Source organism: Burkholderia guangdongensis, from assembly GCF_013403875.1.
Classification (GTDB): Bacteria; Pseudomonadota; Gammaproteobacteria; order Burkholderiales; family Burkholderiaceae; genus Burkholderia; species Burkholderia guangdongensis.
This window is the reverse complement of record NZ_JACBNX010000005.1, coordinates 115344-170228: the sequence shown is the minus strand read 5'-3', so window position 1 is coordinate 170228 and position 54885 is coordinate 115344. Positions and strand designations below refer to the sequence as shown.

Sequence of the window (54885 nt, the reverse complement as noted above, 5' to 3'; positions counted from 1 at the left end):
CCAATCCGGCGCGGCCACCCCGGCCGCCGCCGCAGCCGGCGCGAGCCGCGAAGACCTGCTGTTCCGCAAGATCGCGCTGCGCATCCTGCCCGTCCTGATGCTCGGCTACCTGGCCGCGTCGATCGACCGCGTCAACATCGGCTTCGCGAAGCTGCACATGGCGCAGGCGCTCGGCCTGTCCGACGCGATGTACGGTTTCGGCGCCGGCATCTTCTTTCTCGGCTACTTCGTGTTCGAGGTGCCGAGCAACCTGATCCTGCACCGGGTCGGCGCGCGGCGCTGGCTCGCGCGAATCATGGTCAGCTGGGGCCTCGTGTCCGGCCTGACGATGTTCGTGCAGACGCCGATGCAGTTCTACATCGTGCGATTCGCGCTCGGCGTCGCCGAGGCGGGCTTCATCCCCGGCGTGATCTACTACTTGACGCAATGGTTCCCGTCGCACCGGCGCGGCCGCGTGATGGGCGTGTTCTACATCGCCCTCGCGCTCGCGGGCCTGATCGGTGGCCCGCTGTCCGGCTGGATTCTCGAGACGATGAAGAACGCCGGCGGGCTCGCCGGCTGGCAGTGGATGTTCCTGATCGAAGCGATCCCGACGCTCGTCGTCGCGTGGCTGATGCTCACGACGCTCGACGACCGCGTGCAGGACGCGCGCTGGCTCGACGCCGACGAGCGCGCGATGCTCGAGCAGTCGATGCGCGACGACGCGCGGCAGAAGTCGCACCTGTCGCTACGCGATGTCGGGATGAACCGCCATCTGAGCGCGATGTGCATGATCTTCTTCGCGGACATCTTCGCGATTTACGGCCTCGGTTTCTGGATGCCGACGCTGATCAAGAGCATGGGCGTGTCGAGCGACTTCTCGATCGGGCTCTTGTCCGCGCTGCCGAGCCTATGCGCGATCCCGGCGATGGTGCTGTTCGGCCGCAGCGCGGACCGCCGCCGCGAGCGCCGCTGGCACCTCGCGACGCTCTTTCTGCTCGGCGCGCTCGGGCTCGCGCTGACCGTCGTGTGGCAGCACGACGTGACGCTGGGCGTCGCCGCGCTCTGCATCGCGAACTTCGGCATCCTCGCGATTCCGGCGCTGTTCTGGAGCCTGCCGACCGCCGTGCTCGGCGGCGCGGCGGCGGCCGCGGGGATCGCGGTGATCAACTGTCTCGCGAACCTGTCCGGCTTCCTCGGCCCGTACATCGTCGGCTTCGTGAAGGAATGGACCGGCAGCAGCGAAGCGTCGATCTGGCTGATGGCGGCCGTGCTCGTCGCCGGCGCGCTGCTCGTGCTGTCGATTCCGGCGCGGCTCGTCAACCGGTAATCCACGTCGTGCGGCGCGAGCCGCATGTTGACGGGCGACGGCCTCCCGGCCGCCGCCCTTTTTTCACCCGTTCAAATCGACGCAAATCAGACCCAATCAGCGCGACCGCGCCGGCAGGATCTTCCCCGCGCACGCGCCGAAGCCGACGCGATAGCCGTCGCGCTGGCACCAGCCGGTGAGCGTCAGTTCGTCGCCGTCCTCGATGAACGCCCGCGTGCCGCCGCCCGTGAGCGCGAGCGGTTCCTTGCCGTTCCACGTGAGCTCGAGCAGGCTGCCGAACGAGTCCTTCGTTGGGCCGCTGATCGTGCCCGAGCCCATCAGGTCGCCGACGCGCGCGTTGCAGCCGGCGACCGTGTGATGCGCGAGCTGCTGCGCCATCGTCCAGTACATATGCCTGAAGTTCGTGCGGCAGATCGTCGTCGCCTGCGCCGCGCCTTCGGCGCGCAGCGTCACTTCGAGCTCGACGTCGAACGCGTGCTCGCCCGCGTGGCGCAGATAGTCGAGCGGCTGCGGCGACTGCTCCGGCTGCGCGCAGCGGAACGGCTCGAGCGCGTCGAGCGTGACGATCCACGGCGAGATCGTCGTCGCGAACGTCTTCGCGTTGAACGGCCCGAGCGGCACGTATTCCCACTGCTGGATGTCGCGCGCGCTCCAGTCGTTCAGCAGCACCATCCCGAAGATGTGCGACTCCGCGTCCTCGCATGCGATCGGCTCGCCGAGCGCGTTGCCGCGGCCGACGATGAAGCCGGTCTCGAGCTCGATGTCGAGCTTGCGGCACGCGCCGAACACCGGGCGCTCCTGATCGGGCAGTTTCAACTGCCCGCTCGGGCGCCGCACCGGCGTGCCGCTGACGATCACCGACGACGCGCGGCCGTTGTAGCCGATCGGCATCTCCGACCAGTTCGGCAGCAGCGCGTTCTTCGGGTCGCGGAACATCGCGCCGACGTTCGTCGCGTGCTCCTTCGACGAATAGAAATCCGTGTAGCCGGGCACGTCGACCGGCAGATGCAGCGTGGCGCCGTGTTGCGGCACGAGCGCCTGCGCGCGCAGCGCCGCGTCGTCGCGTAGCCGCGCGTCGTCGCGCGCGAACAGCGCGGAAAGCTGCACGCGCACGCTGCGCCATGCGTCGCGGCCGAGCGCGATGAACGCGTTCAGCGACGCCAGCTCGAACACCGCGCCCGCGCCGCTCGGCAGCGTGACGAGGCCGGCGCGCGCGAGCGCCGCGAGATCGACGATCTGGTCGCCGAGCGCGACGCCCGCGCGCGGCGCCGGGTTCTTCGCATCGCTGAAGATGCCGAACGGCAGGTTCTGGATCGGAAAATCGCACGCGGGATCGTTCGCCGATTCGACCCAGCTCCTGAGAGCCGGATCGAGCGTCGCGCGCCAGTCGGGGGTTGCGTTCATCAACGTTGCTCCGGGTTGAAGTGTTTTTTGATGCCTTGCCAGCATTCGAAGTAGTTCGCCTGCAATTGCGCGGTGTCGAGCGCGTGCCGGGTCGGACGGATCAGCGTGCGCGTCTCGAACATGAACGCCATCGTATCGGCGACCTTGTTCGGCTTCGTCGTGTCGCTCGCGGACGCCTTCTCGAACGTATCCGCGTCCGGCCCATGGCCGGACATGCAGTTGTGCAGGCTCGCGCCGCCCGGCACGAAGCCTTCGGCCTTCGCATCGTACTCGCCGTGCACGAGCCCCATGAACTCGCTCGCGACGTTGCGGTGGAACCACGGCGGCCGGAACGTGTTCTCGGCCGCGAGCCAGCGCGGCGGGAAGATCACGAAGTCGATCGCATCGACGCCCGGCGTGTCGGTCGGCGCGTGCAGCACGAGGAAGATCGACGGGTCCGGATGGTCGTAGCTGATCGAGCCGATCGTGTTGAAATGGCGCAGATCGTACTTGTACGGCGCGTAGTTGCCGTGCCACGCGACGACGTCGAGCGGCGAATGGCCGATGTCCGCGCGCCACAAGCGCCCGTTCAGCTTCGCGACGAGTTCGAACGCGCCTTCGCGGTCCTCGTACGCGGCGTTCGGCGTCAGAAAATCGCGCGGATTCGCGAGGCCGTTCGAGCCGATCGGGCCGAGGTCCGGCAGGCGCAGCAGCGCGCCGAAGTTCTCGCAAATGTAGCCGCGCGCGCGGCCGTCCGGCAGCGCGACCGTGAAGCGCACGCCGCGCGGGATCACCGCGATCTCGTGCGGCTCGACGTCGAGCCGGCCGAGTTCGGTCGCGATATGCAGGCGCCCTTCCTGCGGCACGATCAACAGCTCGCCGTCGGCGCTGTAGAAGAAGCGGTCCTGCATCGAGCGGTTCGCCGCGTACAGATGAATCGCGCAGCCGTTCATCGCGGCCGCCGAGCCGTTGCCGGCCATCGTCACCCAGCCTTCGACGAAATCGGTCGGCTCGGCCGGCATCGGCAGCGGATCCCAGCGCAACTGGTTCGGCGGCGTCGGCGGCACGTCGACGGAATCGGCGAACTCCGCGACGAGCCGCTGCGCGCCCGAGAACGGCTCGAACGGCTGATGCACGGCGGCCGGACGGATCCGGTACAGCCACGAGCGGCGGTTGTGGCTGCGCGGCGCGGTGAACGCGGTGCCGGACAGTTGCTCCGCGTAGAGCCCGTAAGGCGCACGCTGCGGCGAGTTGCGGCCTTCCGGCAACGCGCCCGGCAGCGCCTCGGTCGCGAACTCGTTCGCGAAACCGCTCAGATAGCCGGCGGTCGCCGGTTTCGACAAATCAAGCGTCATCGTTCAGGTTCTCCCATTCATAGTCAGGCTGCGCTCGACGCCGCGGTCATTGCGCGTCCCCGGCGGCCGGATTCGAGGCCGGATTCGAGGCCGGATCCGAGGCCGGATGCGCCGCCGGCGTGACGCCCTGCCGCGCGAGCGCCATCGCGTCGCGCAGCACGTCGGCGTCGCCGATCTGGTTCGCGAGCAGCAGGATCAGTTTCGCGTTCACGAGCTGGCTGTCCGCATCGGACAGATCGCGGTGCATGTCGATCAGCGCTTCGTAGAACGCGTCGGGATCGGCGAGCCGCGAACGGGTGTCGAGAGTCATGGCTAGGTCTCCGTGAGTATGACGAGCAGCCGGGATCAGGCCGCGCAGATCGCGCGTGCGACGGCGTCGCCGATCGCGCGCGGGTCCGGCGCGCGCATCCGCGCGCACACGTGCTGGTCGGGCCGCAGCAGATAGAACGTGCCGGGCCGCGCGTCGTAGCGTTGCGCGGCGAGCCCGTCGACGTCCTCGAGCACGTCGACGCCCGGCACCGGCTGCGCGTGGCCCTTCGGCACGACGAGCACCGGCCTCACCGGCAGCGCGTGGCCCGCCAGCGCCGCGACGAGCGCCGCGCCGTCGCCGGGCAGGCCGAACAGCACGCCCGCGAAACCGTCGCGCAGATGCGCGAGCAGCCAGCCCGGCGCGCCGTGCGCGCGCACCGGCGCGTCGGCGGCCGCGGCGCCGGGCCGCATCGCGCCCGCGAACGCGTCGTCGGCACGATCGGGCGTGTTCAGCGGCGAATCGACGAGCACGGTCGCCGTCGACAGCCGGCCGCTGTTCACGAGCTTGCGCGCGAACTCGCAGTCGCGCGCGAGCTTCAGCGTCGCGTCGCGGAACACGCGCGAAATCGCGCTCTTCGGCGTGATGAAATCGGTCGAGCGCGTCGAGTGGCGGATGTTCTCGTCGGCCGCGAACTCGCGCTCGCTCGCATACGTGTCGAGCAACCGGTCGGACGCGGCGCCGTCGAGCACGAGCTTCAGCTTCCACGCGAGGTTGTCCGCGTCCTGCACGCCGCTGTTCGCGCCGCGCGCGCCGAACGGCGACACCCCGTGCGCGGCGTCGCCCGCGAACAGCACGCTGCCGTGGCGGAACGCATCCATCCGCTGGCAGCGAAACGTGTAGACGCTGACCCACTCGAGCTCGAACTCGACGTCCGCGCCGAGCAGCGCGCGCACGCGCGGGATCACGCGCTCGGGCGCCTTCTCGGCGACCGGATCGGCGTCCCAGCCGAGCTGGAAGTCGATGCGCCACACGTTGTCCGGCTGCCGGTGCAGCAGCACCGACTGGTTCCGGTGGAACGGCGGATCGAACCAGAACCAGCGCTCGGTCGGAAACTCGGCCTTCATCTTCACGTCGGCGATCAGGAAGCGGTCCTTGAACGTGCGGCCGTGGCTCTCGAGGCCCATCAGCGCGCGCAGCGGGCTGCGCGAGCCGTCCGCGGCGACCACGTAGCGCGCGCGCAGCGTCTCGTCGCCTTCCGGCGTCTCGACGGTCAGCGTCACGCCGTCGGCCGTCTGCGCGATGCCCTTGACCTGGTGCTTCCAGCGGATGTCGAGGTTCGGCAGCGCGAGCGCGCGCTCGGCCAGGTAGCCCTCGACGTAGTACTGCTGCAGGTTGATGAACGCCGGCCGCGCATGGCCGGCTTCCGGCAGCAGATCGAACGCGTAAAGCTGCTCGTCCTGCAGGAACACCTTGCCGACGTGCCAGCCGACGCCCTTGTCGACGAAGCGCTCGCCGCAGCCGAGCCGGTCGAAGATCTCGAGCGTGCGCTTCGCGAAACAGATCGCGCGCGAGCCGGTGGACAGCGTGTCGTCGTCGTCGAGCAGCACGACGGGCACGCCCTGCTGCGCGAGATCGATCGCGGCCGCGAGGCCGACCGGCCCCGCGCCGACGACGATCGCCGGGTGAATCGCCGCATCGGCCTTGGCGCCGCGCGCCGCCCGCGGCCGGTATTCGAACTTCAGATGCTGGTAATCGACGCTCATGTCTCCATCCACTCTCAATCTTCGTGACGCTCAGCTCAGGATTTACGAATAGTAAAACTAATTACGCATAGTGAAATCAACGTAAACCCTGAGTGTTGCGAAAATCGAGATATCGATAGATGCAGATCGCCAAGCCGGGCGCGCCGCGCGCTGCTACTATCGATAAATGCGGCGGACGTTCGCGCCGCGCGCCCATTCGTCCAATCGATGCTTCCGCCTACCATTCCCGAGCTGGTCGCCCGCGCAGGGCAGTTGCCGTTCCTGCAGGATCACGTCGCGCTCGACGCATCGGGCGCCGCGTGCGCGCGCCTGCCGGACCTGACGCTCGGCAGCGCATACGAGCCGATCTACGACGTGACGATGCCCGGCGCGCCGCAGCTGACGTCGTTCGCGGACACGATCGAGCGCTACGGCGACGAGCTCGGCTTCCAGGCGGTCACGCAGATCGGGGGCACGACGGTCGATCCGTTCGACGCGGTCGCAAATTGGGATTCAAGCGCGGTCGCGGACGACCAGGCGCTGGTCGCGCTCGACCGGCTCGCGCGCGCGCTGCACGCGATCAACTTCTTCGGCGCGCAGCGGCACGGGCTGCTGTTCCTGCGCGTGCACGAGCGGCTCGTGAAGAGCGTGAAATACGACCACGGCAAGCATTTCTCGGCGGTGCTCGCGCGCTTCGGGCTGCCGGCCGAGCGGGTCGTGATCGAGCTGCCGAGCGCGGCGGTCGCGCACAAGACGTTCCTCGGCTACCTGACGCGCAGCTATCAGCATCACGGCTTCAAGGTCGCGGACAAGCTGCCGGATCCGGGGCGGATCCTCGCGGTCGAATCGGAGATGGCGCGGCCCGACTACATCAAGATCGATGCGGTCGTCGCGCTGCGCGCGGGGATGGTGAAGGCGCTGGTCGGCTATGCGCAGCGCGTGCGGATTCCGCTGATTTTCGATGGCGTCGCCGACGAGACGCAGTGCGATCTGCTGCGCCAGCACGACGTGCGGCTGATGCAGGGGCCGGTGTTCGCGAAGACGATGCCGGTCTGAAGCACTACCCGACCTGCCCGAGCCGCTGCGCAAGCGCCCTCAGTCGCGGCCCCACGACGCTCCTGAACACGTCCTCCCCCATCGACGACGCCGGCCCGCTGCTGCTCAGGATCAGCCAGCGCCCGTCGCGCGGCTCGCGAAACGGCACCGCCGCCGCGTTCACGTCGCCGTGCCAGTCGCGGAACGAATAGCAGCAGCCGCCCGACGCGTACTCGTCGACCGAACGCAGCGTCGCATCGACGAGCGCGTCGGCCGCCTCGCCGCCGCCCGCCACATCGCGCAATTCGGCGATGAGCGCGCGCCGCGCGTCCTCGGGCTGCACCGCGAGATACGCACGCCCCATCGAGCTGGTCAGCATCGACAGCCGCGAGCCCGGCGCGAGCCCGAGCGTCAGCGCGGTCTCGCTGCGAATCGTCTCCAGATAGATCATGTCGAGCCCGTCGCGGCAGCCGAGCGACACCGCCGCGCCGATCTCGCGCGCGAGCGCCTGCATGTGCGGCCGAGCGAGCTCGAGCGTCGTCGTGCCGGCGAGCAGCGCATAGCCGAGCGACAGCACGCCCGCGTCGAGCGCGTACTTGCCGAGCATCTCGTCGTAGCGCAGGTAGCCGAGCGTCGTCAGCGTATACGCGAGCCGGTTCACCGTCGCCTTCGGCAGCCCGGTGCGCTCGACGAAGTCGCGATTGCCGAGCATCGTTTCGCCGGAACGGAATGCGCGCAGCAGCTCGAGCCCGCGCGCGAGCGCGACGACGAACTTGCGCTCGTCGATATTTTGTTCATCAGTGGTCGTCATCGTCGTCTAGTGCTACACTTGGATCAATCTGCAAAACATTGTTCCGCACAGCGGAACATCAGTCAAGTCAATTCGAGTGAATCAAGTGAGGAGATGACACGATGAGCGCTGCAACTTTTCATTGGGACGATCCGCTGCTGCTCGACCAGCAGCTCACCGAAGAAGAACGCATGGTGCGCGACGCCGCGCGCGCGTACTCGCAGGACAAGCTTGCGCCGCGCGTGATCGAGGCGTTCCGCCACGAGCGCACCGACGCGGCGATCTTCCGCGAGATGGGCGAGCTCGGCCTGCTCGGCCCGACGATTCCGGACCAGTACGGCGGCCCTGGCCTGAACTACGTGAGTTACGGCCTGATCGCGCGCGAAGTCGAGCGGATCGATTCGGGTTACCGGTCGATGATGTCGGTGCAGTCGTCGCTCGTGATGGTGCCGATCTTCGAATTCGGCTCGGACGCGCAGAAGGAAAAATACCTGCCGAAGCTCGCGACCGGCGAATGGATCGGCTGCTTCGGGCTGACCGAGCCGAACCACGGCTCCGATCCGGGCAGCATGGTCACGCGCGCGAAGAAGGTGCCGGGCGGCTTCTCGCTGTCGGGAGCGAAGATGTGGATCACGAACTCGCCGATCGCCGATGTGTTCGTCGTGTGGGCGAAGCTCGACGAGGACGGCCGCGACACGATCCGCGGCTTCATTCTCGAGAAGGGCTGGAAGGGGCTGTCCGCGCCGGCGATCCACGGCAAGGTGGGCCTGCGCTCGTCGATCACCGGCGAGATCGTGCTCGACGAGGTGTTCGTGCCGGAAGAGAACATCATGCCGAACGTGTCCGGCCTGCGCGGCCCGTTCACGTGCCTGAACTCGGCGCGTTACGGGATCGCATGGGGCGCGCTCGGCGCGGCCGAATCGTGCTGGCACACCGCGCGCCAGTACGTGCTCGACCGCAAGCAGTTCGGCCGGCCGCTCGCCGCGAACCAGCTGATCCAGAAGAAGCTCGCCGACATGCAGACCGAAATCACGCTCGGCCTGCAGGGCGTGCTGCGCCTCGGCCGGATGAAGGACGAAGGCACGGCGGCCGTCGAGATCACGTCGATCATGAAGCGCAACTCGTGCGGCAAGGCGCTCGACATCGCGCGGCTCGCGCGCGACATGCTCGGCGGCAACGGCATCTCGGACGAGTTCGGCGTTGCGCGCCATCTGGTGAACCTCGAGGTCGTGAACACGTACGAGGGCACGCACGACATCCACGCGCTGATCCTCGGCCGCGCGCAGACCGGCATCCAGGCATTCTTCTGATCGAACGGGGCGCCGGCCGGCGTCCCGCGTCCGATCGAAACAAAACGGGCCGCCCGGTGTTCGCCGGGCGGCCCGCTTTCATTGATGCGCGGTTGATGCGCGCGGCGACGCCGCCGTGCTTACTTGTTCGGCTGCGGCGTGAGGCGCAGATACGGGCGCACCGCGTTGAAGCCCTTCGGGAAGCGCTTCTTCAGCTCGTCCGGATCCTGCAGCGACGGCACGATCACGACGTCGTCGCCGTCCTTCCAGTTGCCGGGCGTCGCGACCTTGTAGTTGTCGGTGAGCTGCAGCGAATCGATCACGCGCAGCACTTCGTCGAAGTTGCGGCCGGTGCTCGCCGGATACGTGATCGTGAGCCGCACCTTCTTGTTCGGATCGATCACGAACAGCGAGCGCACGGTCAGCGTCTCGTTCGCGTTCGGGTGAATCATGTCGTACAGCTGCGAGACCTGGCGGTCGGCATCGGCGATGATCGGAAAGCCGACGCTCGTCGCCTGCGTGTCGTTGATGTCGTTGATCCAGCCCTTGTGCGACTCGACGCTGTCGACCGACAGCGCGATCACCTTCACGTTGCGCTTCTCGAATTCGCCCTTCAGCTTCGACGTCAGCCCGAGTTCGGTCGTGCAGACCGGTGTGTAGTCGGCCGGATGGGAGAACAGCACGCCCCAGCCGTCGCCGAGCCACTCGTGAAACCTGATACGGCCGAGGCTCGAATCCTGCTCGAAATCCGGGGCGATGTCGCCGAGACGCAGACTCATGGTGTTCCCTCCTGGAACGATGCGGGGTGAAGCGGCCGCGCGGCGCGCGGACGAGACCGGTAGCTTACGGGAACAGGAAAGACAAGCGAACGAATATTCCGTTCGATATTCATTTATTTTTGTCATTTTTGACGTCGGGCAGCCCGTGCCGGAAACTTTCCCGCGCGGCATCGGCTCTGCATTACATTACGGTCGTGTGCCATGCGGTCATGCGCGACGCGCGTTTCCCGGCTCGCCAGCGCGAGGGCGTTTCGCTACGATGTGAACGTGTAGCATGACGAGCATGAGGGGAGTCGCAATGTCGGAAATCAACAAGGAGAAGCTGATGTCGGATATCAAAACCGTTCTCGCGGACGCCGAAGACCTGCTCAAGCAAGCGGCGAGCAGCACCGGCGACCGCGCCGCCGAACTGCGCGAAAAGGCGTTGTCGCGTCTGAAGCAGGCGAAGGACAAGGCGGCCGACGTTCAGGTCGTCGTGGTCGAGAAAGGCAAGAAGGCCGCGCGTGCGACCGACGACTACGTGCACGAGCATCCGTGGACGTCGATCGGCATCGCCGCGGGCATCGGCGTGGTCGTCGGCCTGCTGATCAACCGCAAGTAACGCAACGCCTGCGCCCATCCCGCGTCGCGAGCCGCCACCCGCGGCTCGCCGACGCCGAAGCTGACTGGCGATACCGCGCCGGTCGGCTCTGCCCTAGCCGCCTTCACGCGCACGCATACCACTCATGACGACAGACAACACATCGCCGGAGTCGAACCACGGGCCGTTGCGCCGCTTCGTCGGTTCCGCGCTCGGGCTGCTGCACACGCGCCTCGAGCTCGTCGGCATCGAGCTCGCCGAGGAGAAGGAGCGCCTGATGGGCGTGCTGTTCCTCGGGCTCGCCGCGATGATGCTCGCGACGATGGCGCTCATCAGCCTGACCGTGCTGATCGCGATCGCGTTCTGGGACACCTATCGCTGGCAGTCGCTCGCCGCGGTCACCGCGCTCTACGCGGTCGCCGGCCTCCTGTGCGCGCTGAAGGCGCGCGCGAGCCTGCGCACCGCGCCGACCGTGTTCGAAGCCACGCTCGCCGAGATCGAGAAGGATCGCGAGCTGTTCCGCGGTAAATCGTGAACGCGCACGCGTTCGTCCTGTTCATCCTGTTCATCCATTTCGCCGACGCGCCATGAGCAAGAACGTCACCGGCAGCACGACCCGCTTCGCCACGTCGCATCCGCATCTGAACGCCGCGCAGAATCGCGCGATCCGCAAGGAGCTGCTGATCATGCGCTCGGAAATCGAGCGCATGGAGCTGGCCGAAGCGGGCTCGGAGATGCGGCAGACCGTCACGCACTTCCGCTGGCTCAAGGTATTCGTGCCCGGCCTCGGCGGCGGCGGGCTCGGCAAGTCCGCGAAGGGCATCAATGCGACGCTGAACCAACTCGTCACGCAGTATCCGATGCTCAGCTCGGTCGCGTCGCTCGTGCTCGCGAAGCCGGTGCGCTCGCTGCTGAAGTCAGGCACCGGCCCCGCGTTGAAATGGGGCGCGCTGGGCTTCGCCGCGTGGGAAGTCTACCGGACCGTGAAGCAGAATCGCGAGGAACGCAAAGCGCGAGCCGCGAGCGGAGATTGATGCGCGAAAGCGGTGAGCGTCGTGCACGCGGTAAACACCGCGCTTCGTCATGCGCGGTGCTGCGTCAACGCACGCCCCAGCATGCCGGGGTCCATTCGCTCGCGTTGTTCCCGCGCGCGTTTCCTTTCGTTCCGTCCGCGCTCAGCGTGAACACGCCGCATCGATCGTCGCGCATCGGGCCGGTGTCGAGCGGCGTCGCTTCGAGCAGGTAGGCATTGCCGTCGTCGTCCGGGCGCGAGAGCGCGATGCGATAGACGGCGCGCCCATCCGCCGGCGCACGGGCAAGCGCATCCGGCAATGCGACCGGCGGCTTGCCGTCGAGTGTCTCGAGATACTGCGCGGCACGGTAAAGCGCGGCGACGACCGCAGCCCGATGTCCGTGCGCGACGTGTTGCCGATACGACGGAATCGCGAAGCCCGCGAGCACCGCGACGATCGCTAACGCGACCATCAGCTCCAGCAATGTGAATCCCGAATCGCGCATGCTCGCCTTTCATTCGCTTCAATCTGTTGCTTCAACCTGTCGTTTCAACCCGCTGCTTCAACTCGCTGCTTCAACCCGCCGCGGCGACGCGCCGCCAGCGTCGCGCGACGATGCGCCCCTCGCGCATCAGGATCTGCATCTGCAGCCACACGGTCGTCGACGCATGCGATCCGACACCGCGCGCGGTCACGAGATAAGCCCGATCGCCTGCGGTGCGCCGTAGATCCCATGCTTCGATCAGGCAGCGCGGCGGTTGCGCAGCCATCGGCCATGCGGCGAACGGCTCGATCGCATCGGGCATCGCGAGCGCGGACGCACGACGCCAGGCACCGGGCTCGGTACGCGACGTCGGGCCGAGATAGCGCGCGGTTCCGTGCTGCAATCGCGTCACACACACGGCAAGCGCCGCATCGGCCGCATGAAATGCGATCAGTCGATCGGAAAGCGCGCGCGTGCGGCGCGCCTCCGTCAACGCAGCCTCGAACCACGCACCGGTCAGCGCGGCAATCGCAGCACCGACCGCCACAACGGCCGGCAGCACCATGCCTGTCGCGCGACCGACATGCGAGCGTCGAACGCCACGCACGCGCGATCCCGTGTGCAGCATCATGATCGAACGCCCCGTTCGTGCTTGCGCTCGGGCAGTTCGTCGTCGGGTACGTTTCGCAATGCGACGACACGGTGCATCACGACCCGTGCCCGGCCGTCGCGTGCGATCGCATCGTTACCGTCGCAGTCGACGTAGCGTGCCGCGTCATGCGTGGACGCTCCACGTACCTGCACGCATAAATGAACCGCAGTGACCGACGCCCAATCGTCGACGCGCATCGCATCGCCGTCGACGAACCGCGTTGCGCCGCGTCGCCAGTAACGAAAACGCAGCCGCTCGACGCCCGCGACCAGCGGCTGCGGCACGCGCGGCCGGCCGCTGCCGTCGCAATAGAGCTCGGGCTCGCCGGTAGACGGACTCACATGCGCGTCGAAGCGATTCGACACGAGCGGACGATCTGCCGACGCGCCGACGCCCTGCCCGAGACAATCCGATGCGCTGCCGTTCGCGGTCGGCCACGTCGACACGGTATCGGCGACGTATCGCACCAGCAGCGCATCGGACGCGCTCCGAACCGGATCGCACGACGGCCGCCCATCGGTGCCACGCAGCGCGGCCGACGCGCAGCCGAACAGTGCCGGCGAACGCAGGTCCGTCGCGGCATCGAGCGGACGAAAACCCGCCATCTGGATCTGCTGCCCGATCAACGTCAGCGCGGTACTGGCGGCGTCCCGCATCCGGAACAGATCGTCGGCGCGCCGCTGCGCGACGCGTTGCGCGTGATACAGCATGCCGACGGCCGCGAGCACGAGCAGACCGACGGACATCGCGATCAGCAGCTCGAGCAACGTATGCGCGCGCGTGTTCGAACTACCGATCATCGACATGTGCCTCCATGAACGGCATCCGCACGCACGTCGCGAGGTCCGCCGATAAACTAAACGAAACGGACCCGTCGCATCGCGCACGCGCGCCCGCATCGCGATCGCGCCAGCCGACGATCACAACCGTCGATCCGGCATGCGCTGCATCGACCGCCAGCGTACCGCCCGGCAATCCTGCGGCCACGAGCGCCGCCAGCCCCGGATCCGCGGCCGGCGAAACGCGCGCGCCTTCGACGCGCGCATCCGCGAACCAGAGCGCGCGCTCGCGCCAGATCGCCGTTCGCTGCGCGCGCATCATCGCGAGCTGACTGCCGGCGACGCCGAGCATCACCATCGCGAGCAACGCGACCGCGACCATCACTTCGATCAGCGACGTGCCCGCGATCACGCGACGCCCTTGCATCACGCGGCTTGGCAACGGCCGGCCGCGACGCGCGCGCGTCCGCCCGCCGAAATCCGGATGCAGCGCGCGGCACGCGCGTGATCTTCCGCGAACGACGGATTGCGCGGATAGAGTTCGAATCGGCGCATGCCGCCGGTCACCTGCCCTGCCGGCGGCGCAAACGCAAGCTCGTGCAACGCGCCGGCGACGACGACTTCGCGATCGCGCGGATAACGCCGCAGCACGCGCTCGCGTTCGATGAAATGCGCCCGCACGGCCCAATCGCCCGACCAGTCGGCCGTGCCACCGCCGTGCTCGGCGCGCAGGCATTCGCCGCCCGTCCCCACTCGACACAGCGCGACCCGCACGCCGAGACGCGCGGCCTCCGCCCGCGCAAACGCGAGCGCGCCGAGCAGCATGCGAGAACGCGCATCGACACGCTCGCGCATGCGCCACTGCTCGAAAGCCGGTGCCGCGGCCACCCCGAGCCCGGCGAGCAGCGCGAGCACGATCATCAGCTCGACGAGCGTGAAGCCGCGCACCTCGCGCCCGGCGATTGCGGTAATTGCGGCCATTTCAACCATTTCGACACCCGACATCGTCGCTCTCCGCATACACGATGCGACGACTCTAGCTGCGCGCGCCGCGCTGCGCCATCCGCCGAACGGCCAGGTGGCGCGACGCACTCACGCCCGCCACAATCGACGCGACATGAACGAACCGGAGAAAATGCGATGAACGGATGGCGCAGCGCTTCAGCGCTTACGAGAGGGCTTCGCGGGAGACGCGCGACGGAACTCTTCGATCACGTCGGCAAATTCGGAGACGTCCTCGAACCGGCGGTACACCGATGCGAAACGGACATAGGCGATCGTATCGAGGCCGCGCAGCTCGTTCATCACGAGCTCGCCGAGCTTCTCGCTACGCACTTCGCGCTCGCCGGTGGCGAGCAATTGATATTCGATACGGGCGACCGCCGCGTCGATCGCGTCCGCCGCAACCGGCCGCTTGCGCAGCGCGAGTTGCATGCTGGCGACGATCTTGCGACGGTCGAATTCCGTGCGGCTGCCGTCCTTCTTCACGACGGCCGGCAACGCCAGCTCGACCCGCTCGTACGTCGTGAAACGCTTGTCGCAGGCCGAGCAGCGGCGGCGCCGGCGAATCGCGGCGCCGTCCTCGGACACGCGCGAATCCACCACTTGCGTGTCGTCGTGCCGGCAGAACGGGCAGCGCATCGACGGTCAGTTATAGACCGGGAAACGCTTGGTCAGCTCGGCGACCTGCGCGCGCACGCGCTCGATCGTCGCCTGGTCTTCCGGGCTCTCGAGCACGTCGGCGATCAGGTTGCCGACCTGCTCGGCTTCCGCCGCGCCGAAACCGCGCGTCGTCATCGCCGGCGAGCCGAGACGCACACCGCTCGTCACGAACGGCTTCTCCGGATCGTTCGGAATCGCGTTCTTGTTGACCGTGATGTGCGCCGCGCCGAGCGCCGCTTCCGCCGCCTTGCCGGTGATGTGCTTCGCGCGCAGGTCGACCAGCATCACGTGGCTTTCGGTGCGGCCCGACACGATGCGCAGCCCGCGCTTCACGAGCGTCTCGGCCAGCACGCGCGCGTTCTCGACCACCTTCTGCTGATACGCCTTGAATTCCGGCGACAGCGCTTCCTTGAACGCGACCGCCTTCGCGGCGATCACGTGCATCAGCGGGCCGCCCTGGATGCCCGGGAAGATCGCCGAGTTGATCTGCTTCTCGTACTCGGCCTTCATCAGGATCACGCCGCCGCGCGGGCCGCGCAGGCTCTTGTGCGTGGTCGTCGTGACGAAATCGGCGTGCGGCACCGGGTTCGGATAGACGCCCGCGGCGATCAGGCCCGCGTAGTGCGCCATGTCGACCATCAGGTACGCGCCGACCGACTTCGCGATCTTCGCGAGACGCTCGAAGTCGATCTTCAGCGCGAACGCCGACGCGCCCGCGACGATCAGCTTCGGCTTGTGCTGCTGCGCGAGCTGCTCGGCCGCGTCGTAATCGATGTCTTCGGCTTCGTTCAGGCCGTAGCTGACGACGTTGAACCACTTGCCCGACATGTTGACCGGCGAGCCGTGCGTCAGGTGACCGCCGTGCGCGAGGCTCATGCCCATGATCGTGTCGCCCGGCTTCAGCATCGCGAAGAACACGCCCTGGTTCGCCTGCGAGCCCGAGTTCGGCTGCACGTTCGCGGCTTCGGCGCCGAACAGCTGCTTCACGCGCTCGATCGCGAGCTGCTCGACGACGTCGACGTATTCGCAGCCGCCGTAGTAGCGCTTGCCCGGATAACCTTCCGCGTACTTGTTCGTGAGCTGCGAGCCCTGCGCGGCCATCACGGCCGGGCTCGTGTAGTTTTCCGACGCGATCAGCTCGATGTGATCTTCCTGGCGGCCGTTTTCCTGCTGGATCGCTTGCCAGATTTCGGGATCGACGTTCGCAATGGTGCTTTGGGCTCTGTCAAACATACGGGTTCCGTTAAGTGTGTACAGGTTGACCGAGGGCGGCCGTGTACATTGCGCTGCTGGCAGACCAGCTCGACATGGCGGAAGAGTCCGTATGACGCGAGGCAGGACAGCCACCAGCAATGCACGCGACGGCGCACGACGGCTGCCCAGGCGAACGGCAAAAACGGCGCCCTGCGCTTCACGGTGGGACACTCCACCTTGAACCCCAAGGGTTCTATCGCCAGTCACGCAGGGGTGATGAGCGCGTTAGTTTATTGGATGCGTCATGAATAGGCAACCGCGGGCAACCGCGCCGGCGGCGCCCCAAATAATTGGGGGCACATATTCCGGACGGCCGCCGGACACGGTTCGCCCGCCGTCTTGCCGCAGTGCGTCAATCTCAGTACGCTAACGGGTTTTCCATTCGTCCCACTTTCGACCAGGAGCAGCAATGATCGTGTTCGTCACAGGCGCGTCCGCCGGCTTCGGCGCCGCCATCGCCCGTATTTTCGTCAAGGGCGGCCACCGCGTCGTCGCGACCGCGCGCCGCAAGGATCGCCTCGACGCGCTCGCGGCCGAGCTCGGCGACGCGCTCCTGCCGCTCGAGCTCGACGTGCGCGACCGCGCCGCCGTCGAGGCCGTTCCGGCCATGCTGCCGGCCGAGTTCGCCGCGCTCGACGTGCTCGTCAACAACGCCGGCCTCGCGCTCGGCGTCGAGCCCGCGCACCGCGCGAGCCTCGACGAATGGCGGACGATGATCGACACGAACTGCACGGGCCTCGTGACCGTCACCCACGCGCTGCTGCCCGGCATGGTCGAACGCGGCCGCGGCCACATCTTCAACATCGGCTCGGCCGCCGGCACCTACCCGTATCCGGGCGGCAACGTCTACGGCGCGACGAAAGCATTCGTCAGACAATTCAGCCTCAACCTGCGCGCCGACCTGCTCGGCACGCCGCTGCGCGTCACCGACATCGAGCCGGGCCTCTGCGGCGGCACCGAATTCTCGAACGTCCGCTACCGCGGCGACGACGCGAAGGCGGCTACCGTTTACTCGAACGTCCAGCCACTGACGCCCGAGGACATCGCCGATACGATCTACTGGGTCGCGACGCGCCCGGCGCACGTGAACGTCAACGCGATCGAGGTGATGCCGATCGCGCAGGCGGCGATCGGCACGACGGTCCATCGGGGCTGACGACGGCCACACCCCCGCCGCCGCCCTGTCAGGGCCGCGTCGGGGCCTGGCCCGCAGCCTCCCGCGCCGACAACATTCGGTTACGAATCGGGCTGGCCGCTTCCGGTAGAATGCGCGCCATGAATCTGCCTACCCGTCCGCCCGAAGCGGCCTCCGACTTCGCCTGGCCGGTTCGCGTGTATTACGAGGACACCGACGCCGGCGGCATCGTGTTTTATGCGAACTACCTGAAATTCTTCGAGCGAGCGCGCACGGAGTGGCTGCGTGCCTGCGGCATCGACCAGCAGCGCATCGCCGACGAAACCGGCGCGATCTTCATCGTCCGCAGCACCGCGCTCGACTATCGCGCGCCCGCGAAGCTCGACGACACGCTGACGATCACGAGTCGCCCCGGCCGCATCGGCCGCGCGTCGATCGAATTCGCACAGGAAGCATGGCGCGGCGAGACGCTGCTCGTCACCGGGCACATCCGCATCGGCTGCGTCGACCGTGCGACGATCCGGCCGGCGGCGATCCCGCCCGACGTGCTCGACGCGATCGAGCGCGGCCCCGGCGCCCCGGAGCCCCGGTACGCACGGACGACTGTCAACGGGGTCCGCATGAACGCCCGTTAGATGCAGCCAATGAACTCGCTCGCTTCAATCGATACTAAGCATGGTTCGGCGTCGGGCGCCGCTGCGGCAGCCCGGCCCGCCGGCCGGCGCACCGTGCGAGACGCACGCCGGGCGCCCCCGATGGGACGTTAATCAAAACTTTATGAACACTTCTCAAGACCTGTCGATCATTACCCTCGTCCTCCACGCGAGCGTGCTCGCCCAGGCGGTGATGGCGCTGCTCCTCGCGCTGTCGCTGATGTCGTGGACGTTCATCTTCCGCAAGTGGTTCGCGATCCGTCGCGCGCGCGCGCAGACCGAACGCTTCGAGCGGGATTTCTGGTCGGGCGGCGACCTGCAGGCCCTGTACCAGAGCGCGGCGAACAACCGCCATACGATCGGCGCGCTCGAGCGGATCTTCGAATCGGGGATGCGCGAATTCCTGAAGGCGAAGGAAAAGCGCATCAGCGATCCGGGCCTCGTGCTCGACGGCGCGCGCCGCGCGATGCGCGCGTCGTTCCAGCGCGAGATGGACGTGCTCGAGGCCAACCTCGCGTTCCTCGCGTCGGTCGGCTCGGTCAGCCCGTACATCGGCCTGTTCGGCACCGTCTGGGGGATCATGAACTCGTTCCGCGGCCTCGCGAACGTGCAGCAGGCGACACTCGCGAACGTCGCGCCGGGCATCGCCGAGGCGCTCGTCGCGACCGCGATCGGCCTGTTTGCCGCGATTCCGGCCGTCGTCGCGTACAACCGCTACGCGCACGACATCGATCGCCTCGCGATCCGCTTCGAGACCTTCATCGAGGAGTTCTCGAACATCCTGCAGCGTCAAGCCCAGTAAGGAGCGCGCAATGGCCGGCACTCCCATCCGATCCAGCATGCGCGGCGGCCGCTCGCGCCGCGCGATGGCCGACATCAACGTCGTCCCGTACATCGACGTGATGCTCGTGCTGCTCGTGATCTTCATGGTCACGGCGCCGCTCGTCGCCCCGTCGATCATCAACCTGCCGACGGTCGGCAACGCGGCGCCGCAGGAGCAGACGCCGCCCGTCGTCGTCAACATCAAGGCCGACGGCTCGATGAGCGTCAAATACAAGAGCGACGCGGGCGTGACCCAGGAAGAGTCGATGTCGAAGGCCGATTTCGACAGCTTCATCGCGGGCCGCCAGGCCGATCACCCCGATCAGCCCGTCGTGATCGCGGCCGACAAGACTGTGCAGTACGATGCTGTGATGACGGTGATGTCCGATCTGAAGGCGCGCGGCGTCAAGCGCGTTGGTCTCCTCGTCAAATCGCAATGAAACAGCAAGCCCCGCGCAACGCCTATCCGCTGCAGCCGCCTCGCGAACGCGGCACCGGGCGCGCGTTCGCGCTCGCGGCGCTGATGCACGTGCTGCTGCTGCTGTTCCTGTATCACGGTATTCAGTGGCAGAACAGCACGCCGGCCGGCGCCGAAGCCGAGCTGTGGACGGCGACGCCCGAAGCGCCGGCGCCGCAGCCGGTCGTCACGCCGCCCACGCCGCGCATCAAGGTCGCGCCGACACCGCCCGTCAGGAACGAGGAAGCGGACATCGCGCTGCAGCAGAAGAAGCGCCAGCAGGAAGCCGCCGCGCGCGAAGCGCTGCTCGACGCGCAGCGCGCGCAGCAACTGAAGGCCGAGCAGGAAGCGCAGGCCCGGCGCGCGCAGCTCGCGGCCCAGCAGGCCGCGATGCTCGCCGAGCAGAAGGCGGCTCAAAAGCAGGCCGAGAAGCAGGTTGAAAAGCAGGCCGAGAAGCTCCGGCAGCAGCAGCTCGCCGCGCAGCAGAAACTGGAACAGCAGAAGCTCGAGCAGCAGCAAAAGCTCGCCCAGCAGAAGCAGGCCCAGCTCGAAGCGCAGCAGGCCGCCACGAAGGCCAAGGCGGAAGCCGCGGCAAAGGCGAAGGCCGAAGCGGTCGCCTCGGCGAAGGCGGAGGCAGCCGCCGCGGCCAGGGCCAAGGCGGCGGCCGCGGCGAAGGCGAATGCGAAGCTCGACCAGGAGCGGCGCACGCGTCTCGCGCAGATGCAGGGCCTGGCCGGCGGCGGCGGCGATAGCAGCGGCGAAGGTCTCGCGAAGAGCGGCACCGGCTCCGGTTCCGGCGGCAACGCCGCATCCCCGGGCTATCCGGACAAGGTCCGGCGCCGCGTGAAGCCGTTCATCACCTTTGCCGGCGATCGCGCCGGCCTCGTGACGGTCGTCGCGGTCCGCTGCACGCCGTCGGGTGACGTGCTGAGCGCGTCGGTCACCCGCTCGAGCGGAAATTCAGGGTGGGATCAATCCGTGGTCGAAGCGATCCGCGCGGCGGTCCCACTGCCCCCCGATGTTGACGGTCGTACCCCGCCGAACATTACGATTACCTTCAAGGGCTCGTAGCGAGCGCAAATGCGCGTACACTCCGGGCGTCACGGTGCGACGGGAACGAATCGGGTTTTTTGGAGTCTTTGCGGTTGCGCCGCGTTACACATGGGAATCAAGAAGCATGAGTTTGATGACGAAGCTAGGTTTCAGGGCACTCGTGGCCTCGTGTCTGATCACGGCGGGTAGCGCCGCGAACGCGCAAGTCAACGTGCTGATCACCGGCGTCGGTTCGACCCAGTTCCCCATCGCCACAGCCAACTTCGTGAACGAGTCGAACCTGCCGCAGCAGGTCACGTCGATCGTTCGCGCCGACCTCGCCCGCAGCGGCAAGTTCACCAACATCGACGCCGGCAGCACGCCGGTGTCGGAAACGGCGTCGGTCGATCTCGGCGCATGGAAGGCCAAGGGCGCGAACGCGTTCGTCGCGGGCAGCGTCAATCGCGAGTCGAACGGCCAGTACAAGGTCAACTTCATGCTGTACGACACCGTCAAGCAGCAGAGCCTCGGCGGGCTGTCGCTGACCGCGACCGACGGCACGCTGCGCATGGCCGGCCACAAGATCGCCGATTACATCTATCAGAAGCTGCTCGGCACGCGCGGCGCGTTCGCGACGCGCCTGTCGTACGTGATCCGCACCGGCAACCGTTATCAGCTCCAGATCTCCGATTCGGACGGCCAGAACCCGCACATCGCGTTGTCCAGCACCGAACCGATCATCTCGCCCGCGTGGTCGCCGAACGGCACGAAGGTCGCGTACGTGTCGTTCGAGCGCAAGAAGCCGATCGTCTATATCCACGACCTGCCGACCGGCCGCCGCTACATGGTGTCCGACCAGAAGGGCAACAACAGCGCGCCGGCGTGGTCGCCGGACGGCGCGACGCTCGCGGTCGCATTGTCGCTGACGGGCAACACGCAGATCTACTCGGTCAACGCGAACGGCGGCGACCTGCGGCGCCTGACGCGCAGCAGTTCGATCGACACCGAGCCGTTCTACTCGCCCGACGGCCGCTGGATCTACTTCACGAGCGACCGTGGCGGCGCGCCGCAGATCTACAAGATGCCCGCGCAAGGCGAAAGCGCCGGCGCCGCGCAGCGCGTGACCTTCACCGGCAGCTACAACACGAGCCCGCGCGTGAGCCCGGACGGCAGGCTGCTCGCCTACATCTCCCGCACCGGCGGGGGCTTCAAGCTGTACGTTCAGGATTTGCAGACCGGCGCGGCGAACGCGATCACGAATACGAGTCACGACGAATCGCCGAGCTTCGCCGCCAACGGCCAATACGTTCTGTATGCAACCCAGGCGAACGGACGCAGCGTACTCGCGGCCGTTCCGTCGGACGGCAGTGCGCCGCCTCAGATTCTGTCCGTCCAGGGCGGCTCGGTTCGTGAGCCGTCGTGGGGGCCCTTCATGCAATGACGAAAAGGAGAGTAAACATGGTGTCGAAAAAAGTCCGTCTGGCACTGATCGCGATGATGGTCGGTGGCCTGGCCGCCTGTAGCTCGGGCGTGAAGCTCGACAAGAATGCGCAAGGCGCGAACGGCGCGCAGCCGAACCCCGAGAACGTCGCTCAGGTGAACGTCGACGATCTGAACAACCCGAACAGCCCGCTCGCGAAGCGCAGCATCTACTTCGACTTCGACAGCTATTCGGTGAAGGACGACTACCAGCCGCTGCTGCAGCAGCACTCGCAGTACCTGAAGAGCCATCCGCAACGTCACGTGCTGATCCAGGGCAACACCGACGAGCGCGGCACGAGCGAGTACAACCTTGCGCTCGGCCAGAAGCGTGCGGAAGCGGTGCGCCGCGCGATGTCGCTGCTCGGCGTGCCCGATTCGCAGATGGAAGCCGTGAGCCTCGGCAAGGAAAAGCCGGTCGCGACGGGTCACGACGAAGCCTCGTGGGCGCAGAACCGCCGTGCGGATCTCGTCTACCAACAGTAAGCAGTCAGTCACGGATGAACGCTGTATGACGCATCGTGTTACCTGGCTGCGCGTAGCCGCAGCCGTCTGCGTGGCTGGCGCGGCGCTGTCCGCCGCGCCGGCGCACGCCGGCATGTTCGACGACAACGAGGCGCGTCGCGCCGTGCTCGATCTGCGCAGCAAGTCCGACAATCTGTCGAGCCAGCTCGCGGCTGCCCAGCGCACGATCCTCGATCAGTCCGCCCGCCTCGACCAGCTCAACCAGCAGGTCGCGACGCTGACCGGCCAGAATGAGGATCTGACGAACCGTCTCACGACGCTCGAACGCCAGCAGAAGGAGTACTACACCGATCTCGACACGCGGCTCAAGAAGTTCGAGCCGCAGCAAGAGACGGTGGACGGCGTGCAGGGCACCGTGCAGCCGGGTGAGACGGATGCGTTCAGCGCAGCGCAGCAGCAGTTCCGCAACGGCAACTTCAAGGCGGCGGCGGCGGCGTTTCGCAGCTTCATCGCGAAGTATCCGCAGAGCCCGTATCAGCCGAGCGCGCAGTACTGGCTCGGCAACGCGCAGTACGCGTTGCGCGATTACAAGGGCTCGACGGCGACGTGGCAGAACATCGTGAGGAGCTTCCCGCAGCATCCGCGTGCGGCCGACGCGCTCGTCGCGATTGGCACGAACCAGCTCGAGCAAGGCCAGAAGGCGGCGGCGAAGAAGACCTTCGAACAGGTCGTTTCGCAGTTCGCCGGTTCGAACGCCGCGCAAACCGCTCAGGGCAAGCTGGAATCGATCAAGTGAGGTTTTTGACGGCGGATTGTTGACAGGTTGATGGTTCCCCGCTATAGTTTCGCCTCTTTGAGTCGTTAGCTCAGTTTTCTGAGGACGTGGGGTGGTAACTCAGTTGGTTAGAGTATCTGACTTTTAATCAGAGAGTCGAGGGTTCGAGTCCCTCCCACCCTACCATCTACTCTCGGATACAAAAAACCTCCCATGTGGAGGTTTTTTTGTATCGAATGCGATCCGGCCGCCATGTCCGTTCGGGCACGGCAGCCGCCCACACGCAAACACGCAACACACCCGAAGCTAGCGCCGGGCCTTCGACTGGTTCAAGGTCACCGCGGCGCGAATGAGCGCCTTCAGCGCGTCCTCGTTGATCCGCTCGCCCTCGCGAAAATCGATCGCGCGCCTCGTGTTCCCGTCGAGACTCGAGTTGAAGAGGCCCGAAGGATCCGCCAGCGTCGCCCCTTTCGCGAAGGTCATCTTCACGACGCTCTTGTAAGTCTCGCCGGTGCAGATCAATCCGTCATGCGACCACACCGGCACCCCGCGCCACTTCCACTCCTCGACGACGTCCGGATCGGCTTCCCTGACCAGGGCCCGGAGCCGGCCGAGCATCTCGCCCCGCCAATCGTCCAGTTCCTCGATTCTCTCGTCGATCAGTTGGGAAGGGGATTTGCTTTCCTGCTGATTGCTGTCCTGCGGCTCGCTCTTCTTCATAGCGGTTTCTCCTCGAGCCCGAACGGCCCGAACGCTCGGCCCACGACGCGAAGCGCCGTTTCGAATGGCGCCCCGTCCAGCTTCACTCCACCCGCGCCAGCACGCTCTCCAGAGCGGCAAAGAACTTTTGCCACCCGTATTGAGCGCCCTGGTACGCCTGCTGCTGATCCGGCCGGAAGCCGACCTGCTCCATACGCAGGTGAGTACCCGTGCTCGTCGGCGTGAGCGTCCACGTGACGACACTCTCGAGACCGTACGCCGCCCATGTGTAAGACAGCGTCTTGTGCGGCTCGACGGCCAGCACCTGACAGTCGACCGCGCCTCACTCCGCACTCAGATTGAAGCGGTGGTTCACGACCGGCTGAAAGTCGTTCTTCATCAGCCATTCCTCGATCAGGTGCGGCTGCGTGAGCGCGCGCCAGATCTTTTCCGGCGGAAATGGCACCTCCCGCTCGACGACGACGGAACGCGTTTCGGTCGAAGTATTGCTCATAGATCCATCCTCTTCAGTAGATCTTCGAGATGATCGAACCGGCTTTGCCAGAAGCTCGTCATCTGGCTCGTCCAGTCGATCAGCGGAGCCAGCGCGTCGAGCTGCGCGCGGTAATGCGTCTGACGGCCTTCGTGGCGGTCGCGCACGAGCCCGGCCTGCTTCAACACGCCGAGATGCTTCGAGACGGCCGGCTGCGAGACGCCGGCCCGGGCCGTCAACGCCCCCACCGTCTGCTCGCCTTCGCGGCACAAACGCTCGAAGATGGCCCGCCGGGTCGGATCGGCGAGCGTTCTGAACAGCATGTCGTGAGCGTTCTGCATGTGGAATCAATAACCCGCTGGCTATTGATTAACCATAACCGCTCAGCTATGGATGAGTCAAGCGGAGATGCCGGGCCGCATCGCACCGGCCCGGTCCGTGCGGACGCGACCCTATTTCGCGAACAGCTGGCCGATGTCCCTGAACGCCTTGAATTCGAGCGCGTTGCCGCACGGATCGAACAGGAACATCGTCGCCTGTTCGCCGACCTGCCCCTCGAAGCGGATATACGGTTCGATCACGAACTTCGTGCCGAACGACTTCAGCCGCTCGGCCAGCGCTTCCCACTGCGCCCACTCCAGCACGACGCCGAAGTGCGGAACCGGCACGTCGTGTCCATCGACGGCGTTCGAGTGCGCGCTGTCCTGCGACGCGGTTTTCGGGTGCTCGTGAATCACGAGCTGATGCCCGTAGAAATTGAAGTCCACCCACTGCGCGCTGGAGCGCCCCTCTTCCAGGCCGAACACGTCGCGATAAAAACGGCGCGCGGCCGGAAGGTCGTAGACAGGAATGGCCAGGTGGAACGGCGAAAGACTCATCTTGGGCTCCGGGATGATGGGCTTCGGGTATGTTGGCACACCGATCGGAAAGCACGGGAAAAAATGCGCTAATGTACGGTTCCTGCAGCGCTCACTCCCTGGAGACGACATGAAAAAAATCATCGTGAATGCCGGCCCGTACCGTTTCGTCGGCCGCCTCGAAGAAGACAAGGCCCCGCTCACCTGCAAGCGCTTCCTCGAACTGTTGCCGTTCCGGAACAAGGTGATCCACTCGCGCTGGAGCGGCGAGGCGGTGTGGATTCCGCTCGGCGACTTCGATACGGGCCTCGGCTTCGAGAACCACACGAGCCACGCGTCGCGCGGCGACATCCTGCTGTATCCGGGCGGCTTCAGCGAGACCGAGTTCCTGTTCGTGTACGGCAGCTCGATCTTCGCGAGCAAGATGGGGCAGCTCGCCGGCAATCACTTCTTCACGCTGCTCGAAGGGCACGAGCATCTCGCGGCGTTCGGCAAGCTCGTGCTGTGGGAAGGTGCGCAAGACATCGAGTTTCTGCTCGCGGACGAGTGACGGCGAGCACGGGCGCGAGCGCAGGCGCGGCAGCGCGCAGGCGCAGCCGCAGCCGCCCCGCTCGCCCCGACTGATCAGGACCCGATCAACATCTCGCGACGCCCGTCCGGGTGCTCGATCTTCTCGGCATGCGTGCGCACGCGCCGGTCCACGTGATAGTTGTAGACCGAGCGCGCGGCCTCGATCCTCGAGAAATCGAGCTCCACCGCGGCCCGGCATTCGTCGCGCCCGGCTTCGACCAGCATGCGGCCGAACGGATCGACCGCCGCGCTGCCCCCCGCGAACACGATGCCTTCCGGGCCATCGCCGACGCGGTTCACCATCACCGCGAACACCTGGTTTTCCTGCGCGCGCGCCATGATCGCGGTGCGATGCCCGTAGCCGAACGGGTCCATGTTGCCGTTCGTCACGAGGAACAGCTGCGCGCCGAGATCGGCGAGCGCGCGCGCGCCCTCCGGGAACTCGATGTCGTAGCAGATCAGGATGCCGACCCGCACGCCGCGCCACTCGACCGTCGCGTAACGGTCGCCCGGCAGCACGACGCCCGGCTCGGACACCCACAGGTGCGTCTTCCGGTAGCTGAGCGCGACGCCGTCCGGCGTGACGAGCACAGTCGTGTTGTAATGCCGGTCGCCGTCGCGCTCGATCAGCCCGATCACCACCGCGACGTTGCGCTCGCGCGCGGCCGCCGTGATCGCGCGCACGCTCGGCCCGTCGAGCGGCTCCGCGCACGCGGCGAGCTGGCCGACGTCGAGGAAGCCCGTCAGGTACGACTCGGGAAAAATCACGATGTCGGTGTCCGGCGCGCACGTGGCGATCGCCTTTTGCGCGCGGTTCAGGTTGTACGCGGTATCGCCATCGCGACCGGCCAGTTGTACGATTTCGATCTTCATGGGTGGACCTTTGAATGGGCGGAACCCCGGCACCATGCGCGGTGCGCACGCCGGGAATGACGCCCAGTATGAAGCCCGCCCGCGATTTCAATAATCCCGACGAACGGTTAACCCATTAGGGGTAGAGGCTTGAACCTGACCTTACAAGACGTCGCCTGGCACCGCACGGTCGGCCGACTCGTCGAGGCACTCGACCAGCCGGGCTTCTGGCTCGCACTGATCCGCGTGCTCGACGATTACGTGAGCGTCGACAGCTGGGTCGTGCTGCTGTTCAGCGATGGCCGGCCGCTCGTGTTCGCCGAATGCCCGTACGAGGGCGGCGGCCCGGACCCGCTGTTCAACGACTATCTGCGCGGGCTCTACCTGCTCGACCCGTTCTACATCGCGAACCGCGACACCCCGAAGAGCGGCCTGTTCGCCCTCGCCGACGTCGCGCCCGAGTGCTTCGAGCAGACCGACTACTACCGGCGCTACTTCACGCACAACGTCGTCGCCGACGAAATCCAGTACAACGTGCGGCTCGACGACACGCGCACGCTATGCATCTCGCTCGGCAGCAAGAAGCGCTTCGCACCCGAGCAGATCGCACTGCTCGATCTGGTCCGGCCCTGGGTCGCGGGCCTGATGCGGCAGCGGATGGCGTTCGAACGCGTGCCGGCCGAGCCCGAACCGGCGCCCGCGCAGACGGGCGGCCTCGAGAAGGCGATGGCGCGGCTCGGCACGCCGCTGACCGTGCGCGAGCTCGACGTGATCCGGCTGATCCTGAGCGGGCGCTCGAACAAGGAAGTCGCGGGCAAGCTCGCGATCTCGGCCGAGACCGTGAAGGTCCATCGCCGGAACATTTACGGAAAACTGAACATCAAGTCGCAGTCGGAGCTGTTCTCGCTGTTCCTGAACGCGCAGCTCGAGTCGTAATCGTGCGTGAAGATCGGCGGGTGGGCGACGGGTGGATAGCGGACGGGCGCGCCATATTTTTCCGTTATCATGAACCGCATTTCCACCGGCAGCGGCGCCGACCCGAGCCGCACGGCATGTGCTTCGTTTTCCTGATTCGCCTGAAAGTCCGTCCATGCGCATTCTCCAACCCGATCCGCTCGGCCAGGCCAACTATCTGATCGGCGTCCGCCCGCGAACGCTCGGCGCGGCCATGCAGGCGGTCGGCACGACCGCGTTCGTCGCCGCCCTCGCCGAATTCATTCACGAAAACATCGTCGTCGAATCCGTGCATCTCGAGCGCTGGCGCGCCGACCCGCAAAGCGCGACCGGCTTCGTGATCGAATGGCTCGGGAGCTGGAGCGAGCAGGATCCGGACGTCTGCAAGCTGATGGACATCTTCTATCAGGACTACTGCCACAGCGATCCGCTATTCCTGACCGCGCGCGGCACGTCCGGCACGCTGCTGCTGCAGCGGCACGTCGCGGGCCTCGCGGCCGGCGACTTCCGGAGGCTATTCTTCGACGAGCCGCGGATCTCGCAGGAATGCATGCTCGTGCACGGCAACGCGCAGGTGCAATTCGCGATCGGGCTCGCGCGCTCGGTCGAGCAGCCCGCGTACAGCACCGACGAGCTGTTCCATCTGCGCCAGATGGCCGACCTGCTGTTCCCGCTGTTCGAGATGCACACGCGCCTGTGCGCGGCGCGGCGCATCGCGGTGGAATCGTCGCATGCGCCGTCGCTCGGCGGCTTCGACGCGCGGCTCGCGCGTCAGGACGTGCGGCTGTCGCGCCGCGAGTACGAAATCTGCAAGCTGATGCTGAGCGGCCGCTCGGTGCCCGAAGCGGCCAGCCATCTCGACATCAAGTTCTCGACCGCCGAGTCCTACGTCAAACGTGCGTTCGTGAAGCTCGGCGTGCATACGCGCCGCGAGCTGTTCGACTGGGCGCTCGTCAGCGGCTGATCAGTAGTGGCTATGCCCCCACAGCGTCGGCGGCTCATCGAGCAGATGACGCAGCCCGCTGCGCTCGATCATCCGCTCCGCGACCTCGGTCACGCGCTCGAGAATCTCGCCCTCGTCGACCGACAGCACGCGCCGGTCCTCCATCAGAATCCGGCCGCCGACCATCGTCAGGCACACGTCGGCCGCGTTCGCGAAGCACGTGACGCGATACACCGGCATGTTCATCGGCATCATGTGCGGCTTGTACAGATCGACGAGAATCAGGTCCGCGAGCTTGCCCGCTTCGAGCGAGCCGATCTCGTGATCGAGCGACAGCGCCTTCGCCGCGTCGATCGTCACCATCTCGAGCACCTTGCCGTGCGGCAGCACGTCCGGATCGCGGAAATGCCGGCGGTGATAGTGCATGCACTGCCACATGTGGCGGAACATGTCGTAGCCGCGGTCGGGCGCCGCGCCGTCCGACGCGATCGCGACCGTCACGCCCGCGTCGATCAGCTCCGGCACCGGGCAGCGCCCGATGATCGACATGATCGCGCTCGGGTTGTGCACGATCGACGCACCGGTCTCGACGCACGCGGCGATGTCGTCGGGCGTGAGGTCGATCGAATGCGACATGAACGACGTCTCGTTCAGGAGTCCGAGCTCGCGATGTGCGAACGCGAGCGAGCCCGCACGGTGCCCGTCCTGCGTGAACGCGAGCCCGCGCGCGCGCGCAAGCGCCATGTAGCGCGCCGCCTGCTCGCGGAATACGGGCTCGTAGGCGGCGAGCTCCGGATCGTGATCCGGCAGGTACACGGGCAGCGTCAGCGCGATCCTGATCCGGCCGTTCGCATCGCCGTGGCACGCATCGACGATGCGCTCGCATACTTCGTACATCGTATCGAAATCGACGTCGCGCGTGTCGCTGCCTTCCGGCGTGTATCGCGTGTACGCACGCGGCGCCGGCGGCCGCGACGGGCCGACCGCGACGATCGAGCGCGTGCCCGTCCGCACGACCGCGTCGCAATGGCGCCGCGCGTAGACCGGATCGTCGACGCGCATGATCGAGTTGCCGCCGCCCAGCAGCGACACCCCGGTCGTGACGCCCGCCTTCAGCCGCTCAAGCGCCGCGAGATGCGACTCCACTTCCCAGAACGTCTCGTCCGACGCGCGCGTGTAGATCGTCTCGGCCGCGGCCGACCATGCATCGCCGTCCGCGCCGCCGATCGTGCGCAGCATCGCGTGGCCCGCGTGCGCGTGCGCATCGATGAAGCCGGGCAGCACCGCCTTGCGGCGCGCGTCGATCGTGCGCGCCGCACGATAGCGCGCGCTCAGCTCCGCGGTGCCGCCGACCGCGACGATCCGCTCGCCCTTCACCGCGACCGCGCCGTCTTCGATCACGCGCCGCTCGGCGTCGAGCGTGATCACGCAGCCGTGCGCGATCAGCACGTCGATCGCTTCCCGTTGGTCCTGAGAGTTCATGTCGTGGATGCCTGTCGTGATGGTCTTTATGCGCCGATGAACGCGCCGTTTCGCGCGACGACTCGCCCGTTCGACACGACGAGCTTGCGCACCGGCCGCGCGACGACCGCATGCGCGATCGACTCCGCATCGACGAGCACCAGATCCGCGCGCGCGCCGACGTGCATCCCGTAGTCCGCGAAGCCGCAGCCGCGCGCGCCCGCGTCGCTCACGCAATCGAACGCGATCGCGACCGCGTCGTCGCGGCGCAGATCGAAGCGCATCCCGATCAGCATCGCACGCTCGAGCATGTCGGGCACACCGTACGGCGCCCACGTGTCGCGAATCCCGTCGTTGCCGCCGAAGATCGTGATCCCCTTGTCGCGGCACACCGTCAGCGGCGGCACCGGGCGCGACGGCGGCGCCGACGTCAGCAAACGCACGTCGAGCCGCGCGATCCGGTCGAGCAGCGCGTCGCGCTCCCGCTCAGGCAGCGCGCCGAGACAGAACGCGTGGCTGACGACGACCTGCCCCTGCATCGACAGCGCCTCGACGCGATCGAGCAGCAGCCTGAACGTGAACGCGCCGACGTCGCCGGGTTCGTGCAGATGGATGTCGATCGGCTTGCGATGACGCTCGGCGAGTTCGAACGTCGCGTTCAGCGACGCGACCGGATCGCCGTCGATCAGTGCCGGATCGAGCGCGCCGAGCACGTCCGCGCCCGCATCGAGCGCGCGCGACAGCAGCTCGACCGTGCCCGGCCGGATCAGCATCCCCGACTGCGGGAACGCGACGATCTGCATGTCGAGCACGTCCGCAAGCGTGCGCCGCGTCGCGAGCACGCCGTCGAGATAGCGCAGCCCCGCATCGGTATCGACGTCGACGTGCGTGCGCATCCGCGTCGTGCCCGCCGCGATGAACGCGCGCGACACCGCGAGCGACTGCGCGCCGGCATCGTGGCCCGACGTCTTGCGCCATTCGCGCTCGTTGTTGATCCGATCAGTCAGCAGCGGCCCGACCTCGTTCCGATACCACGGCCGGCCCCAGTTGCTCTTGTCGATGTGCGTGTGCCCTTCGACGAAACCCGGCAGCAGCAGCGCGCCGCCGCCGTCCTCGACCGTCGCGCCGGCCGGCGCGGCAACGTCCGACCCGAGCGCCGCGATGCGGCCGTCGGCGATCGACACGGCGCTCGCGCGGCCGTCCGGCAGCCGCACGTTGGAAATCAGGAGAGGAGAGTGAGGAGCTGTCATACCGATCCGGCCGAAGTGGCGAAACGGGCCTGCAGCGCGCGCTGCGCACCGCTGATCGTGATGAAGACCAGCGCGTTCGCGATCAGCGCGACCAGGCCCGGGTTGATGGAAGTGATCGTGCTCGGCGCGCCGGGGAACACGGACGCGAGCGTGACGCCATACGAGCTCGAGAGCAGCAGCACGATACCACCGGCGACGATCCCCGCGAACCCGCCCTCGCGCGTGCCGAACGGCCGCGTGAGGAAGCTCGACGCGAGCATCGGCACGAGCTGCGTGAGCAGGCTCGACGAGAAGATCGCCAGCGTGACGAACGTCGCGCCGCCGCGCAGCACGAAGAACACGACGACGAGCGTGAAGATCGGCAGCGCGATCCGCGCGACGCGCGCGACCTGCTGCTCAGTCGCGTTCGGCGCGAAGCCTTCGCGGTAGATGTTGCGCGCGATCGTCGTCGACGCGTTCAGCATGATCAGCGAGCCCGGCACGAGCGCGGTCAGCAGGCCCGTGCCGCCGACGATGCCGACGAACCACGCGGGGAACGTCTGCTTCACGAGCCGCAGCAGCGCGAAATCGGACTGCGCGCCTTCGAGCCCGCGCACGGTCAGCACCGCCGCGAAACCGACGAGGAACATGAACGCGATCACCACCTGATACAGCGGCATCAGGATCACGTTGCGGCGCAGCGCCTTTTCGTCGCGCGCGACGTAGATCGCGGTGAAGCCGTGCGGATACAGGTAGTAGCCGAGCGACGTCAGCAGGATCGTCGAGTTGTACCAGCTCAGGTTGAAGCCGTGCTCGGGCAGACGCAACAGCTCCGGATGCACGGCGTTGATCTTCGCGAACATGTCGGTCAGGCCGCCGTAGTAATGGAACGGCAGATAGAGGCCGAGGAAGATCGCGATCCCGAGGATCAGCACGTCCTTGAAGATTGCGATGCTCGCCGAGCCGTGGATGCCGGACACGATCATGTACACCGCCATCAGCGTCGCGGCGATCCAGATCGCGGCCGACTGCGGGATCAGCCCGTACGACATCTCGGACACGATCACGCCGAGCCCGCGCAGCTGGATCATCAACAGCGACACCATCGCGAACACCGCGACGACCGACACGAGCACGCCGATCGCGCGGCTGTCGTACTTCGACGCGAAGTAGTCGGCGAACGACACGAGCCCGCGCTCCTTCGCGTAGCGCCAGATCGCGGGCAGCATCCAGTAGCCGATCACGAACGCGAGGCAGCCGTACGACAGGATGTAGAACGCGGGAATGCCCTTGCTGTAGCTCCAGCCGCTCGCGCCGAGGAACGTGAACGTCGAGAACGCTTCGCCCGCCATCAGCAGGAACGTGAGCAGCGAGCCGAAACCGCGCCCGCCGAGTGCCCACTGCTCGAGGCTCAGCTTCTTGCCGCGGCGCGCGAACAGCCCGATCCCGAGCGACGCCACCGCGAACGCGGCGATGATCACGAGTGCCGCGTTCATCGCGCACCTCCGTGGCGGCCGTTCGCGGACGCGTCGCGTTCGTCGAGGCGGAAGAGGATCGCCAGAATCGCGGCGGTCACGCCCATCAGCATCAGGTTCCACACGAGCAGGAACGGCAGCCCGAACAGCATGGGCTGATGCTCGGCGATCGCGCCGCCCGAATACATGCCGACGAACGGCAGCGCCGCCAGCAACAATCGAAGTTTCATTGGATCCTCCTCGAAGCCTTTTGAGCCTCTTTAAGCCCCTTTAAGCCTTACGCCGCGCTCAGAACTTCTGGCGGATGCCCGCGACGACCGCGACCTGCGACGTCGTCGACGACGGCCCGTTGAGCCCGTCGATGAACGCGCTGCCGATGCTCGACGACGCCTTCTGATAGAAGCCGTTCAGGTACACGTCGGTACGCTTGGACAGCAGATACTGCACGCCCGCCGACACCTGGTTATAGTGGCCGTCGTCGCTGCCCTGCGTCACCTGCGTATAGGTGTAGCCCGCCATCGCCATCAGCGCCGGCGTCACCATGTAGCGCAGGCTGCCTTCGTAGTTGTTGAAGCGCACCGCGCCGCCCGCGGCCATGTCGAAGCTCGTGCCGGTGTACAGCAGCGTGAGCGTCGCCGGCCCGTACGTGTACGCGCCGCCCGCGCCCCAGATCTGCTGGCGCGTCGCGTTCGCGAGGTTCGCGCCGAACACGGGGGACGACGAATAGTAGTTGTTGGACGCGACCGCGCCGTCCGAGCTCGATGCCGGGTGGTTCATCCGCGCGTACGCGGCGCCCGCGGCGATCGGCCCGTTCGCGTAGTTCAGGCCCACGCTCCAGGTGTTGTTGGTCGCGAAGTTCGTCGAGTTCGAGAAGCCGTATTCCGCCTCCGCCTGCAGCCCGCCGAACGTCGGCGACACGTACTTGACCGCGTTGTTCGTGCGGAACGTGTTGTCGATGTCGTCGTTGTCGAACGGATGAGTCGCATAGGACGCGAGGTAGCTGCTCATCTGCAGGTTGCCGAGGATGTCCTGCGTCGCGTTGTACTGGCGGCCGAGCGTCAGTGCGCCCCAGCTCTGACCGCTCAGGCCGACCCACGCCTGCCGGCCGAACATCCGGCCGCCCTGGCCGAGCGCGCCGGTCGCGACGTTGAAGCCGTTTTCCAGCCGGAAGTTCGCCTTCAGGCCGCCGCCGAGATCCTCGGAGCCGATCAGGCCGAAGCGCGGGCCCGACTCGTTGCCGCTCGTGAATTGCCAAGCCGCATGGCCCTGCTGATTGTTCGTGTAGGTCACGCCGGCATCGACGACGCCATACAGCGTGACGGTCGATTGTGCATGCGCCGCCTGCGCGAACGCGAAACCCATGCCGATGCCGGCCGCTACTGCAATCCGAAGCTTGTTGCTCACCTGTGTCTCCTCCGTTGAGAATGGATCGGGATCTCTCGTTATCGTTTTTGTGGTTATGGGGTGCGACGACGGTTCCGCTCGGCATCCGGTCGGGCCGTGTACGGTCGGGTCGTCAGCGGAGGTGATGGTAACGAAGCCGGTGCTCATTAAAAAATTAAATCTCCAACTAAGATCAAGTTGAAAATCGAATGATGCCGGCACGCGGTGGTCATTCCACGGCCGTACGGCGCGCGCTCGGAAGCGCAGAATAGACGGGCGTTTTCCCGCGATCCGGCAGGGGCCGGATCGCTCAACCTGGAAGAGGACCTGCGATGCTGAACTGGAACGAATACCGCAAGGAGCTGGCGACGCGCATCGGCGAGCTGGCCAAGCTGTCGCCCGGCACGTTGGAAGGTTACAAGGCGCTGTCGGCCGCCGGCGCGAAAACCGGCCATCTCGACGCGAAGACCCGCGAGCTGATCGCGCTCGCGGTCGCGGTCACGACGCGCTGCGACGGCTGCATCGCGGTGCACACGGCCGAGGCCGCGAAGCATGGCGCGACGAAGGAGGAAGTTGCCGAGGCGCTCGGCGTCGCGGTCGCGCTGAACGCGGGCGCGGCGCTCGTGTACTCGGCGCGCGTGATGGATGCGCTCGGCGACTGAACGTCAACCGGCTTTGCGCAACGCGCAGTGCACCACGCAGCCAGCCTTCCGGCGCGCCGGAACGCTGGCTGCGGCGATGCGCCGAATGCCGCCGGATGCCGCCGAATGCCGCCGAACTCGGCTACCATGCGCGGACGATCCCACGCAAAGGAACGTCCCATGTGCCGCTGGCTCGCCTATTCGGGCAATCCGATCCAACTCGAGACCGTGCTGTTCCGCGCGCAGCATTCGCTGATCGACCAGAGTCTGCATTCGCGCCTGGGCGCGACCACCACGAACGGCGACGGCTTCGGCATCGGCTGGTACGGGCACCACGACGAGACGCCGTTCCGCTATCGTTCCGTGCATCCGGCCTGGAACGACCGCAATCTGCGCGAGGCCGCGCGCGCGATCCATTCGTCGCATTTCCTCGCGCACATCCGCGCGGCGACCGACACGCCGGTGCAGGAGACGAACTGTCATCCGTTCCGCCACGGCCGGTGGCTGTTCGCGCACAACGGGCTGATCCGCGACTTTCACAAGCTGCGCCGCGACCTGACGATCGCGATCGATCCGGCCCTGTTCTCGACGCTCGAGGGCTCGACGGATTCTGAAGTGATGTTCCGCCTCGCGCTCACGTACGGCCTCGAGCAGCGGCCGCTCGCGGCGCTCGAGCGGATGGCGGGTGTCGTCGAGGAAGTCGCCGCGCGGCACCGCGTGCGCGCGCCGCTGAACATGACCGTCTGCGCGACCAACGGCGAGCAGATCGTCGCGGTGCGCTACGCGAGCGACGGCCAGTCTCGCACGCTGTTCCACAGCACGTCGTTCCGGCATCTGCACGAACTGTATCCACACAATCCGCGCATCGCGGCGGCTGGCGACGATGCGTTATTGATCGTCTCCGAGCCGCTCGTCGACCTGCCCGGCGCATGGGAATCGATTCCGGAAGCCACCGCGATCATCGCGCGCGCCGGCAAGGTCGAGCAGCATCCGTTCAAGCCGCAGTCGCACCGGTAGCGCACGGACGCACGGACAGTATCGCCCGCTAGTTGCCGACGAGCCCGTAGACGCCGAGCGCCAGATGGGAGGACAGCGCATCCGCGTCGTCGGCGTTCGCGCGAGGCGGGCCGCCGGCGTCCGGGCCCGGGTTCAGGTGATTCGCGGCCGACACGAACGCATCGCCGAGCGACATCGCGCCCCGCTCATCGGCGATCTTCACGAGCTCGTGGCCGAGCGCCGCGAGATGCTCGAGCCGGAGCACGTACGAGCGCGTCGTCACCGACGCGGGCAGATCGTCCGCGTTGCACGCGAGCGCCAGCGACAGGCGGAATTGCTTCGGCGTGTCGGTTTCCTCGAGCGTCCAGCCCACGATCGTGCGCCGGGTCCGGTACGTCTTGCGCGCTGGCGGCTTCTTGTCGTCGCTTCGAGGTGTCATAGTCCGCTTTGATGAAGGGCGCGGCGACGAACGGGGCAACCCGTCACGTCCGCGCCAATGTCCCTGTCGCCGCTACTATAGGGACAATCTTCAGCGGAAGTTGTGCTGCAAAGCACAGATTGGTGCAAAACTTGCCGGCCGCCGTCCGGGAAATCCCGGTCAGTGATACCGGCCCCGCATCCGCAGCCACGGCGACTCGATCGTCTCGTATGACACCCGCGCGACCAGCATGCCGAGCGGCAGCGCGGCCAGCGTCGCGACCGCCATCGCGGCGGCCGTGCCGAGCCGGTCGAGGAATGGCAGGCCGAATTGCGCGACGAGCGAAATCACCATCCCGTGCAGCAGGTACAGCGAATAGCTGGTCTCGCCGACTTCGCCGAGAAAGCGGTCCGCGACGCGCGGCAGCGCGCCCCGCCAGCACGCGTACGCGAGCACGACCGCCCCCCACATCCACGCTTCGACCAGGCCCCATACCACCCACACCGGTTGCTTCGGCTGCGGCAACTGGTAGCTGGCCCAGGTCGCGAGCGCGCCGAGCAGCAGCACCGCGAGCGCCACCGCGCCGACGAGCCACAGGCCGGAGAGCCGCCGCTCGCGCAACGGCGCCGCGCGCTGCACGATCAGCGCGCAGGCCATCCCGACCAGAAACTGGTCGAAGCGGCCGAGCAGCGTCGAGAAGTACATGTGCGTCGCGTTCGGCGCGACCGCGTACGCCGCGCAGCGAAACAGCAGCCACAGCGCGATCAGCCGCAGCAACCAGCCGATCCCGTTGCGGATCGCGAAGCGTCCGAGAAACGGAAACACCAGATAGAACGAGAACTCGATCGAAATCGTCCATGCCGCGCCGGTGATGAACGAGTTCGACGTCGGCGCGACGCCGAGATTCGAGAACAGCAGGTAGAGCACGTCCGCCGGACGAAACGCGTCGCGCCCGATCGAGATCGCGACGATGAAGACCACGACGAACAGCGGATAGATCCGCAGCACGCGGTTGCGCATGAACGCGCGCCATTCGATGTCCGGCGCGTCGAGCGCGATCCGCATGAACAGATACCCGGACAGCACGAAAAACAGCGCGACACCGGTATGGCCCTCGACCAGCCAGCCGAACAGGAACGCGTGCGGATACGCATGCCAGTGGCCGCGCACGATGTGGAACAGATGGTAGAAGAACACGAGCAGCGCGGCCCCGCCGCGCAGATGATCGAGCTTCGGGTCGTACTTGATATTGACTGAGCGCATCCGTCAGCCGGCATCCGCGGATGCCGGCCCCGTCATTTCGATACGAGCGTCGCGCCGGCCGCGGGCGCGGCCGCCGTTTTGCCGGACGCGGGCACGAACCACTGCGCGATCTCGACCAGGTCCTGCTCGGTCAGCGTGCCGGCCACGTACTTCAGCTGCAGGCTCGCGAACAGGTACTGATAGCGCGCGCGCGACAGGTCGCGCCTCGCCTGGTAGAGCTGCTCCTCGGCGCCGAGCAGATCGACGTTGGTGCGTTCGCCGGCCTGGATCCCCTTGCGGGTCGCGGTGATCAGCAGGTTCGCGGAGTCCACCGCCTTCGCGAGCGCGTCGATCCGCGTCGCGCTGCTGACGCAGATGTTGTACTGCTTGCGCAGCTCGAGCAGCACCTTGTTCGTCTTGTCCTGCAGCTCGAACTGCATCCGCTCGTAGTTCGCGCGCGACTGCGCGGTCGACGCCTGCACCATGCCGCCGGAATACAGCGGAATCGTCAGCTCGACGCCGATCGATTTCGTCAGATAGCGGTTGCCGATCGCGTCCACCGTGTTCGACTGGTTCTGCGACAACCCGGCGACGAGGTCGACGCGCGGCAGATAGCCGGCCCGCGAAATGTTCATCTGCTGGCGCGCGGCCTCGACCGCGTGCCGCTCCGCGATCAGCGACGCGTTGCTGTCGAGCGCGATGTCGCGCCACGCGTCGAACGTCATCGGCGCCGGCATCGCGGGCCTGAAGCCGTCCTTGAGCCGGTCGAGCGACGCGACGTCCAGCGACGCCGACAGCCCGGTCAGCGCCTCGAGCGCATGCGAGAAATTGTCGACGCTGTCGCGCGCATCGGAGACGTCCGCCTGCGCGAGATCCGCCTTCGCGGTCGTCTCGAGCACTTCGGTCCGTGTGCCGGTGCCGAGCCGCAGGCTCGTCTCGTTTCCGGCGAGCTGCGCGTCGAGCGTGCGCTTGTGCGCGTCGGCCAGATTCAACTGCTCCTGCGCGAACGCCGTGTCCGTATACGCGGACAGCACGCGCAGCAGCAGATCCTCGCGATGATCCTCATAGGTCGCGTCGCCGGCGAGCGCCATCGCGTTGCCGTAGCGGTAGCGCGCGATCCCCTCGAAGTTGATCAGCGGCTGGCGCAGCGAAATGCCGCGCGCATACGCGTGGTAGATCGACGACGAGGTGAGATCCCCGCCGCCCTGCGCCTGACCGAGACCGGTGGTCTCGGTCTTCTCGCGGTATTCGCCGTAGTTCGCGGACAGATTCGGCAACAGATACGAGCGCCCGATCGCACGGTTCGCGTCGTCGGCCTCCTTCTGCTTCTGCGCCTGCGCGAGCACCGGATCGTGGGTGAGCGCCGCCTCGTACACGTCGACGAGCCCAAGCGCGCTCGCGTGGCGCGGCTGCGCGAACGCGGCGGCGATCGCGAGCAGCACGGCGACGATGCGCGCGACGCGCGGCGAACCCGTCCGGGTTCGGGCCCGGGCGCGCGCGGCCCTGCCGCGACGGCATTCGGAATGGACCATGCTCATTCAGTCCTCCGTCATTGCCGTGTTCGCGCGGTCGACGATCGGCTTCATCAGATAGCTCATCATCGAACGCTGGCCCGCATTCACGAACAGCTCGACCGGCATCCCGGCACGGATGTCGAGCTTGCCGAGCATCGCCATTCCGTGCGGCGTGACCTTCGCGCGCACGCGGTAGTACGGCGCGCCGGTTCGCTCGTTGACGAGCCGATCGGCCGACACCAGCGTCAGCACGCCGGGCACGCGCGGCGTCGTATTCGAGTTGAACGCGGTAAACATCATCTCGACGCGCATCCCGTCCTTCACCTTGTCGACGAGGTTGACCGGCAGCTCGCCCTCGACCTCGAGCGGCTCGCCGGTCGGCACCACGTCCATCAGCTTCGCGCCCGCGCCAACGACGCCGCCGTCGGTGAACACGTTGACGCCGACGACGGTGCCGTCGACCGGCGAGCGCACGTCGCTGTTCGCGAGCTGGAACTCGCTCGCCTGCAGCCGGCTCCTCAGGTCTTCGGCATCGCGCTGCACTTCGGTCAGCTGCGTGCGGACGTCCTTCAGGTAATCGTCCTTCAGTTGCGCGGCATGCATCCGCGCCTCGGCGATCTGGCTCGACAGCTGGCCGATCGTGCCGCTGCCGCGCAGGATCTCGCCGTTCAGCGACGCGCTCTGCCGTTCGAGCTCCTGCACCTTCACGCGCGGCGCATAGCCTTCGTTCGCGAGCTCGCGCATGCTGCCGAGCTGATCGTCGAGCGTCTGGCGCTCGAGCGTGAGCTGCGCGGCCGAGCCCTTGCTGCCGGCGAGCTGCGCGCCGTAGCCGGCGATCTGCTCGTTCAGCGCGCCGAGCGCCGCCTGCAGCCCGAGCCGGCGCGAGATCAGCAACTGCTTCTGCAACGCGACGTCGTCCTCGACCTGCCGGTCGTGCGCGGCGATCCGGTCGGTCAGCTCGGACGGCAGCGTGATCTGGTCGGCGTTCGACGCCTCCGCGAGCAGGCGCGACTTCACCGCGAGATCGGACAGATAGCGCGCGCGGATCGACGACACGTCCGCCTTCGCCTGCACGTCGTTCATCCTCACGAGCACCTGGCCGGCCTTCACGGTATCGCCCTCGTGCACGAGGATGTCCTGCACGATGCCCCCCGTCGGATGCTGGATCGTCTTGCGATTGCCGGTCACGACGACCGTGCCCTGCACGGTCACGCCCTTGCTGAGCGGCGCGAACGTCGCCCACAGCAGAAAGCCGACGACGCCGACCAGCACGACGATCCAGCCGATCCGGACATAGCGCGTCTCGTCGACGTCGATCGTGATCGGCACGCCGCTGCCGACGATTTCCAGCGCGGGCGTGCCCATTTTCTTGTTGGTGGATTTAGACATAGCGAAGGTGCCGGTTACGCGGCCGCATGCGCGGACGAAGAGGCGAAATCTGACGCGGACGCCGCGTCCGGCGCGCTGGCGCCGTCGGCCGCCGCCGGCTTCGGCACAGCGCCCGGATGCGCGGCCGCCGGATGTGGCTGCTGCGGGTGTGCCTGCGGCGGGTGCGCCTGCTGCGGGTGTGCCTGCGGCGCCTGCTGCTGCGCGGGTGCGCGCTGCAGCGCGGCCATCACGTGCGGCGTCGGGCCGAACAGCTTCACCTGCCCTTCGACGAGCAGCAGCAGCTTCGTCGTCGCGGCGAGGATGCTCGTGCGGTGCGTGATCAGCACGACGGTCTTGCCGGCTTCGTGCAGCCGGTCGATCGCGAGCTTCAGCGCGGCCTCGCCGGCGTCGTCGAGGTTCGAGTTCGGTTCGTCGAGCACGATGAGCGTCGGGTCGCCATACAGCGCGCGCGCCAGGCCGATCCGCTGCTTCTGCCCGCCGGACAGCCCGGTGCCGTTGTCGCCGACGAGCGTGTCATAGCCGTTCGGCAGCCGCAGGATCATGTCGTGCACGCCAGCGAGCTGCGCGGCCGTGACGACCTTCGCCGAATCGATCTGCCCGAAGCGCGCGATGTTCTCGGCGATCGAGCCGCCGAACAGCTCGATGTCCTGCGGCAGATAGCCGACGTGCTCGCCGAGCTGCTCCTTGTTCCACTGATAGACGTCGGCGCCGTCGAGGCGAACGCTGCCGATGGCCGCCGGCCACACGCCGACCATCAGCCGCGCGAGCGTCGACTTGCCCGACGCGCTCGGCCCGATCACGCCGACGATGTCGCCGGTGTCGATCCGGAACGACACGCCTTGCAGCACCGGGGTGCGCGAGCTCGGCGGCGCCGCGCTGACGCCTTCGAGCGCGACCTCGCCCCGCGGCGGCGGCAGGCTCATCCCGATGCGCCGCGCCGGATTGCCTTCGAGCAGATCGACGAGCCGGCCGTAGGCGTTTTTCGCGGATTCCCACTGCCGCCACACGGAGATCAGCATTTCGAGCGGACTCAGCGTGCGCCCCATCAGGATCGAGCCGGCGACCATCATCCCGGGCGACACCTTGCCGTCGATCGCGAGCAGCGCGCCGACGCCGAGCACGAGCGACTGCAGCGACAGCCGCACGAACTTCGTCACGTTGCTGACGAGCGCGGCCTTCTCGCTCGCCTCGGCCTGCCGCGCGAGGAAGCCGGCCTGCAGGATCGACCAGCGCGACATCAGGTTCGGCAGCATGCCCATCGCCTCGATCACCTCCGCGTTGCGCAGGTTCGAGCCGGCGAGCGTCGACGCGCGGATCGACAGCGTCGACGCCTCGGCGAGCGGACGTTTCGACACGCGCTCGTTCAGGATCGCGAGCCCGATCAGCACCACCGAGCCGAGCAGCGCGAACGCGCCGAGCCATACGTTGAACACGAAGATCACGATCAGGTAGATCGGGAACCACGGCGCGTCGCAGAACGCGAACACCGCATTGCCGGTCACGAACTGACGGATCGCGGTCAGGTCGTTCAGCGCCTGGCCCGCGTTGACTCCCTTCTGCTTCAGGTTCGTCTCGAACGCGGCCGTATAGACGCGCTCGTTGAGCTGCATGTCGAGCTTGCCGCCGAGCCGGATCAGGATGAAGCTGCGCACGTACTCGAGCCCGGACGACAGCCCGTACATCAGCAGCATGATCAGCGTCAGCATCCCGAGCGTCGCGCCGTTGCGCGACGGCAGCACGCGGTCGTATACCTGCAGCATGTAGATGGACGGCACGAGCATCAGCACGTTGATCAACATGCTGAAGATGCCGACCGTGCGGAACAGGCGCCGGTACCCCAGCAGCGCCTGAATGATTTCGTTCGACGGTAGTCTGGCTTTCGGTGTCATTTTTTACGTTCGGCCATCGCCGCCGCGTTTTCAGTGCGGCGCCGCGCCTGGTCTCTCGTCTGTCTTGTGGATGCGCGGCCGGGCCGTGGCCCGCCGCCCTTAGCGACGGCGCAATTCTGCTCGAATTGCCCCCCGCCAAATGTGACGGTCGTCACATTCATTCCGTTAAAAACGCCAGATACTTGCGCCACTAAAAAACCGATTACCACCCGCCGCGCAGGTAAATGATCGCCAAACCTCCAGCCGAAACGCCGATCGACGTCGCGATGGGCGGCCGCGCACTGCTCACGCCGCTGACGGGCATCGGACAATACGCGGCCCACCTCGCGCGCGAGCTGATCGCGCGCGGCCACGGCGTGCGCTTCTTCTACGGCACGCACTGGTCGTCGACGCTGAGCGGACACGACGCGCTGCGCGCGGACGGGATGCCGGCGCGCCAGTCGCCGCGCACCGCCGCGGCTGCCGCCGCCAAGCGCTTCGCGCGCAAGTACCTGCCCGGCGCGTACCGCTTCATGCCGTACGTCGAGCAGCACCGCTTCAGCGCGGGTCTGCGCGGGCGCGCCGCGCCGCAGGTCTATCACGAGCCGAACTTCATTCCGTTCCGCTTTCGCGGGCCGACCGTGATCACCGTGCACGACGTGTCGTGGGTCCATCATCCGGAATACCATCCGGCCGCGCGCCTCGCGCTGCTGCGCGCGAACTTCCCGGACGCGGTCCGGCGCGCGGACCGGATCGTCGTCGTGTCCGACTTCGTGCGCAGCGAGCTCGAAGCGTGCATGCCGGACGCGGCGCCGAAAATCCGCGTCGTCCACAACGGCGTGTCGCCCGTGTTCGCACCGCGCCTGCCCGCCGACACGAACCGCGTGCTCGCGCGCTACGACCTCACGCACGGCAACTATTTCGCGGCGATCGGCACGCTCGAGCCGCGCAAGAATCTGCTGACCGCGCTCGCCGCGCATGCGCTGCTGCCGAAGCCGATGCGCATGCGCGTACCGCTCGTGCTGGTCGGCGTCGAAGGCTGGCTGACCGACGCGCTGCACGCGGCGCTCGAACCGTCGCTGCGCGACGGCACGGTGCGCAAGCTCGGCTACGTGCCGGACCGCGACATGCCGCTCGTGACCGCCGGCGCGCTCGCGATCGTCTATCCGTCGATCTACGAAGGATTCGGACTGCCGCTGATCGAAGGGATGGCCGCCGGCGTGCCGGTGCTGTGCTCGAGCGCGGCCGCGCTGCGCGAGGTGGCCGGCGACGCGGCGCTCGTGCGCGACCCGGCCGACGTCGACGGCTTCGCGGACGCGATGCGCGCGCTGATCGACGACGACGCGCTGCGCGCGCGCCTGATCGCCGCCGGCACCGCGCGTGCGCGCCGCTTCGGCTGGAGCCGCACCGCCGACGAGACGCTCGCCGTGTACCGCGAAATCCTGACCTGAGCCGCGACGCCCTACTCTCCATGACTCCACTCAAAACCAGTCTCAGGCACGTGCTGCTGCTCTCCCGCATGGAGCTCATCGACCGCCATCGCGAAAACGCGCTCGGCGCCGCGTGGCTGCTGATCCAGCCGGTGTCGTTCATCGTGCTGTTCGTCACCGTGTTCTCGCGCTTCATGCGCACGCGGCTCGGCACCGACGCGGACCCGCATCTGTATACGGTCTATCTGATCGGCGGTGTGCTGACGTGGAACCTGTTCGCGAACCTGCTGTCCCGGATCACGCCGGTCTACAGCGCGAAGGCGCACCTGATCCGCAAGATCAACGTCGATCTGTGGCTGATGCCGCTGCACATCGTCATCGCGGAATGGGTCGTCTACTGCATCACGATGGCGTTCTTCGCGCTGTTCCTGCTGCTGATCGGCTTTCCGATCGGCGCGCAGTGGCTGCTACTGCCCGTCGTCACGCTGCTGCTGAGCGCGATGGCGTACGGGATCGGGATCGTCCTCGGCACGCTCGACCTGTTCATCCCCGACGTGAAGAACGTGCTGAACATCCTGCTGCAGTTCGCGTTCTGGCTGACGCCCGTCGTCTATCTCGCGTCGATCCTGCCGCCGTGGGCCGCGAAGGGAATGCACTTCAGCCCGGTGTTCTGGGCGATCGACTCGGTGCACGAGATCGTCGTCTGGCATCGCGCGCCGCCGCCGAAGGAACTCGTCGCGCTTGTCGGCGCCGCTGGCGCGAGCCTCGCCGCGAGCCGCTGGCTGCTCGGCCGCCTGCAGTCGGAACTGAGGGACATGCTGTGAAACCGATGCCTCACGACGCGCAGCCGGTGCTCGAAGTCGAGCGTCTGTCGAAGCGCTTCAAGATCTACAACACCAGCAAGGACCGCCTCGTCGAAGGGCTGCTCAAGCGCCCACGGCATCGCGTGCACACCGCGCTCGACGACATCTCGTTCCGGCTCGGCCGCGGCGAGGCGATCGGCGTGCTCGGCCAGAACGGCGCGGGCAAGTCGACGCTGCTGAAGCTCGTGAGCGGCGTGCTGCTGCCCGACCGTGGCACGATCGCGCGGCGCGGCCGGATCACCGCGCTACTCGAGCTCGGCACCGGCTTCGATGGTCGCCTGTCCGGTCGCGAGAACGTCGCGATCAACGCGCGGATGATCGGCATGACCAACGCCGAGATTCGCGAGCGCTTCGACGCGATCGTCGAGTTCTCCGAGCTCGCCGAGTTCATCGACGCGCCACTGCGCACGTATTCGTCCGGGATGGTGATGCGACTCGGTTTCGCCGTCGCGATCCACGCTGACCCGGTCTGCTTCATCGTCGACGAGGCGCTGTCGGTTGGCGACGCGCGCTTTCAGCAGAAGTGCCTGAAGCGGATTCGCGAGTTCCGCGACGGCGGCGGCTCGATCCTGTACGTGTCGCACGACATCAACTCGGTGAAGCTGCTGTGCGACCGCGCGATCGTGCTCGCGCACGGCAAGGTCGCGTACGACGGCGCGCCCGACGAGGCCGCGCAGGTCTACTACCGGTTGATCGCGGGCGTCGACCGCGATCAGCCGTCCGGCAGCGAGTCCGATAACGGCTCGTACGGCACGCAGCTTACGCGGATCGCGGGCGTCACGCTGTCGAACCGCTTCGGCCCGGCCACACGGTTCGCGTCCGGCGACGAGATCGCAATCGAGATCGATTGCGAATCGGAGCGGGACGTGGACTTGTCGGTCGGCATCCTGATCCGCGACCGCTTCGGCCAGGACGTGTTCGGCACGAACACAGCGCTGCTCGACGAGACGGCGCGCTTCGAGTCGGGGCGCACGACGCGCTGCCGCTTCACGCTGCCGCTCAATTTCGCGCCGGGCAAATATACGCTGACCGTCGCGCTGCACAGCGACGACACGCACGTGCACGACTGCCAGCACTGGTGGGACGCAGCCGCGAGCTTCGAGATCGCCGGCTTCGGCATCGAGCCGTTCAGCGGCCTGTGCTACGTGCCGGTCGCATTCGAGCAAAGGACGAACGAATCTTTCGAATCCACACAGGAGCACCATGTCAAAACCGGTACTTGAAGACCTGATCGCGCGTGTGAAGGCGGAGGCCGCCGCGTACGGCGATCCGCTCGACGCGCCGGCCGCGGCCACCCCGTCGTCTGACGAGCGCCGTGCCGCATTACGCCCGATCGCGCGTGACGCAGACAAGCTGGTGGACGACGTGGGCAAGCTCGCGAACGATCGCGGCATCGAATACCCGTTCCTGCTACGCGACGACGCATTCGTCGACGGCGCGTACCGGCTGCTGCTCGGCCGCGTGCCCGACGATAGCGGCCGCGAGCACTACGAGCAGCAGCTCGCGCAAGGGCTCACGCGCCTAGAGCTCGCGACGGCGTTGCGCTATTCCGACGAAGGCCGGCGCACAGCCGCACCGCTGCTTGGCATGCGCTCCGGCCGGCTGCGGTCGCTCGCGCTGCACCTGATGCGCCGGGTCGGGCTCGGCAGCATCGGCGAACGCGCGATGCATCGCGCAAACGAACGGTTTGTGCGACGCCTCATTGCGCATTCGGCGGCCGCATGGCGCGAGCGCTTCGAACGCACCCTCGATGCCGTGCAACGCACCGTCAACGTCGCTCAGCGCACCGTCGACGCCCTGCATCGCCACGAGCAGCTCATCAGCGAGCTGCATCACGCGCTGCTGACGGGCCGGCACACGCAAACGGCGAAGCTCGCTGTGCCGCAGGACGCGCTCGACGCGTACTACCTCGCGTTCGAGGACGCGAACCGCGGCACGCGCGAGGAGATCTCCGCGAAGCTCGGCATCTACGACGGCTGGCTCGCCGCGCTCGCCGGCAACGACGCGACCCGCGCGCTTCCCGTCGTCGACATCGGCTGCGGCCGCGGCGAATGGCTCGCGCACGTGAAAGCGGCCGGCCTGCGGGCGGTCGGTATCGACGTGAACCGGCCGATGGTCGACACGTGCCTCGCGCAAGGGTTCGACGCGCGCTGCACCGACGCGCTCACGTATCTGCGCAGCCTGCCGACCGGCTCGGTCGCGGCGGTCACCGGCTTTCACATCGTCGAGCATTTGCCGTTCGACTATCTGTTCGCGCTCGTGCAGGAAAGCTTTCGCGTCGTCGCCATTGGCGGCGCGGTGCTGTTCGAGACGCCGAACCCGGAGAACGTGCTCGTCGGCAGCCACACGTTCTATCACGACTTCACGCACCGCAACCCGGTCACGCCGACCGCGCTGTCGTTCCTGCTGCGCTATCACGGCTTCGACGCGATCGACATCGTGCGCAGCAGCCCGTATCCGGAAGACGCGAAGGTGCCCGGCGACGATCCGCTGACCGCGCGCGTGAACGGGCATCTGTGCGGCCCGCAGGATTTCGCGGCGATCGCGCGCAAGCCGGCGGACATGAAGAACGCGGAGAACGCAGCATGAGGATCGTCGTCACCGCGAACCTCGTCCCGTTCATCCACGGCGGCGCGACACATCACGTCGCGGGCGTCGTCCGCGCGCTCGAGCAGGCCGGGCACGAGGTCGAGCTGCTGCGTCTGCCGTTCCGCTTCTCGCCGGAGAAGGACATCGTGCGTGCGATGGAGCACGCGACGTCGCTCGACCTGACGCGGCCGAACGGCATCGCCGTCGATCGCGTGATCAGCCTGCAGTTTCCCGGCTACGGGATCGTGCATCCGCAGCACGTCGTGTGGGTGATGCACCAGCATCGCGCGGTGTACGAGCTGTACGACGAACGCAGCGCGACGCCCGCACTGAAGGAACTCCGCGAGCGTGTGATCGCGTTCGACAACGACACGCTCGGCCGCGCGAATCGCGTGTTCGCGAACTCGCGGCGCGTCGCCGAACGGCTGCAGCAGTTCAACGGAATCGACGCGGCGCCGCTCTATCACCCGCCCGCGCAAGCGGACGCGTTCCGCTGCGAGGACGCGCTGCCGTACGTGTTCTTCCCGAGCCGGCTCGAATCGCTGAAGCGCCAGTCACTGCTGATCGATGCCGCGCGCCTGATGCGCTCGCCGCTGAAGATCGTGCTCGCCGGCGACGGCGGGCAGCGCGACGCGCTCGCCGCGCAGATCCGCCGCAACGGCGTCGACGATCGCGTCGCGCTGCTCGGCCACATCACCGAAGCGGAAAAGCGCGCGTTCTATGCGCGCGCGACGGCCGTCGCGTTCCCCGCGTTCGACGAAGACTACGGCTACATCACGCTCGAGGCGATGCTCTCCGCGAAGCCGGTCGTCACCTGCACGGACTCCGGCGGCCCGCTCGAATTCGTCCGCCACGACGAGACCGGCTGGATCGAGGAACCGGACGCCGAAGCGCTGGCCGCCCGCCTCGACTGGCTCGCCGAACATCCGCGCGAAGCGGCCGAGGCCGGCCGGCGCGCGCGGCACGCGTATCGCGCCGCGAACGTGTCATGGCGCGACGTCGTCGACGCGCTCACTCAACCCGTCTGAACGTTTTCACATGAGAATTGCCATCGTTGCGCCCAGCCCCGTGCCGTTCATCATCGGCGGCGCGGAAAACCTGTGGCTGGGCCTGCTCGACGCGCTGAACAATCGGCCCGGCGTGCTGGCCGACCTGATCAAGCTGCCGAGCCCCGAGCGGAACATGGGCGAGCTGCTCGCGAGCTATCGCCGCTTCTCCGAGCTCGACCTCGACCACTTCGATCTCGTGATCAGCACGAAGTATCCGGCGTGGGCGATCCGCCACCGCAATCACGTCGTCTATCTGCAGCACACGCTGCGCGGCCTGTACGACTGCTACCCGGCCGACCTGCCGGCCGACGCCGATCCGGGCATGCTGAGCGCGCTCGGCCTTCCCCCGAGGATCGTCGACGCGCTCGTCGGCTACCGCGCGGCGGACGTCGAGTTCGACGAAGTGCTCGATGCGCTCGACGCCGCGTATCGCCGCGCGCCCGCGTCGCGCTGCTGGGCGTTTCCGGGGCCGGTCACGCGCGCGGCGATTCGGCTGCTCGACGCGATCGCGATGCGGCCCGACAAGATCGTCCGGCACGCGGGGATCTCGCGCGTCGTCGCACGGCGCGACGGGTACTTTCCGCGCGGCATCGACGTCGCCGTGCATCATCATCCGACGGGGCTCAAGGGGCTCGCGGCCGGCCCGCAGCGGACGGTGTTCAGCGCGAGCCGGCTCGATCCGGCCAAGCGCATCGATCTGATCATCGACGCGTACAAGGCGAGCGGCATCGGCGTGCCGCTGCACATCGCCGGCAGCGGCCCCGACGAAGCGCGGCTGCGCACGGCCGCGGCGGGCCATCCGGGCATCCGCTTTCTCGGCCGCCTGCCGGAAGCCGAGCTCGCGCGCGAGTACGCGAACGCGATCTGCGTGCCGTTCGTGCCGCGCGACGAGGACTACGGGCTGATCACGCTCGAGGCGATGCTCGCCGCGAAGCCGGTGCTGACGACGACCGATTCGGGCGGCCCGCTCGAACTGATCGAGGACGGCCGCACCGGCGTCGTCGTGCCGCCGGAGCCGGCCGCGATCGCGAAGGCGATGCGCGGCCTCTGCGAAAACCTGTCGCGCGCGCGCGAGATGGGCATCGCCGCGCAGGCGGATGCGAACCGGTTGAACTGGAACACGCTCTGCGACGCGCTGCTCGACGGGCTGTCGCCGAGGCCGGTCACCAGCGCAGCCGGCAGAGCGGCAAACGGCGCGACTACCGGTGCAACAATCGCCGGCGCGCCCGCGATCGTGACGGGCCGCGCGAAGCCGCTGCTCGGCGTGCTGAACACGTATCCGATCGCGCCCGTCATCAGCGGCGGCAAGCTGCGGCTGCACGCGCTGTACTCGCGTCTCGCGGACCGCTTTCACGTGCGCTTCGTGAATCTCGCGCCGGCCCGCTTCGATCGCCAGGTGCGCGCGCTCGGCGCCGATTTCGACGAGGAGCTGGTGCCGAAGACGCTGCTGTTCACTGAAACCGAGGCGCGCCTTGAAGAAGCGGTCGACGCGTCGGTCGAGGACCTGACCGCCGCGATGCACCCGGAAACCGCGCCCGAGTGGCTCGACGCGATCGACGCGCTCGCGCGGCGCGCGGACCTGATGGTGTGCTCGCATCCGTACACGATGCCCGCGTTGCGCGCGGTGTCCGACGTGCCGTTCGTCTACGAGGCGCACAACGTCGAGGCCGACGTGAAGCAGGCGATCTACGGCCCGCATCGCTGGGCGCTCGACCAGATCACGTCGCTCGAACGGCGCGCGGTGCTCGACGCGGCGCTCGTGACGACCTGCTCGAACGAGGACCGCGAGCGGATGCGCACGCTGTACGGCAGCGCGGCCGACGCCGCGAAGCTGATCGTCGTGCCGAACGGCGCGGACACGTCGGCGGCGCCGATCCGCGACGCGTCGCGCATGCATCGCGCGCGCGCGGCGCTCGGGATCGACGGGCCGATCGCGATTTTCGTCGGCAGCGCGCACGGGCCGAACGTCGATGCGGCGCGCGTCGTGTTCGACGCGGCCACGCGCCTGCCGGACGTGCGCTTCGTGCTGCTGGGCTCGGTGTGCGATGCGGTGGGAACGTGGGCGCGGCCGGCGAACGTCGGGCTCGCGGGCGTCGTGACCGACGCGGAGAAGGCGCGCTGGCTCGACGTCTGCGACATCGGCCTGAACCCGATGGTGTCCGGGTCCGGCACGAACCTGAAGCTGCTCGAATACGCGGCGACCGGCGTGCCGTTCGTCAGCACCGCGTTCGGTGCGCGCGGCCTCGGCTTCGATGCGGGCCGGGACTACGCCGACGCGGACGCGGCAACGTTTGCTGAAGGGATTCGGTCGATGCTGGAACGCGGGCAGGATGCGCGCGAGGCGATGGCGCTCAATGCGCGGCGACGGGTCGAAGCGGCGTTCGACTGGACGTCGATTGCGCGTGCTTACGGCGACGCGCTCACCGATGTGCTCGCGTGATGCGATGCGCCGGCGCGGCCGGCGCGCATCATCGCGCAATCACAGAACGTAGTGGCTGATCGGCAGCACGCCGTCGAACTGGCCGATGATCGTCGGCGGCGTCGGCGTATAGGTGTCGGCCGGCTGCCCGTGAGCGGCGAACTGATGCACGAGCACGTCGAGCGCATCGTACGAGTGATCGAGCACGCCCTGCCATTCGAGCGAAACGGATACGTCCTGATTCGGCGCGGCGGGCGACTGATGAGACTTCGAGGAGTTGTCCATCGTACCTTTCCTGCAAAAGCTGCATGTTAACACGGGATACAGCGCGGTTTTTTGGTTAGTGTTTCAAATCATGTCAGATCCCGCCGGGCCGCCCCAAGGGATCTGACCGCCCCCTCCGGGGGGCAGCGAACGAAGTGAGCGTGGGGGTCGTTTCATTACAGATCAGTACTTCCAAACGAGCCCCGTCGACGCCTCCCGCTGCGTATAAGAAAACAGCGAGATCGAATCGGCGACGCGCTGCAACGATAACTGCGCATACAGCGACCACCGATGCTGCAACGGCACCGTATACCGCAGCGACGCGCTGCGCACCGTCTGGTGCTGGGTCACGCCGCCGAAGAACACCGGATCGTAGACGCCGGCGTCGTTCAGCTCACGCTGCTGCAACACCGCTTCGAGCTGCCCCTTCGGCAGCTCGTAGCCGAGGCCGAGCCACGCGGAATAGCCGCGCCGCGTGCCGCCGGGTCGATCGCGATGCGGAATGTCCCACGCGGGGCCGACGAACAGCAGCATCGACGCGCGATCGCCGAGATGCGCCTGGAACGCCGCGCGCAACTCGACGCGCGTCGCGTTGTACAGCTCGTTGCCCGGATACTGGAACGTCGTCGCGCTCGCGTCGAGCCCGGCGCGCGCGACGAGCGAGCGCAGCGCGAACGGCGCGAGCCAGTAGGTCGTTTCCCAGCGCGCGTCGCGCTGATAATCACGCTGCCCGAGCCATAGCACGTCCGCGATGAGCTGGTTGTCGAGCTCGCCGCCGGCGAGCGCCTTCTGGTCCACCGCGCCGAGCGTCAGCACATGCTGGTCGAACGCGTGGACGCTGCGGTACTGGCGCTGCGCGAGCCGCGCATCGAGCTCGAAGCCCGGCAGCGCGGCGATCGGCAGCGCGCCCTGCAGCGACGCGTCGACGTACTGGTCGCTGCGCTGGACGTACTCCGGCAACAGGGGCAGCGAGCTGACCGGCGCGCCCGGCGCGAACGTGACGATCGAATTCGACGGCCCGAAGTTCGCATTCGACGTCGCGCCAAGGCCGACGCTCGCGACGAGCGATGGCCGCGACGCGTCCGCGACGCACGCATTCGCCTTGTACGCGACGATCAGCTTCTCGATCGCGGGCGGCACGCTGTAGTCGTGCTCGATTTGCGACAGCGTGTCGAGCGACAGCTCGCGCTCGCCGAGCTCGCAATACAGGATCGCGATGTCGAGCCGTGCGCCGGCCTGATGTGGATCGCGCCGCACGACCTCGCGCAGCAGCGCGAGCGCGCGCTGCCGGTGCCCGGCGTTCATCTCGAGCGTCGCCTGCGCCTGCAGGTCGTCGTCGATGATCTGCGCGAAACCGGGGTCGATCGGCTGCGCCTGCGCCGACGCTTGCGCCGGTGCCTGCGCCCGCGCAACATTCGACGCGAGCGACGCAACACCAAGCGCAATCGCGAGCACGCCCCCGCCGGCGCGCCGCAGCATCGCCGCGACGCGCGACGCCGGCTCGCGCCGCCCCATCGCGGCCCGCGCAGCCCACCGCCTACGCGAGCGCACCCGAACCGCCCTCATCCAGCACGTAGAGAAATTCCGCCGCGTCGCGCCCGCGCATCGCCGCGTGCGCGCATTCGCGCAGCCGGTGACGCATCGCGGAGCGCGCGGTCTCCTCCCCGATCAGCAGATCCGTCTGCACGACCTTCGCGTATTCCTGCAGACGCGCGGCGACGTTCACCACGTCGCCGATCGCCGTATACGACTTGCGCATCGTCGAGCCGATCTCGCCGACGAGCGCCATTCCGCTGTTCACGCCGATGCGCACGCGCACCGGCTCGCCGCCCGGCGTCAGCACGTGGCTGCGGTTCAGCGCGTCGAGCTCGCGCAGCATCACGCGTGCGCAGTCGAGCGCGCGATCCGCGTGATCGGGCTGCGCGAGCGGCGCGCCCCAGAACGCCATCAGCGCATCGCCCATGTACTTGTCGAGCGTGCCTTCGGTGTCGTGCACGCAGCCGGTCAGGCGCGTAAGCACGATCTCGGTCATCGTGACGAGCGCTTCGGGCGGCATCTGCTCCGCGAGCCGCGTGTAGCCCTCGATGTCGACGAACAGCACCGAGATCTGCCGGCGCTCCGGCGCGAGCAGCGTGAACCGCCGGCTGCGCGCGATCTCCTTCAGCACGACCGGCGGCAGGTAGCGGGAAAAACGCAGCTCGAACGAGCGGATCGCCGCCTGCGAGCTGATCCATTCGATCGGCGCCTGCGCAAGCAGAAAGATCACCGACGGCACGAGCGGCAGCGCGGCGAGATCGGCCGGAATCGCGCGCATCGTCGCGACGAGCGCGAGCCACACGGCCGTCGCCGCGATCACGATCAGCAGCGCGGCGGCCGCGCGCCGCACCATGAACAGCCACGCGAAGCCGACGATCGAGCCGACGGCCCACACGAGCGGCAACCAGCGCGCGTCCGGCGCACGCGCGTGGCCGGCCTCGAGATCGAGCAGGTTCGACAGCAGCTCCGCGTGCACGATCACCGCCGGCAGCCATGGGTCGATCGGCGATGCCACGTGATCGGTCAGGCCGAGCGCCGACGAGCCGATCAGCACGTAGCGGTGCGCGAGCAGATCGGCCGACGCGCGGCCGGTCAGCACATCGAGCGCCGGGATCACGTCGAATGCGGAGAGCGCGCGATCGAACGGAATATGCATCAGCCCGTTCGTGTCGATCGGCAGCGCGCTCGCCGGCGACGCCGGCGCGCGCCGCTGCGCGCAATGCAGCAGTTGCCACGTCAGCATCGGATACGCGACGCCCGCGTAGCGGATCATCGGCGCGATCGAGCGGACGACGCCGTCGAGGCTCGTCTGCGGCGTCACGTGGCCCGCGCACACCGACGGATCGTTGAAGAAATTGCCGATGAAGCCGGTGGCGGCCGGCATAGACGCGGCCGGCATGGATGCGTGTTGCACAGGCGCGTCGCCCACCGGCGCGTCGCCGTCCGTGCCCGGCAACGCACCGTCGAGATGCCCGACGTGCGGCGCGTCCTTCGCGGACGTGAACGAAAACGCCTGCGCGAACACGAGCGGATAGCGATGCGCGACGGCCAGCAGCGCGCGGTCGCCGTCGGTCGCGCCCTGCTCGGGGAAGATCACGTCGAGCGCGACCGCCTTCGCGCCGTATTGCACGAACAGCGTCTGCGCGAGCCGCGCGATCACCGCGCGCGGCCACGGCCACGGCCCGACCATGTCGAGCGAGCGCTCGTCGATGTCGACGACCGCGATCCGCGTCTCGGGCTTCGCGCTCAGCATGCGCGTCTGCCGCCAGTCGTCGAGCGCGTAGCCGATCCAGCGATACGGCGCGGGATGCCAAGCGCGCGTGGCCAGCAGCCAGGTGAGGATGAAGCAGAGGACGACGATGACAACGCGAACGGCATCGAGCTTCGTGACCCGACCTATCTGGACCACTGAGTCGCCCCGTTCGCGCTCTTGCCACCGGCCAGGCCCAGCTCCTGAAACACGTAGCCGGCCTGCGTCGCGTTCTTGCCGGCCAGCCCGCCACGCACGGCCGCCAACGAATCGAGGTCGCTGTAGAACTGGCCGTCGCTCGACACGCCGCCGTGCCCGGCGATCGCATAGGTCGAGCCATTCGCGGTGGTCAGATTGAACGAGGTCTTGAACGCATTCGCACCGAAATCGATCGACAGCTGCGCGTTGGAGAACTGGGCGGGATCGACCGCGTGCGTGACCGGATCGGATATATACGCTTCGGACATCGCCGGTTGCAGCGCGAACGTGAAGTTGCCGAACGTCGGCATCGTCATGTCGGACTGCGGGGTACGGACCATCGCGTACGGCCCGATAATACCGATCTGCTGCCCGCCGTTCTGCGTCAGCGACGATATCGACGCATTGGCCGGCAGCGATGCGAGCGGCGCATACCGCCCCCAGAAGATCTGCTGCGCTTCGGGCTGCTGCGTCGCCGGCGCGGCCGGCGCCGGCGCGGTCGGCTGCTGCGTCGTCGCCGGCGCCTGCAGCTGAAACGCGAGCTGATCCGGTGTGACCGGGGGATTCATCGACGACTGCATCGCCGCGGCATGCGCCGCGTTGTCCTCGTTCTTCAGGGCCGGCACGAC

At 67.6% G+C, this 54885-nt stretch carries 56 protein-coding genes, 1 tRNA gene, 1 pseudogene and 1 riboswitch (2 of these 59 running past the window's edge); of the genes and pseudogenes, 26 read left to right on the top strand and 32 right to left on the bottom strand.

All coding sequences use genetic code 11. The annotated features are described in order from the left end of the window. On the top strand, positions 1 to 1309 hold the 3' portion of the coding sequence (locus tag HZI36_RS07425) for an MFS transporter (RefSeq protein ID WP_179401980.1). 11 nt of this gene lie to the left of the window's left edge; the window shows 1309 of its 1320 coding nt (coding positions 12-1320); its start codon lies beyond the left edge, outside the window; the stop codon is at positions 1307 to 1309. A gap of 96 nt (positions 1310 to 1405) precedes the next feature. On the opposite strand, the gene fahA is transcribed toward HZI36_RS07425, so the two are convergent. From fahA to HZI36_RS07405, 4 genes are read right to left on the bottom strand one after another with little or no spacing between them, the layout of a single operon-like run. Continuing rightward, positions 1406 to 2713, bottom strand: coding sequence for a fumarylacetoacetase (gene fahA / locus HZI36_RS07420; protein WP_179401979.1), 1308 nt, complete (start codon positions 2711 to 2713; stop codon positions 1406 to 1408). After that, positions 2713 to 4047 carry a homogentisate 1,2-dioxygenase gene (gene hmgA, locus HZI36_RS07415; protein WP_179401978.1) on the bottom strand — a complete coding sequence of 445 codons (1335 nt, stop codon included), beginning with the start codon at positions 4045 to 4047 and terminating at the stop codon, positions 2713 to 2715. The genes fahA and hmgA overlap by 1 nt, the downstream gene beginning before the upstream one ends. A 46-nt stretch (positions 4048 to 4093) precedes the next feature. Further along, a complete protein-coding gene (locus HZI36_RS07410; RefSeq protein WP_179401977.1) occupies positions 4094 to 4357 on the bottom strand; it encodes a DUF2783 domain-containing protein in 264 nt (87 codons plus the stop codon). Positions 4358 to 4392: 35 nt separating this feature from the next. Further along, positions 4393 to 6060 (bottom strand): FAD-dependent oxidoreductase, encoded by a 1668-nt coding sequence (locus tag HZI36_RS07405; RefSeq protein WP_179401976.1) that lies wholly within the window; start codon positions 6058 to 6060, stop codon positions 4393 to 4395. Between the two features lie 207 nt (positions 6061 to 6267). On the opposite strand from HZI36_RS07405, the gene HZI36_RS07400 reads away from it, so the two are divergent. Then, a complete protein-coding gene (locus tag HZI36_RS07400) occupies positions 6268 to 7095 on the top strand; it encodes an EAL domain-containing protein (protein ID WP_179401975.1) in 828 nt (275 codons plus the stop codon). 4 nt (positions 7096 to 7099) lie between these two features. On the opposite strand, the gene HZI36_RS07395 is transcribed toward HZI36_RS07400, so the two are convergent. Next, complete coding sequence (locus tag HZI36_RS07395; protein ID WP_179401974.1) at positions 7100 to 7885, bottom strand: IclR family transcriptional regulator; 786 nt, start codon at positions 7883 to 7885, stop codon at positions 7100 to 7102. A 101-nt stretch (positions 7886 to 7986) separates the two neighbouring features. Here HZI36_RS07395 and HZI36_RS07390 point away from each other — a divergent pair, with 101 nt between their 5' ends. Further along, positions 7987 to 9174, top strand: coding sequence for an acyl-CoA dehydrogenase (locus tag HZI36_RS07390; RefSeq protein WP_179401973.1), 1188 nt, complete (start codon positions 7987 to 7989; stop codon positions 9172 to 9174). 119 nt (positions 9175 to 9293) lie between these two features. On the opposite strand, the gene HZI36_RS07385 is transcribed toward HZI36_RS07390, so the two are convergent. After that, positions 9294 to 9932, bottom strand: a complete 639-nt coding sequence (locus tag HZI36_RS07385) for a peroxiredoxin (RefSeq protein WP_179401972.1) — start codon at positions 9930 to 9932, stop codon at positions 9294 to 9296. 298 nt (positions 9933 to 10230) lie between these two features. Between HZI36_RS07385 and HZI36_RS07380 the strand changes: the two genes are divergently transcribed. From HZI36_RS07380 to HZI36_RS07370, 3 genes are all read left to right on the top strand, one after another. Continuing rightward, positions 10231 to 10533 carry an ElaB/YgaM/YqjD family protein gene (locus tag HZI36_RS07380; protein WP_179401971.1) on the top strand — a complete coding sequence of 101 codons (303 nt, stop codon included), beginning with the start codon at positions 10231 to 10233 and terminating at the stop codon, positions 10531 to 10533. A 124-nt stretch (positions 10534 to 10657) separates the two neighbouring features. Continuing rightward, a complete protein-coding gene (locus HZI36_RS07375; protein WP_179401970.1) occupies positions 10658 to 11047 on the top strand; it encodes a phage holin family protein in 390 nt (129 codons plus the stop codon). Positions 11048 to 11099: 52 nt separating this feature from the next. Continuing rightward, the gene (locus HZI36_RS07370; RefSeq protein ID WP_179401969.1) at positions 11100 to 11546 is read left to right on the top strand and encodes a DUF3318 domain-containing protein; all 447 of its coding nucleotides are present in this window, start codon (positions 11100 to 11102) and stop codon (positions 11544 to 11546) included. A gap of 64 nt (positions 11547 to 11610) precedes the next feature. Here HZI36_RS07370 and HZI36_RS07365 read toward each other — a convergent pair whose 3' ends face one another. From HZI36_RS07365 to glyA, 7 genes are all read right to left on the bottom strand, one after another. Further along, complete coding sequence (locus tag HZI36_RS07365; protein ID WP_179401968.1) at positions 11611 to 12030, bottom strand: type IV pilin protein; 420 nt, start codon at positions 12028 to 12030, stop codon at positions 11611 to 11613. A gap of 70 nt (positions 12031 to 12100) precedes the next feature. Further along, entirely contained in the window at positions 12101 to 12574 is a 474-nt protein-coding gene (locus HZI36_RS07360) for a hypothetical protein (RefSeq protein ID WP_218883720.1), read from the bottom strand. Positions 12575 to 12636: 62 nt separating this feature from the next. Continuing rightward, a complete protein-coding gene (locus HZI36_RS07355) occupies positions 12637 to 13467 on the bottom strand; it encodes a PilW family protein (RefSeq protein ID WP_281376249.1) in 831 nt (276 codons plus the stop codon). Then, entirely contained in the window at positions 13451 to 13867 is a 417-nt protein-coding gene (locus tag HZI36_RS07350; RefSeq protein ID WP_218883712.1) for a type IV pilus modification PilV family protein, read from the bottom strand. The genes HZI36_RS07355 and HZI36_RS07350 overlap by 17 nt, the downstream gene beginning before the upstream one ends. Further along, on the bottom strand, positions 13867 to 14421 hold the full coding sequence (locus HZI36_RS07345) for a pilus assembly FimT family protein (RefSeq protein ID WP_246326992.1): 555 nt from the start codon (positions 14419 to 14421) through the stop codon (positions 13867 to 13869). The genes HZI36_RS07350 and HZI36_RS07345 overlap by 1 nt, the downstream gene beginning before the upstream one ends. A gap of 180 nt (positions 14422 to 14601) precedes the next feature. Beyond that, a complete protein-coding gene (gene nrdR / locus HZI36_RS07340; RefSeq protein ID WP_179401966.1) occupies positions 14602 to 15081 on the bottom strand; it encodes a transcriptional regulator NrdR in 480 nt (159 codons plus the stop codon). Between the two features lie 6 nt (positions 15082 to 15087). Further along, on the bottom strand, positions 15088 to 16335 hold the full coding sequence (glyA, locus tag HZI36_RS07335) for a serine hydroxymethyltransferase (RefSeq protein WP_179401965.1): 1248 nt from the start codon (positions 16333 to 16335) through the stop codon (positions 15088 to 15090). Positions 16336 to 16472: 137 nt separating this feature from the next. Further along, positions 16473 to 16573: riboswitch (ZMP/ZTP riboswitch) on the bottom strand. Positions 16574 to 16765: 192 nt separating this feature from the next. Here glyA and HZI36_RS07330 point away from each other — a divergent pair. From HZI36_RS07330 to HZI36_RS07290, 9 genes are all read left to right on the top strand, one after another. Continuing rightward, positions 16766 to 17512, top strand: coding sequence for an SDR family NAD(P)-dependent oxidoreductase (locus HZI36_RS07330; protein ID WP_179401964.1), 747 nt, complete (start codon positions 16766 to 16768; stop codon positions 17510 to 17512). Between the two features lie 110 nt (positions 17513 to 17622). Then, entirely contained in the window at positions 17623 to 18126 is a 504-nt protein-coding gene (ybgC, locus tag HZI36_RS07325) for a tol-pal system-associated acyl-CoA thioesterase (protein WP_179401963.1), read from the top strand. A gap of 142 nt (positions 18127 to 18268) precedes the next feature. Further along, on the top strand, positions 18269 to 18946 hold the full coding sequence (gene tolQ, locus HZI36_RS07320; protein ID WP_179401962.1) for a protein TolQ: 678 nt from the start codon (positions 18269 to 18271) through the stop codon (positions 18944 to 18946). A 10-nt stretch (positions 18947 to 18956) separates the two neighbouring features. Beyond that, a complete protein-coding gene (gene tolR, locus HZI36_RS07315) occupies positions 18957 to 19406 on the top strand; it encodes a protein TolR (protein WP_179401961.1) in 450 nt (149 codons plus the stop codon). Continuing rightward, on the top strand, positions 19403 to 20494 hold the full coding sequence (gene tolA, locus HZI36_RS07310; protein ID WP_179401960.1) for a cell envelope integrity protein TolA: 1092 nt from the start codon (positions 19403 to 19405) through the stop codon (positions 20492 to 20494). The genes tolR and tolA overlap by 4 nt, the downstream gene beginning before the upstream one ends. A gap of 106 nt (positions 20495 to 20600) precedes the next feature. Beyond that, the gene (tolB, locus tag HZI36_RS07305; protein ID WP_179401959.1) at positions 20601 to 21896 is read left to right on the top strand and encodes a Tol-Pal system beta propeller repeat protein TolB; all 1296 of its coding nucleotides are present in this window, start codon (positions 20601 to 20603) and stop codon (positions 21894 to 21896) included. Between the two features lie 17 nt (positions 21897 to 21913). Then, entirely contained in the window at positions 21914 to 22420 is a 507-nt protein-coding gene (gene pal / locus HZI36_RS07300) for a peptidoglycan-associated lipoprotein Pal (protein WP_179401958.1), read from the top strand. Positions 22421 to 22445: 25 nt separating this feature from the next. Next, positions 22446 to 23195, top strand: coding sequence for a tol-pal system protein YbgF (gene ybgF / locus HZI36_RS07295; RefSeq protein ID WP_179401957.1), 750 nt, complete (start codon positions 22446 to 22448; stop codon positions 23193 to 23195). 88 nt (positions 23196 to 23283) lie between these two features. Then, positions 23284 to 23360: transfer RNA gene (locus HZI36_RS07290), tRNA-Lys, on the top strand. A 120-nt stretch (positions 23361 to 23480) separates the two neighbouring features. Here the strand turns inward: HZI36_RS07290 and HZI36_RS07285 are convergent. The 4 genes and pseudogenes from HZI36_RS07285 to HZI36_RS07270 all read right to left on the bottom strand — a co-directional run bounded on the left by HZI36_RS07285 (position 23481) and on the right by HZI36_RS07270 (position 25244). After that, positions 23481 to 23894 carry a DUF1801 domain-containing protein gene (locus HZI36_RS07285; RefSeq protein WP_179401956.1) on the bottom strand — a complete coding sequence of 138 codons (414 nt, stop codon included), beginning with the start codon at positions 23892 to 23894 and terminating at the stop codon, positions 23481 to 23483. An 82-nt stretch (positions 23895 to 23976) separates the two neighbouring features. Beyond that, positions 23977 to 24387 (bottom strand): annotated as a pseudogene (locus HZI36_RS07280) (SRPBCC family protein). Next, positions 24384 to 24707, bottom strand: a complete 324-nt coding sequence (locus HZI36_RS07275) for an ArsR/SmtB family transcription factor (RefSeq protein ID WP_179401955.1) — start codon at positions 24705 to 24707, stop codon at positions 24384 to 24386. Before HZI36_RS07275 ends, HZI36_RS07280 begins: the two are co-directional and overlap by 4 nt. A 111-nt stretch (positions 24708 to 24818) precedes the next feature. After that, a complete protein-coding gene (locus HZI36_RS07270) occupies positions 24819 to 25244 on the bottom strand; it encodes a VOC family protein (RefSeq protein WP_179401954.1) in 426 nt (141 codons plus the stop codon). Between the two features lie 109 nt (positions 25245 to 25353). On the opposite strand from HZI36_RS07270, the gene HZI36_RS07265 reads away from it, so the two are divergent. After that, positions 25354 to 25773, top strand: coding sequence for a DUF3830 family protein (locus HZI36_RS07265; protein ID WP_179401953.1), 420 nt, complete (start codon positions 25354 to 25356; stop codon positions 25771 to 25773). Between the two features lie 74 nt (positions 25774 to 25847). On the opposite strand, the gene HZI36_RS07260 is transcribed toward HZI36_RS07265, so the two are convergent. Next, positions 25848 to 26666, bottom strand: coding sequence for a carbon-nitrogen hydrolase family protein (locus tag HZI36_RS07260; protein WP_179401952.1), 819 nt, complete (start codon positions 26664 to 26666; stop codon positions 25848 to 25850). A 129-nt stretch (positions 26667 to 26795) separates the two neighbouring features. Between HZI36_RS07260 and HZI36_RS07255 the strand changes: the two genes are divergently transcribed. Both HZI36_RS07255 and HZI36_RS07250 read left to right on the top strand, forming a co-directional pair. Beyond that, positions 26796 to 27581: a helix-turn-helix transcriptional regulator gene (locus HZI36_RS07255; protein WP_179401951.1), complete on the top strand. Its 786-nt coding sequence runs from the start codon at positions 26796 to 26798 to the stop codon at positions 27579 to 27581. Positions 27582 to 27735: 154 nt separating this feature from the next. Beyond that, on the top strand, positions 27736 to 28563 hold the full coding sequence (locus HZI36_RS07250; protein WP_179401950.1) for a helix-turn-helix transcriptional regulator: 828 nt from the start codon (positions 27736 to 27738) through the stop codon (positions 28561 to 28563). Here HZI36_RS07250 and HZI36_RS07245 read toward each other — a convergent pair whose 3' ends face one another. Genes HZI36_RS07245 through HZI36_RS07225 form a run of 5 tightly spaced genes read right to left on the bottom strand, consistent with a single transcriptional unit; the run spans position 28564 to position 34069 of the window. Continuing rightward, positions 28564 to 30024 carry an amidohydrolase family protein gene (locus HZI36_RS07245; protein ID WP_179401949.1) on the bottom strand — a complete coding sequence of 487 codons (1461 nt, stop codon included), beginning with the start codon at positions 30022 to 30024 and terminating at the stop codon, positions 28564 to 28566. A gap of 26 nt (positions 30025 to 30050) precedes the next feature. Further along, on the bottom strand, positions 30051 to 31253 hold the full coding sequence (locus HZI36_RS07240) for an amidohydrolase family protein (RefSeq protein WP_179401948.1): 1203 nt from the start codon (positions 31251 to 31253) through the stop codon (positions 30051 to 30053). Next, positions 31250 to 32728 carry a sodium:solute symporter family protein gene (locus tag HZI36_RS07235; RefSeq protein WP_179401947.1) on the bottom strand — a complete coding sequence of 493 codons (1479 nt, stop codon included), beginning with the start codon at positions 32726 to 32728 and terminating at the stop codon, positions 31250 to 31252. Before HZI36_RS07235 ends, HZI36_RS07240 begins: the two co-directional genes overlap by 4 nt. Next, on the bottom strand, positions 32725 to 32937 hold the full coding sequence (locus tag HZI36_RS07230) for a DUF3311 domain-containing protein (RefSeq protein ID WP_179401946.1): 213 nt from the start codon (positions 32935 to 32937) through the stop codon (positions 32725 to 32727). Before HZI36_RS07230 ends, HZI36_RS07235 begins: the two co-directional genes overlap by 4 nt. 58 nt (positions 32938 to 32995) lie before the next feature. After that, on the bottom strand, positions 32996 to 34069 hold the full coding sequence (locus tag HZI36_RS07225; RefSeq protein ID WP_179402011.1) for a porin: 1074 nt from the start codon (positions 34067 to 34069) through the stop codon (positions 32996 to 32998). Positions 34070 to 34422: 353 nt separating this feature from the next. Between HZI36_RS07225 and HZI36_RS07220 the strand changes: the two genes are divergently transcribed. Continuing rightward, positions 34423 to 34752, top strand: coding sequence for a carboxymuconolactone decarboxylase family protein (locus tag HZI36_RS07220; RefSeq protein WP_179401945.1), 330 nt, complete (start codon positions 34423 to 34425; stop codon positions 34750 to 34752). Positions 34753 to 34911: 159 nt separating this feature from the next. Next, entirely contained in the window at positions 34912 to 35748 is an 837-nt protein-coding gene (locus tag HZI36_RS07215) for a class II glutamine amidotransferase (RefSeq protein ID WP_179401944.1), read from the top strand. Between the two features lie 28 nt (positions 35749 to 35776). Here HZI36_RS07215 and HZI36_RS07210 read toward each other — a convergent pair whose 3' ends face one another. The 5 genes from HZI36_RS07210 to HZI36_RS07190 form a co-directional block, all read right to left on the bottom strand. Further along, positions 35777 to 36166, bottom strand: coding sequence for a hypothetical protein (locus HZI36_RS07210; protein WP_179401943.1), 390 nt, complete (start codon positions 36164 to 36166; stop codon positions 35777 to 35779). A gap of 159 nt (positions 36167 to 36325) precedes the next feature. Next, the gene (locus tag HZI36_RS07205) at positions 36326 to 37408 is read right to left on the bottom strand and encodes an acyltransferase family protein (protein WP_179401942.1); all 1083 of its coding nucleotides are present in this window, start codon (positions 37406 to 37408) and stop codon (positions 36326 to 36328) included. Between the two features lie 32 nt (positions 37409 to 37440). Next, positions 37441 to 38925: a TolC family outer membrane protein gene (locus HZI36_RS07200; protein WP_246326991.1), complete on the bottom strand. Its 1485-nt coding sequence runs from the start codon at positions 38923 to 38925 to the stop codon at positions 37441 to 37443. Further along, positions 38926 to 40290, bottom strand: coding sequence for an HlyD family type I secretion periplasmic adaptor subunit (locus HZI36_RS07195; RefSeq protein WP_179401941.1), 1365 nt, complete (start codon positions 40288 to 40290; stop codon positions 38926 to 38928). Between the two features lie 14 nt (positions 40291 to 40304). Next, positions 40305 to 42179 (bottom strand): type I secretion system permease/ATPase, encoded by a 1875-nt coding sequence (locus HZI36_RS07190; protein ID WP_179401940.1) that lies wholly within the window; start codon positions 42177 to 42179, stop codon positions 40305 to 40307. Positions 42180 to 42403: 224 nt separating this feature from the next. Here HZI36_RS07190 and HZI36_RS07185 point away from each other — a divergent pair, with 224 nt between their 5' ends. The 6 genes from HZI36_RS07185 to HZI36_RS07160 are packed head-to-tail and all read left to right on the top strand — an operon-like array spanning position 42404 to position 50529. Beyond that, complete coding sequence (locus HZI36_RS07185; RefSeq protein WP_179401939.1) at positions 42404 to 43609, top strand: glycosyltransferase family 4 protein; 1206 nt, start codon at positions 42404 to 42406, stop codon at positions 43607 to 43609. 20 nt (positions 43610 to 43629) lie between these two features. Beyond that, a complete protein-coding gene (locus tag HZI36_RS07180) occupies positions 43630 to 44412 on the top strand; it encodes an ABC transporter permease (RefSeq protein WP_179401938.1) in 783 nt (260 codons plus the stop codon). Between the two features lie 5 nt (positions 44413 to 44417). Next, positions 44418 to 45674, top strand: a complete 1257-nt coding sequence (locus HZI36_RS07175) for an ABC transporter ATP-binding protein (protein ID WP_179402009.1) — start codon at positions 44418 to 44420, stop codon at positions 45672 to 45674. Further along, the gene (locus HZI36_RS07170) at positions 45655 to 47040 is read left to right on the top strand and encodes a methyltransferase domain-containing protein (protein WP_179401937.1); all 1386 of its coding nucleotides are present in this window, start codon (positions 45655 to 45657) and stop codon (positions 47038 to 47040) included. The genes HZI36_RS07175 and HZI36_RS07170 overlap by 20 nt, the downstream gene beginning before the upstream one ends. After that, positions 47037 to 48068, top strand: coding sequence for a glycosyltransferase family 4 protein (locus HZI36_RS07165; RefSeq protein WP_179401936.1), 1032 nt, complete (start codon positions 47037 to 47039; stop codon positions 48066 to 48068). The genes HZI36_RS07170 and HZI36_RS07165 overlap by 4 nt, the downstream gene beginning before the upstream one ends. A 10-nt stretch (positions 48069 to 48078) precedes the next feature. Then, the gene (locus HZI36_RS07160; RefSeq protein ID WP_179401935.1) at positions 48079 to 50529 is read left to right on the top strand and encodes a glycosyltransferase family 4 protein; all 2451 of its coding nucleotides are present in this window, start codon (positions 48079 to 48081) and stop codon (positions 50527 to 50529) included. A gap of 39 nt (positions 50530 to 50568) precedes the next feature. Here the strand turns inward: HZI36_RS07160 and HZI36_RS07155 are convergent, their stop codons facing one another. The 4 genes from HZI36_RS07155 to HZI36_RS07140 all read right to left on the bottom strand — a co-directional run. Continuing rightward, positions 50569 to 50793, bottom strand: coding sequence for a hypothetical protein (locus tag HZI36_RS07155; RefSeq protein WP_179401934.1), 225 nt, complete (start codon positions 50791 to 50793; stop codon positions 50569 to 50571). A gap of 162 nt (positions 50794 to 50955) precedes the next feature. After that, positions 50956 to 52287, bottom strand: coding sequence for a tetratricopeptide repeat protein (locus HZI36_RS07150; protein WP_246326990.1), 1332 nt, complete (start codon positions 52285 to 52287; stop codon positions 50956 to 50958). 22 nt (positions 52288 to 52309) lie between these two features. Further along, positions 52310 to 54217: a CHASE2 domain-containing protein gene (locus HZI36_RS07145; protein ID WP_179401933.1), complete on the bottom strand. Its 1908-nt coding sequence runs from the start codon at positions 54215 to 54217 to the stop codon at positions 52310 to 52312. Further along, positions 54205 to 54885, bottom strand: the 3' portion of a protein-coding gene (locus tag HZI36_RS07140) for a FecR family protein (RefSeq protein ID WP_343050027.1). Its footprint extends 651 nt past the window's final position; 681 of the gene's 1332 nt are visible here — the last part of the coding sequence; its start codon lies off the right edge, out of view; the stop codon is at positions 54205 to 54207. The genes HZI36_RS07145 and HZI36_RS07140 overlap by 13 nt, the downstream gene beginning before the upstream one ends.

Bases quoted from the DNA above. Each gene is read 5' to 3' on its own strand.
- HZI36_RS07380 (WP_179401971.1), top strand. From the start codon at position 10,231: ATGTCGGAAATCAACAAGGAGAAGCTGATGTCGGATATCAAAACCGTT.
- HZI36_RS07215 (WP_179401944.1), top strand. From the start codon at position 34,912: ATGTGCCGCTGGCTCGCCTATTCGGGCAATCCGATCCAACTCGAGACC.
- fahA (WP_179401979.1), bottom strand. From the start codon at position 2,713: ATGAACGCAACCCCCGACTGGCGCGCGACGCTCGATCCGGCTCTCAGG.
- HZI36_RS07235 (WP_179401947.1), bottom strand. From the start codon at position 32,728: ATGAACGCGGCACTCGTGATCATCGCCGCGTTCGCGGTGGCGTCGCTC.
- tolR (WP_179401961.1), top strand. From the start codon at position 18,957: ATGGCCGGCACTCCCATCCGATCCAGCATGCGCGGCGGCCGCTCGCGC.
- HZI36_RS07160 (WP_179401935.1), top strand. From the start codon at position 48,079: ATGAGAATTGCCATCGTTGCGCCCAGCCCCGTGCCGTTCATCATCGGC.
- tolA (WP_179401960.1), top strand. From the start codon at position 19,403: ATGAAACAGCAAGCCCCGCGCAACGCCTATCCGCTGCAGCCGCCTCGC.
- nrdR (WP_179401966.1), bottom strand. From the start codon at position 15,081: ATGCGCTGCCCGTTCTGCCGGCACGACGACACGCAAGTGGTGGATTCG.
- tolB (WP_179401959.1), top strand. From the start codon at position 20,601: ATGAGTTTGATGACGAAGCTAGGTTTCAGGGCACTCGTGGCCTCGTGT.
- HZI36_RS07375 (WP_179401970.1), top strand. From the start codon at position 10,658: ATGACGACAGACAACACATCGCCGGAGTCGAACCACGGGCCGTTGCGC.
- HZI36_RS07230 (WP_179401946.1), bottom strand. From the start codon at position 32,937: ATGAAACTTCGATTGTTGCTGGCGGCGCTGCCGTTCGTCGGCATGTAT.
- HZI36_RS07180 (WP_179401938.1), top strand. From the start codon at position 43,630: ATGACTCCACTCAAAACCAGTCTCAGGCACGTGCTGCTGCTCTCCCGC.
- HZI36_RS07175 (WP_179402009.1), top strand. From the start codon at position 44,418: ATGCCTCACGACGCGCAGCCGGTGCTCGAAGTCGAGCGTCTGTCGAAG.
- HZI36_RS07400 (WP_179401975.1), top strand. From the start codon at position 6,268: ATGCTTCCGCCTACCATTCCCGAGCTGGTCGCCCGCGCAGGGCAGTTG.
- HZI36_RS07210 (WP_179401943.1), bottom strand. From the start codon at position 36,166: ATGACACCTCGAAGCGACGACAAGAAGCCGCCAGCGCGCAAGACGTAC.
- tolQ (WP_179401962.1), top strand. From the start codon at position 18,269: ATGAACACTTCTCAAGACCTGTCGATCATTACCCTCGTCCTCCACGCG.
- HZI36_RS07345 (WP_246326992.1), bottom strand. From the start codon at position 14,421: ATGGCCGCAATTACCGCAATCGCCGGGCGCGAGGTGCGCGGCTTCACG.
- HZI36_RS07360 (WP_218883720.1), bottom strand. From the start codon at position 12,574: ATGGTGCTGCCGGCCGTTGTGGCGGTCGGTGCTGCGATTGCCGCGCTG.
- HZI36_RS07275 (WP_179401955.1), bottom strand. From the start codon at position 24,707: ATGCAGAACGCTCACGACATGCTGTTCAGAACGCTCGCCGATCCGACC.
- HZI36_RS07330 (WP_179401964.1), top strand. From the start codon at position 16,766: ATGATCGTGTTCGTCACAGGCGCGTCCGCCGGCTTCGGCGCCGCCATC.
- HZI36_RS07390 (WP_179401973.1), top strand. From the start codon at position 7,987: ATGAGCGCTGCAACTTTTCATTGGGACGATCCGCTGCTGCTCGACCAG.
- HZI36_RS07350 (WP_218883712.1), bottom strand. From the start codon at position 13,867: ATGCAAGGGCGTCGCGTGATCGCGGGCACGTCGCTGATCGAAGTGATG.
- HZI36_RS07285 (WP_179401956.1), bottom strand. From the start codon at position 23,894: ATGAAGAAGAGCGAGCCGCAGGACAGCAATCAGCAGGAAAGCAAATCC.
- HZI36_RS07405 (WP_179401976.1), bottom strand. From the start codon at position 6,060: ATGAGCGTCGATTACCAGCATCTGAAGTTCGAATACCGGCCGCGGGCG.
- HZI36_RS07165 (WP_179401936.1), top strand. From the start codon at position 47,037: ATGAGGATCGTCGTCACCGCGAACCTCGTCCCGTTCATCCACGGCGGC.
- HZI36_RS07200 (WP_246326991.1), bottom strand. From the start codon at position 38,925: ATGAGCATGGTCCATTCCGAATGCCGTCGCGGCAGGGCCGCGCGCGCC.
- HZI36_RS07385 (WP_179401972.1), bottom strand. From the start codon at position 9,932: ATGAGTCTGCGTCTCGGCGACATCGCCCCGGATTTCGAGCAGGATTCG.
- HZI36_RS07355 (WP_281376249.1), bottom strand. From the start codon at position 13,467: ATGTCGATGATCGGTAGTTCGAACACGCGCGCGCATACGTTGCTCGAG.
- glyA (WP_179401965.1), bottom strand. From the start codon at position 16,335: ATGTTTGACAGAGCCCAAAGCACCATTGCGAACGTCGATCCCGAAATC.
- HZI36_RS07185 (WP_179401939.1), top strand. From the start codon at position 42,404: ATGATCGCCAAACCTCCAGCCGAAACGCCGATCGACGTCGCGATGGGC.
- HZI36_RS07370 (WP_179401969.1), top strand. From the start codon at position 11,100: ATGAGCAAGAACGTCACCGGCAGCACGACCCGCTTCGCCACGTCGCAT.
- HZI36_RS07270 (WP_179401954.1), bottom strand. From the start codon at position 25,244: ATGAGTCTTTCGCCGTTCCACCTGGCCATTCCTGTCTACGACCTTCCG.
- HZI36_RS07250 (WP_179401950.1), top strand. From the start codon at position 27,736: ATGCGCATTCTCCAACCCGATCCGCTCGGCCAGGCCAACTATCTGATC.
- HZI36_RS07190 (WP_179401940.1), bottom strand. From the start codon at position 42,179: ATGACACCGAAAGCCAGACTACCGTCGAACGAAATCATTCAGGCGCTG.
- HZI36_RS07195 (WP_179401941.1), bottom strand. From the start codon at position 40,290: ATGTCTAAATCCACCAACAAGAAAATGGGCACGCCCGCGCTGGAAATC.
- HZI36_RS07265 (WP_179401953.1), top strand. From the start codon at position 25,354: ATGAAAAAAATCATCGTGAATGCCGGCCCGTACCGTTTCGTCGGCCGC.
- HZI36_RS07220 (WP_179401945.1), top strand. From the start codon at position 34,423: ATGCTGAACTGGAACGAATACCGCAAGGAGCTGGCGACGCGCATCGGC.
- HZI36_RS07245 (WP_179401949.1), bottom strand. From the start codon at position 30,024: ATGAACTCTCAGGACCAACGGGAAGCGATCGACGTGCTGATCGCGCAC.
- HZI36_RS07155 (WP_179401934.1), bottom strand. From the start codon at position 50,793: ATGGACAACTCCTCGAAGTCTCATCAGTCGCCCGCCGCGCCGAATCAG.
- HZI36_RS07395 (WP_179401974.1), bottom strand. From the start codon at position 7,885: ATGACGACCACTGATGAACAAAATATCGACGAGCGCAAGTTCGTCGTC.
- hmgA (WP_179401978.1), bottom strand. From the start codon at position 4,047: ATGACGCTTGATTTGTCGAAACCGGCGACCGCCGGCTATCTGAGCGGT.
- pal (WP_179401958.1), top strand. From the start codon at position 21,914: ATGGTGTCGAAAAAAGTCCGTCTGGCACTGATCGCGATGATGGTCGGT.
- HZI36_RS07170 (WP_179401937.1), top strand. From the start codon at position 45,655: ATGTCAAAACCGGTACTTGAAGACCTGATCGCGCGTGTGAAGGCGGAG.
- HZI36_RS07365 (WP_179401968.1), bottom strand. From the start codon at position 12,030: ATGCGCGATTCGGGATTCACATTGCTGGAGCTGATGGTCGCGTTAGCG.
- HZI36_RS07150 (WP_246326990.1), bottom strand. From the start codon at position 52,287: ATGGGGCGGCGCGAGCCGGCGTCGCGCGTCGCGGCGATGCTGCGGCGC.
- HZI36_RS07240 (WP_179401948.1), bottom strand. From the start codon at position 31,253: ATGACAGCTCCTCACTCTCCTCTCCTGATTTCCAACGTGCGGCTGCCG.
- HZI36_RS07205 (WP_179401942.1), bottom strand. From the start codon at position 37,408: ATGCGCTCAGTCAATATCAAGTACGACCCGAAGCTCGATCATCTGCGC.
- ybgC (WP_179401963.1), top strand. From the start codon at position 17,623: ATGCGCGCCATGAATCTGCCTACCCGTCCGCCCGAAGCGGCCTCCGAC.
- ybgF (WP_179401957.1), top strand. From the start codon at position 22,446: ATGACGCATCGTGTTACCTGGCTGCGCGTAGCCGCAGCCGTCTGCGTG.
- HZI36_RS07225 (WP_179402011.1), bottom strand. From the start codon at position 34,069: ATGGGTTTCGCGTTCGCGCAGGCGGCGCATGCACAATCGACCGTCACG.
- HZI36_RS07260 (WP_179401952.1), bottom strand. From the start codon at position 26,666: ATGAAGATCGAAATCGTACAACTGGCCGGTCGCGATGGCGATACCGCG.
- HZI36_RS07410 (WP_179401977.1), bottom strand. From the start codon at position 4,357: ATGACTCTCGACACCCGTTCGCGGCTCGCCGATCCCGACGCGTTCTAC.